Source organism: Halorubrum miltondacostae (genome assembly GCF_041379815.1).
Classification (GTDB): domain Archaea; phylum Halobacteriota; class Halobacteria; order Halobacteriales; family Haloferacaceae; genus Halorubrum; species Halorubrum miltondacostae.
The window spans coordinates 274,243-328,363 of record NZ_JBEDNY010000001.1 but is presented as its reverse complement, the minus strand read 5'-3'; the positions used below and the strand labels follow the sequence as shown (position 1 = coordinate 328,363).

Here is a 54,121-nt window from a genome sequence, read left to right as displayed (position 1 = left end):
GTGGACGCGGTCCCACGAGAGGTCGGTCCGCGCCGTCACGGACTCGGTCGCGACCGCGCCGCAGGCGTTGCCGACCAGTATCGGCACTTGGTAGTCGCGCGGGTCGTGCGAGAACCCGTCGCCGGTGATCTCGGGCTCCCTGAGCGCGGCCCCGAGGAACCCGGCGGCGAAGGCGTCGCCCGCGCCGGTCGTATCGACGGGGTCGACATCGAAACCCGGGTGCGAGACGCTGCCGTGCGGCGTCCGCACCGTCGCGCCCTCGTCGCCCAGCTTGATCGCGACGACGCGGTCGTCCGGCTCCCACGGGTCCACGTCGGTCGCCGCCGCGAGCGCGTCGGCCTCCCGGTCGTTTAAAAAGAGCACGTCGCTGGCGTGGAGCGCGGCGTCGAACTCGCGGTCCGCGACGCGCCGCCCGGGGTCGAAGCTCCGGGTCGCGCCCGCCTCGGCGGCGGCAGTCGCGAGCGCCGCCGCGGTCTCCGGCTGCTGGCCGGTGAGGTGGAGGTGGTCGGCGGCCGCGAGCGTGTCGCGGTCGAGCCCGGCCGCGGAGAACGACTCGTTGGCGCCGTCGTTCGCGAGCATGAGCAACTCGCCGTCGCCGTCGACGATGACGTACTTCACCGAGGTCGGCTCGGCGGCGTCGACGAGCACCTGTCCGGGGTCGACGCCGGCGCTGGCGAGTTCGCGGAGCGCCAGCGCGCCAGACTCGTCGCCGCCGACGCTGCCGTAGACGACCGACTGGCCGCCTAAGTCGACGAGCCCGACCGCGACGTTGGCGGCGCTGCCCCCGCCGGACTGTTCGAGCCGGTCGATCCGCGTCTCGCCGTCCGGTTCGGGGAGCCGGTCGACGTGGATCGTCACGTCCCAGTTGATGTGGCCCGCGGCGACGACCTTCGGCACGCGGGCCTCCTCGTCGGGGCCGAGGTCGGGGTCGCGGTCGACCGCGGGGTCCACGTCGTCGCCTTCGGAGCCTCCGCCGGCGGCGTCCGCGGCGTCTCCGGCCTCCGGGGAGTCGGCGGCGTTCCCGGCGCCCGCGTCGTCGGGCGCGTCGCCCTCCCACTCGTCGACCTCGCGGTCCCACTCCGCGACGGTCTCGTCCCAGTCGTCGACCGCGTCGTCGTCCGAGGCGTAGCCCGAACCGTCCGCTCCGCCCTCGTCGGGGGCGGCCGAGTCGCCCGCGGGGTCGCCGCCCTCGGTCATGGTTCCGCCCACGGCTCGGCGGCGCCCTCGCCGAACAGCTCACGCATCAGCGTCACGATGCTCTCCGGCGGGAACTGGCCGTGCTCGGTGACGATCGCGTCCATGTACCGCGGCGGCGTCACGTCGAACGCGGGGTTCTCCACCGCGATCTCGCCGATCTCGTCGCGGCTCTCCGGCGCAATCACCTCGCCCTCGTCGCGCATCTCGATTTCGACGGTGTGACCCGTCAGCGTCTCCGGGTGGAGCTTGATCGTCTGTGCCGCGGTCATGATCGGGACGCCGCGCTCGCGGGCGTTGACCGCGAGCCCCGACGTGCCGATCTTGTTTATCACGCCGCCGTCGGCGGCGATCGAGTCCGCGCCGACGACGACGTGGTCGACCTCGTCGAGGTACCGCCGCGCCGCGGAGTCGACGATGAGCGTCACGGGGACGCCCGCGTCGCGGAGCTGCTCGGCGGTGATGTGGCCCTGCTGGCGCGGGCGCGTCTCCTTGACGACCGCCGAGATCGACTTCCCCTGCTCGACGGCCGCCTCGATACACGCGAGCGCGTCCGTGGAGTGGCAGTGGGTCATCACCGTGTCGCCGTCGGCGAGGCGGTTCGCCCCGACCCGCCCGAGGTCCTCCTGGGCGCGGTCGAGCTGCCGGACGAACGCCTCGCTCGCGTCGACGACGCTCCGGCGGAGCCGGTCGACCGAGTCGCCTTCCATCCGCTGGAGCACGTACCGGAGCGCGTTCGGCAGGGACACCGCCGTCGGGCGCGTCTCGCGGAGGGTCCGGGCCGCGGCGCGCATCGAGGCGCGGAACGCCGCGGGGTCGGTCGCGGTCGCGTCCGCCTCGGCCGCCGCCTCCGCCTGCTCAGCGAGCGCCTCGGCGGCCGCGGAGGCGATGGTCGCCGCCCCGCGGATCTCCATCGTCGCGATCGACTCGGCGGTGTCGCCGACCGCCGGTGCCGGCTCCGTGTCTGTCATATCGATCCGGTAGCCGCCCGTGTATTTATAAAACCGGCCGACTGTCGGCGGCCCGCGCTACTCCGCGTCCGGCTGCTGGCCGTAGCTCTCGAACCGCTCCTCGACCGTCGCCATCTGCTCGTCGCTGAGGACGTGCGGCTCGCCGACGGCGGACGCGCGCAGGTAGAGCCGGCAGATGTCCTCGACGTGACGGGTGTTCTCGACCGCCGTCTCGACGTCCGGCCCGGTGACGACGAGGCCGTGGTTCGCGAGGATCGCGGCGTCGGAGCCGGCCTCCGCCATCGCGGCGACGACGTTCGCGGCCAGCTCCTCGGTCCCGTACGGGGCGTAGTCTGCCAGGGGGACCTCGCGGCCGACCGCGGCGATCATGTAGTGGACCGGCGGGAGCTTCCGGCCGAGCGTCGCCATCGTCGTCGCCCACGGCGAGTGCGTGTGGACGATCGCGCCCGGCCGGTCGTGCTGGTAGATGCCCGTGTGCATCGGGACCTCGCTCGACGGCGCCATGCGCCCGGCGAGCCGCTCCCCGTCCAGCGACACCACGGGCACGTCCCCCGCGTGGAAGGAGTCGTAGGGGACGCCGGTAGGCGTGACCGCCACCCTGTCGCCGTCACGGACGCTCAGGTTGCCGGTCCGCCCGGGCGTCAGCTCGGCAAGCGCCGGCGCGTGTTCGACGACCGCCGCCCGCGCCTCGCGCAGGAGGTCCGGGTTCGCCTCCGGGCCGGCGCCCGGGTCGGAGCCGTCGCGAGTCACGTCGCCACCTCCGTCAGGTCGGCGAGCGCGTCGAGGCGGTGGTCCGGGCGCTGCCCCGCGGGCAGGTCCGCCGCCGCGGGCGCGTCGCCGTCGGCGACGAACAGCGCCGAGTCGATCCCGAGGGCGTTGGCGCCGGCCACGTCCGTCTCGACGTTGTCGCCGACAGCGAGCGCCTCGCTCGGGCGGCGGTCGAGCTCGGCAAGCGCGGTCGTGAACGGGAGCGCGCTCGGCTTCTCGCGGCCCACCTCCTCGGAGGTGACGAGCAGGTCGATCCGGTCGTCGAGCCCGAGGCGAGTGAGCTTCCGCAGTTGGACCCGAGTCGTGAGGTTTGTCACGACCGCGACGTCCGTCCCGGCCGCGTCGAGCGCGTCGAGGACGGTTTCGACGCCGTCACAGAGCGACATGGCGTCGAGGTAGCCGTCCCAGTAGGCGTCGCCGGCCGCCAGCGCGCTCGCGGGGTCGGACGCGCCGGCGTAGCGGGACAGCCCGCGCTTGAAGTAGACGTGGCGGTCGTGGGAGGCGGCGGTGGTGCGCGTCTCGCGCTTGGCCGCCCGCCGACCAGCCTCGTACAGGTCGTCGAACGCCGCGCGGTCGAGGTCGTATCCGCGCTCGCGGAGGACGTCGAGCGCGGCGCGCTTGCCCGCCTCGTTACACGGGGCGTACGGGTACAGCGTGTTGTCGAGGTCGAAGAGCACCGCCTCGTAGCTCATGGACCGATTCGGCGCGGCACCGACTTAAGCGTGATTCGACGCGATGAGGGGAAGCGGTCGGGGGAGACGAATGCGCCGCTACTGCTCGTTCATCGCCTCGCTGGCGATGTTGCGCCCGCGGGAGTTGAGCGCGACCTCGCGGCGGATCCGCACCTCCTCGACGACCTCGAGCTCGACCAGCCGCTCGAACGTCTCCTCGACGTCGTCGACGTCCATCCCGAGGAACGAGGGGATCTCGAACGGCGAGACCCCAGAGTACAGCGCCATCAGCACCTCGCGGTCGCGGCTGGAGAGGTCGACGTTGGTCGAGCTCCGCTCCTCGCCCTTGCGGAGCCACGACTCGACGAACCGCATCCGGTTCGGGTCGCCCGCGACGTGGGTCTCAATGCTCGTCCCCTCGTCGTCGGTGTGTGACACCTCGATGACGGGCTTCTTCTCGCCGTTCACCGTGCGCTTCGCCGCGTCGAGCCCGCTGATGTCGTCGAGGTCGAACTTCACGAACGCGCCGCGCTCCAAGGCGGCGTTGAGCCCGTTGTCGTCGATCTTCACGCGGGCCTGCTCCCACTCGGTGTCCTGGACGACGCCGCCCTCGATGGCGGGGTGTTTCGCCATCACCGTCTTCTGGTCGAGCAGCGCGCGGTAGACGTCGCGCTCGAACGGCTCGTGGTCCGAGGCGGCGACGAGCAGCACCTGCTCGCCCAGGTCGAAGCTCACGTAGTTGGAGACGCGCGCGACCGACTGGTTCGCGTCGTGGCGGCCGCCGAGCCGCTCCAGCTTCGACAGCGGGACGGTCCGCTTCCCGTCGTTGCCGGCCAGGATCAGCCGGCGGTTCGAGAGGAGGACGCGGCCCGGCGTCCACGAGACGTCGCTCACCTTGCGCCCCTCGCGGACCGCAACCGCGAACTTCGCCTGCGTGTCGGTGATCTTGTACTCGTCGCCCTGCTGCGCCATTTAGGGACCCCCCGCGCGGAGCTTCGAGACCGCCGAGAACACGCGCTTCCTAACGGCCTGGCTGTCGTCGTCGGCGTACTCTTCGAGGCGGTTCAGCGTCTCCTGCCCGCCGATCTGTCCGAGGACGAACACCGCCTTCGCGCGGGCGTCCTCCGGGTGTTCCGGGCCGAGTTTGTCGAGCAAGCGGTCCTCGACGACCGGCCCGCCGAGGGTCTTGAGGCTCGTGGCCGCGAACTGCGCGGTCTGCGGGTCCTCGTCCGCGAGCGCGTCCGCCAGCGCCTCCACCGCGGTCGACGTGTCCGGGTCCGCCACGCGGCCGAGGATCCACGCCGCGTTCCGCCGCTGGCGCGGCTGCTGGCCGTCGGCGAGGATCTCGGCGAGCGGCTCGACGACGGTCGCATCGTCGGCCGCCTTCAGCTCCGAGACCACCTGGTCGCGGACCGCGTGGCTCTGCCCGGTCGGCACGTTCGAGAGCAGCTCGATTACCGAATACACCGCGGCGTTGCGCACGACCGCGCTCTCGTCGCCGAGCGCCCGCGCGAGCGGTTCAACGGGCTCCGGGGTGCTCGCCTTACCGAGCGCGCCCGCCGCGATCCGGCGGATCGACTCGTCCCCGTCGTTGAGCAGCTCCAGCAGCGGCGACAGTGCCTCGTCCGTGCCGATCGCACCCAGCGCGTTAGCCGCGGCGCGGCGGACGCGCGGCTCCTCGTCCTCCAGTCGCTCCCGGAGGCCGGGGACCGCCCGCGCGTCGACGAAGGTCCCGCAGGCCTGCGCCGCGCGGAGCCGGACGCGGGGGTCCCCGTCGTCGAGCGCCCCGACCAGCGGCTGGAGACCGCTCGCGTCGTCGAGCCGCCCAAGCGCGTTCGCCGCCGCCATCCGGAGCTCCGGGCGGTCGGCCTCGAGTGCGCGAGCGAACTTGCGCGCGGTCACCCACTCGGCCTCCGAGTCGCTGCCGCCGCCGGTGAGCTCTTCGAGGAGCTGCTGGAGCGCCCCCTCGCCGAGCGCGTCGAGCGCGTCGACCGCCGCGCCCCGGACCTCGGGGTCGTCGTCGGTGGTCGCGGTGCGGAGCAGCCCCTCGACGGTCGCCTGGTCGCTCTCCTCGCCGACCTCACCGAGGAACTCTGCCGCGCGCCGCCTGACGGCCGCGCTGTCGCTACCGAGCGCGTCCCGGAGGCGCTCCGCGTTCCCGTCCCGGGCGTGCTGGTACAGCGACATCAGCGCCTCCCGAACACCCGGCGCCGCTTGTCGATCGGTTCGTAGCGGTCGCTCCGGTCCGGGGGGACGCTCTCCGTCATCCCCAACACGAGGACGCCGTCCTCCGCCAGCGACGCCTCCAGCGTGTCGAACAGCGCCGACTTGTGGTCGACGTCGATGTAGATCAGCAGGTTCCGGCACAGCACCACGTCGAACGGGTCGCGAGCGCCGTCGCGGATCAGGTCGTGCGTCTCGAAGTCGACGAGCCGCTGGACCGCCGGGCGCACCTGAAACGTGTCCTCGTCGCGCTCGACGTACGCGTCGGGGTCGGAGAGCGGCTCCAGCTCCTCGGCGATGTCCGTCGTGCGCGTCGTGTGATAGACGCCCTCGCGGGCGTTCTCGAGCGCCTCCTCGCTGATGTCGGAGCCGAGGACCTCGACGCGCGACTCATCGATCTCCGGGTCGTCGTAGGCCAGCATTGCGACGGAGTACGGCTCCCGGCCGTCGGCGGAAGGTGCGGACCAGACGCGGACACGCCGCTGGGTCGCGGTCCGCTCGCGTAGCACGTCGCGGAGGACGTCCCACATCTCCGGGTTCCGGAAGAACTCGGTCACGTTGATCGTGAGCGCGTCCATCAGCGCCTGCCGCTCGTCGGCGTCTTCGCGGAGGATGCGCTCGTACTCGGCGTGCGACTCGGTGTCGCGCCGGCGCATCCGCGCGGTGATCCGACGGTCGAGATACGACTCGTTGTAGTACCCCGGCTCGAACGGCACCGTGTCGTCGATCTGCCGGAGGACGCCTTCGAACGCCGTCTCGGCGTCGTCTCTCCGGCGGCTCATAGGCTCACCACGTCGAGCACGGCCACGACGTCCCCGTCGCCGAGGACCGCCGTCCCGCTGAGCCCCGGCGTCCCCGAGAGCGGCCCGTCGAGGGGTTTCACCACGACTTCCTCTTGATCCAACACCGCGTCACAGTGGAGCGCAACCTGTCGCGTCTCCTCGCGGATGCGGACGAGCATTCCGTCGTCGGCCGGCCCCCCATCGTCGTCGGGACCGGAGTCTGTCGTCGGATCCGCCGGCACGAACCCGTCGTCGCCGGGGTCGTCGGCCGCGACGCCCCCGTCGGCGGCGGGCGTCTCGGTCGGCCGCTCCGCCGCGGTCGGGTCGATCTCGCCGAGGCGCTCGTTCAGCCGGACGACCGGGTAGAGGTCGTCCTCGTGCCTGACGACCTCGTCGCCGTGGACCTCCTCGACGTCGTCGGCCCGGGCGACCTCCGCGATCGACTTGATCGGGATGCCGTACTCCGTACCGCCGACATCGACGAACATCACCTTCACGATCGCGACGGTGACCGGGAGCCGGAACCGGACCGTGCTCCCCTCGCCGGGCTCGCTCTCGATCGAGACGGAGCCGTCGAGGTCGCGCGCGGTCGTCCGGACCACGTCCATCCCGACGCCGCGGCCGGAGACGTCTGTGACCTCCTCCGCGGTGGAGAAGCCGGGGTGGAAGACGAGGTCGTACACCTCGTCGTCCTCCATCGCCTCGACCGCCTCGCGGCTCTTGACGTCCTCGTCGACCGCCTTCTCGCGGAGCTGGTCGGGGTCGAGCCCGCCGCCGTCGTCCGACACCTCGATGATCACGTGGTCGCGCTCGCGCTCCGCCGTGAGCGACACGTGGCCGGTCGGGTCCTTCCCGGCCGCCTCACGCTCCTCCGGCGACTCGATCCCGTGGTCGACCGCGTTCCGCAGGACGTGGACGAGCGGGTCGCGCATCTCCGTGAGGATCGTGCGGTCCAGTTCGACATCGTCGCCCTCGATCTCGAAGTCGATCCGCTTGTCGAGGTCCCGCGAGATGTCGCGCACGAGGCGCGGGAACGAGTCGGAGACCTGCGAGAACGGGATGAGCCGCATGTCCATCGCCGTGTCCTGGAGGCTGGAGGCGAGCTTGTCGAGCTCGTCTAAGGCGTCCGACTCGGCGTCGGTCCCCTCGATCTCGCGGCGGAGCTTGATCCGGCTCGTCACCAGTTGCTCGACGAGCCCGTACAGCTCGTCGACCTGGTCGACATCGACCCGGATCGACTTGATCTCGTCGCCGGACTTCGAGTCGGAGCCGCCCGAGGACCCGGAGTCGTCCGACGACGACTCGGCGTCGTCGTCGGACTGCTCGGCGTCATCGTCGGGCTGCTCGGCGTCGTCGTCGGACTGTTCTGTCTCCTCGTCCGCGTCCGCCGCGGCGGGCTCCGGCGCGTCTTCGGCGTCCTCCTCGACCGGCTCGGCGTCGGCCGGTTCGTCGGCGACGGGCTCGGCGGCGTCCGCTTCTGCGTCTGCGTCGGTAGATTCGGCGGCAGAATCGTCCGATTCAGCGGCGTCCTCGCCGCCGACGGTGACCGCGGTGACGGCCTCGACCTGCGTGAGGGCTCGGAGCCCCTCGGCAACGACCTCGGGGTCGTCGCCGCCGACGAAGGCGTCGAACGACTGGTCGTACTCGCCGTCCTCCAGCGCCTCGGGCGCGGGGTCGGTGACGTGCCCGTCGAACTGCTCGTCGAGCGCCTGGAGGACGAGCGCGGCGTCGACGCCCGGCATCTGTGCGTCGCCGATCGTCACGTCGGCGTACGCGACCGGCTCCGGGAGGTCCGTCGCGGCCGCAGGCGGCTCCGGCACTGAGACGTCGGGGGCGTCCTCGTCCGTGTCGGATTCGGATCCGTCCTCGGCGTCGTCCTCCGTGTCGTCTGCGGCGTCGGCGTCCGCGTCGGCCGAGTCGTCCGCTCCGGCGTCGTCCCCGTCGGCGTCGCCACCGACGGTGCCGTGTTCCTCCATCTCGCGCAGGCGCGACTCGAGGTCGGAGGGGTCGGTCGACACCTCGCCGGTGTCGGCGATCTCCGAGACCATCGCCTCGACGGCGTCGACCCCCTCGAAGAGGAGGTCCATCAGCTCGGGCGTCACCTCGCGGTCGCCCTGCCGGACCGCGTCCAGCAGGTCCTCGAGGGCGTGCCCGAAGTCGGAGACGTCCTCGTACCCCATCGCCGCGGCGTTCCCCTTCAGGGTGTGAGCGACGCGGAACACGTCGTCCATCGCCTCGGCGTCCTCGGGGTCTGCCTCGAGCGCGAGTAAGGCGTTGTTGAGGTCGGTGATCCCGTCTTCGGCCTCGGCGACGAACGCGGCGCGGTGGGAGTCCATCAGGCCTCACCCCCCACGATCGCGCCGGCGACGTCGTCGAGGTCGTACACCGCGTCGACCCCGCCCGTTTCGACCGCGCGCTTCGGCATGCCGTAGATGACGCAGGTGTCCTCGCTCTGCGCCAGCGTCCGCGCCCCGGCGTCGGCCATCGCGCGGATCCCCGCTGCCGCGTCCGAGCCCATCCCGGTCAGCACGACGCCGACGAGCGGGTCGTCGACCACCTCGGCCGCGGAGCGCATCGTCACGTCCGCCGCGGGGGTGACCGTGTGCGAGTCGTCGTCCTCGTCGAGCTTCACCCGGAGCCGCCCCGAGCGGTAGCTGTCGATGAGCGTGTGACTGCCGCCGCGGGCGACCAGCGCCTCGCCGGCCCCGATCCGTGCGCCGTCGCTGGCCTCCCGCACGTCGTACGCGGAGGCGGCGTCGAGCCGGTCCGCGAACCGCGAGGTGAACGCCTCCGGCATGTGCTGGACGATCACGACGCGACAGTCCGCCATCGGGAGCGCCGACAGCACGCGCTCGACGGCGTTCGGTCCACCGGTCGAGGCCGCGATCACCACGGTCAGCGGCCCGTCGACATCGGTCGCGTCCGCGTCGGTCCCCGTGTCGGGCGAGCGCGTCGCCGCGCCGGTCGGGTCGTCGCGCTCGCGGGTCGCGGCGTCGAGGTCGGCGTCCGCGACCGAGCGCACCGCCTCGACGAGCCGGTCGGACTCCCGCGAGACGCCCGTCGACACCTCGCCGCCGGGCTTCGCGAAGAAGTCGACCGCGCCGCGGTCCAGCGCCTCGAAGGTGACCTCCGCGCCCTCGTCCGTGTGCGCGGACAGCATCAACACCGGCGTCGGCGTCTCCTCCATCAGTCGCTCGACGGCTTCGAGCCCGCCCATTCCGGGCATCTCGACGTCCATCGTCACGACGTCGGGGCGCGTCTCGGCCACCACCGAGAGCGCCTCTTCTCCGTCCCCCGCCTCGCCGACGACCGCGACCCCGGCGTCGCTCAAGAGGTCGCTTATCAGTCCCCGCATGAACGGGGAGTCGTCGACGACCACAACCCGCGGCGACCCGTCCCGACCGCCGCGCCGATCCGTCGTCCTGCTCATGTACCACAGCGCGCCCAGAATCAGCATAAATCCACGGACCCAGGAATCACCCCTGATAATTCAGGGGACACGATTATCTGTCAGTTGACCGCAGCAGAGGTATGGCAGCCACAGAAGCGGAAGCCGAGCCGACCAAGGTGTTGGAGTTCGGCCTAGGCGACGGGACGTACTGTCTGGACATCGGCGTCATCGACGAGATCGTCGACGCGGGCGAGCTCACGCGGATCCCCAACTCGCCGGACCACGTCGAGGGCGTGATGGACCTCCGGGGGCGGACGACGACGATCGTCGACCCGAAGACGCTGTACGACATCGACGAGGACGGGCCGCGCGAGCGGATCGTCGTGTTCGACGACGACGAGATCGACGAGGGCGGGACCGTCGGCTGGATGGTCGACGAGGTGTTCCAGGTCCGCGACGTCGCGCCGCAGGACGTCGACCAGGGTACGACGGTCGAGGACGAGGGCGTCCGCGGGATCGTCAAGTCCGACGACCGGTTCGTGGTGTGGGTCTCGCCGGACGTCGACGACGCGCTCGCCGCCGACCTCGACGACGTCGACGCCGCGGAAGCGTAACGAGAGGATCGGCCGACGGCCGGGCGACTGCGTCGGCGCCGTTCGGCGATCGGTTCTCACCCGTGAGAACCGGGAGCCAACGCTTATCAGCCGTCCAACGGGTCCTTACGTATGCGCGTCTCAAGTGGCGTTCCGGGGTTCGACGATGTCGTCGACGGTGGGTTCCCCGAGGAGCGTCTCTACGTGGTGAGCGGTCCGCCGGGAAGCGGCAAAACGACGTTCTGTTCGCAGTTCGCGGCCCAGGGTGCCCGTAACGGCGAGGATGTCCTGTACATCAGCATGCACGAGACCAAGGCGGGGATCCGCGAGGACATGAGCGGCTACGACTTCGGGTTCGACCGCGCGCTCGACTCCGACCGCGTCACCTTCCTCGACTCCTTCTCGTCGGACGGCCGGCGCTTCTTCGGCCTGCCAGGCGACCGTCGCGACCGCTCCGGCGTCACCAACCGCCTCACCGGGTTCATCAACTCCCGCGACATCGACCGCGTCGTCTTCGACTCGACGATGCTGTTGCGGTTCCTCTTAGACGACGACGAGGACACGATGATCCAGTTGCTCTCCTCGCTGAAGCGGACCGACGCCACCACGCTGCTGATCTCCGAGATGACCGACCCGAGCGCCTACTCAGAGGAGCACTACCTCGCCCACGGCGTCGTCTTCATGCACAACTACCTCGAGGACGAGGGGATGCGTCGTGGCGTCCAAGTGCTGAAGATGCGGGGGACGGACGTCGATACGGACATCCAGGACGTGGAGTTCACCGATGGCGGCCTCCGCGTCGGCCCGGCAGCGACGGTGACCCACTAATGTACGAGCGCACGTTCGGCACGGAGTGGAACGACATCTCCCGCGAGGAGGCGGTCGAGCGCGCGTTCGCGCTCGGCGTCGCCGCCGGGATGGACAGCGCCCGCCCGGAGGAGTTGGACCGGGTGCTGGCGGCGTTCCCGGGCAGCTACGACCGGAGCATCATCGAGCTGGCGTACGACGAGGGGCGGACGAAGGCGCTGGAGGCGAAAGCCGAGGAGGACGATCCCGACGACGAGGACGTCTGGGAGTCGCTCGTCGACGACGCAGGGGCACCGCGCGACGCGCCGGTCTCCGCCGCGCTCCCCGGTGCGATACGTGAACTGACACTCACCGAGGAGCCGGGAGAGGGCCCGCCGTCCTCGCTCGACCTCCCCTCCATGCTCCGAAAGTGATCCCTCGGAAGGGTTTTACCGAACACTCTCTCACATTCATCAAATGACTGTGCTTCCCGACGCTGTCCGCGGTGCCGACAGCGTCCTCATCAGCGGTCCGCCGATGAGCGGGAAGTACGACCTGTTCAACAAGCTGCTCGCGTCGTGGTCCGACGGGCCGGTCGTGATATCGACGGGGCGGACCGCGGAGAAGGTCCGCGGCGACTACGAGGAGCTGACGGGGGCGGACGGCGACGACGTGGTCGTCATCGACTGCGTCACCCATGAGCAGGGCGACAAGCGCGACGACACGCCCACGACGAAGTACGTCGCCAGCGCGGGCAACCTCACCGACATCGGGATCAAGTTCACCGACGTTGTGGAGTCCTCCACTGGCCGCGAGCGTGCGGTCGGAATCTACTCGCTCTCCCAGCTGTTGATGTACTGGGACCCGGAGCGTATCTACCGGTTCACGCGGGTGATGACCTCGCAGACCTCCGGCGAGGAGTGGCCGTTCGTCGGCGTCGTCGGCTCGACCGCACACGACGAGCAGGTCGTCCACACGCTCCACGAGCCGTTCGAGGTCGTCGTCGAGACGCGCGTCGACGACGACGCGCGGGAGTTCCGCGTCCGCGGCCGCGTCGGGCAGCCGTCCGACTGGCAGCCCTTCTGACCGGAGCCCGCGACGGGCGTCGGCCCCTCACCCGATCAGTTCGAACTCGACGCCGACTGGCGGCCCGTCGACGAGCCCCCAGTAGACGAAGCGGTGGGTCCCCGTCCCGAGCGGGGGACAGACATCGAGGTCGACCCCGTTGACCGCCGTGGCGAGACCCCGCTCCGTCAGCGTGAGGTCCCACGAGTACGCCGTGCTCGTGTCGAGCGACGACTCGCTTCTGGGGAGCTTGACCGCCTCGCCGGTAGTCGAACCGCGGACGTCCAGCCAGCCCGCCTCGGTCTCGCGCTGGATCGAGTACGCGGGCTCGCCGAGGGTGGCCGCCGGGGCGTCGCCGGTGTTGCGGAGGACGAGCCGGAGCGACTGGCCGTACGTCTCGGCCGTCCCCTCGACGGAGAGCTCCAGCGAGGTCCGGTCCGTCTCGACCGGCGTGCCGGCGACCGGCGCCTCGAACGGCTGGTCGAGGCGAACGAACGCGTCGTCGTCGCAGGTCAGCGTCGCCGGCGTCCCCTCGGGGCCCTGCGGCCCGTCGCCCGCCGCGAAGTCAAGACAGCCCGCCGCGGCGACTGACAGGGCGATCGCGCTCCCGGCGAGCGCGTCGCGTCGCGTGAATTCCATACGGGACGAACGGACGCCACCGGCATGAACCGCACGCGTCGTCGCGGCGGGGGAGCACCGGAGCCGTCGCGCTCGGCGGACGCCGCGGCAGCGGCGGTTCGGAACCGCTTTCCCCTCGGCCGGCGCATGGCCTCGCATGGAGCTGTTCGGATCGAGCGGTATCCGCGGGGTCGCGCTGCGGTACCTCACCCCCGCACTCGTCCTCGACATCGCGAAGGCGGCCGGGACGGTGTGGGACGCCGACCGCGTCGCCGTCGCCCGCGACACGCGAACGACCGGCGAGCTGTTCGCGAACGCGGCCGCGAGCGGGCTCGCCGCGGTCGGCTGCGACGTCGACCGCCTCGGGGTCGTCCCCACCCCCGCGGTCGGCAACTACTGCGAGGCGGCCGAGGTCCCGGCCGTTCTCGTCACCGCGTCCCACAACCCGCCCAAGTTCAACGGGATCAAGCTCGTCGGCGACGACGGCGTGGAGCTCTCCGTCGACGTGTTAGAGCGCATCGAGCGCCGCGTCCTCGACGACGAGTACGACCACGCCGACTGGCGGTCGGCCGGCGCGACGACGCCGATCGAGGGGGCTGTCGACGACTACGTCGACCAGCTGACCGCCGCCGTCGACCGCGAGGCGGTCGCCGACGCGGACCTCACGGTCGCGGTCGATCCCGGCCACGGCGCGGCCTCGGTGGCCTCGCCGCGGATCTACCGCGAGCTGGGCTGCGAGGTGCTGACCGTGAACGCGACGCCCGACGGCCACTTCCCGGGCCGCGACTCCGAGCCGGTCCCCGAGAACCTCGCGGACCTCTCGCGGCTGGTCGCGACCTCCGACGCCGACGTGGGGATCGCCCACGACGGCGACGCGGACCGGGCCGTCTTCGTCGACGAGGACGGGTCGTTCGTCGACGGCGACACCTCCTTCGCGGCGCTGGCGGACGCCTGCCTCGAACCGGACGACGCCGTCGTCAGCGCGGTCAACGTCTCCCAGCGGCTCGTCGACGTCTGTGCCGCCAACGACGCCGACCTCGAGCTCACGCCCATCGGCGCGACGAACATCATCACCCGGACGCGCGAACTCCACGAGGCGGGGACGAACGTCCCCATCGCGGGCGAGGGGAACGGCGGGGTGTTCTTCCCGCCGTACCGGCTCTCCCGGGACGGCGCGTACATCGGCGCGCGGTTCCTCGAACTGCTCGCGGCCGCGGACGGCGCGTCGGTCAGCGAGATCGTCGCCCCGTACAGCGACTACCACTTCGTACGCGTGAACGTCGAGTACGAGGACGACGCCGAGCGCGACGAGCTGCTCTCGGCCGCCCGCGCCTACGTCGAGACCGCCGACGCGGAGCCGAACACGACCGACGGCTACCGGCTCGACTACGGCGACGCGTGGGTGCTCGTCCGTCCGTCGGGCACGGAGCCAAAAATCCGGATCTACGCCGAGTCCGCCGACGCCGACCGCGCCGAGCGGCTGGCGAAAGACATGCGCGTCGCCGTCGAGAGCGGGCGGTAGCGGGGACGGTCAGTCGCCGCCGGTGCCGGTGGCGTCGGAGGCAGTCGGTGCGGTATCGTCCGTCGGATCGATGCGCTCGGGTGAGAGGTGCGTGTGTCCGAAGCCGGTCGGGTACTTCAGGCCGTAACCGACGGCGCGGTCGACGCCGACGTGGGCGCCCCAGACGAGCGCGATCCAGACGACCGGCGTTGCGCCGAGCCACAGGCCAGACGCTCCGAGCGCGAGCGGCGCGAGAGACGTGTGGAACGCGTTGTAGACGGCGCTTCCGATCCGGGGGCCGGCGAGGTAGGCGAGCATGGAGACGTCCGGGGCAAGCGCGAGGAGAACGAACAGCCACGCCGGGCCGCCGATCGCGAAGTACGCCGCGGCCGCCGCGGCGGCGATCCCGGCGCCTTCGAGGCGAAGTAAGCGGGTCGGGTTCATGAGGGCAGTACGCCAATCGAGCATAAATACTCGTAGTGAAGCGTGATAGCAGCCGCACACGCGAGCACTCCCCGGCGTTCGGCCCTGTTTCGCAGCGACCGGATCAGTCCAGCGCCGCAAGCGCCTCAGCTGCCTCGCGGGCCGCTTCGAGGTGGTCGCGGGCGCGCCGGGGATCGTCGGTCTCCTCGGCCGCACGGGCGAACCGCGTCAGCGTGCGCGTCAACGACGCGCGGGCGGCTCCGAGGCCGTCGGCGTCGGTCGCCGACCGCGACGGGTTCGACTGCGAAGACTCGGCCGCCCCGCGCCCGGATCGCTGCGGGGCGGAGTCCCGCGTCGGACCCGACGCCTGCGGAGGCGACTCCGGCGGCGACCGCGGCTCCTGCGGCGACGACCCCTGTGGGGGCACGGTCGCCGACGGCGGTGACTGCGGCTGTCGACCTTCGACCGCTCCGGAGTCGGCCGCATCGGAACCGGTGACTCCGTTCTCGGGCGGAGCGTCACCACCGCTCTCGGCAGTCGCGGTCGCGACCCCCGCGGTCTCGTCCGCACCGGCCGCCTCCGCGCCCGCGTCGCCGCCCGCCGCCCCGCCGGCTTCGTTCCCGCAGGTGGGACAGAACTCGCGGCCGTCGTGGCGGAAGATCGGATCGCCGCACTCCTCGCAGTGGCGGTTCGTCATCGTCGCGCCCTTCAGGAGGAGCTCGGACATCCGCTGGGTGTGCTCGCGCTTCTGCTCGTCGTCCGCGTACTTCTCGCGGAGCTTCTCTCGTTCCGCCTCCTTGTCGAAGCCGTCGCTCATGGGCGGACGAACGTGGTTCGCGGTCAAAAGTCCGGTGGGCTCGGGACGAGCGGGAGCCGACGACCGCCGTCGGCCCGCGGCCGGCTACTCCTCGGTGACCGTGCGGTCGTCCGGGTCGAGCTCGCCGCGGTGGATCTTCGCGCCGTCCTGTGCGACCTGTCGCCCCAGCACCGCGCACTTCACGCGCATCGGCGAGATGTCGACGCCGAGCATCTCGGTGACATCGTCGGTGTCGAGCGCGTCGAGCTCGTCGACGCCCATCCCGTGGAGCCGCTCGGAGAGCATGCTCGCGGAAGCCATCGAGATGGCGCAGCCGTCGCCGGTGAACCGCACTGCTTCGACGGTCTCGCCGGCGTCGTCGAGTTGGACCTCCATCTGGATAGTGTCCCCGCAGGAGGGGTTCTCGCCGACGTGCGTGAAGTCCGGATCCTCGAGTTCCCCGTAGTTGCGCGGGTTCTTGTAGTGGTCGAGGATCTGCTGTCGGTACATGTCCGAGCCCAGTCCCATACTGGCTCGGAATAGGCCGGTGCGGCTCAAAAGGGTTCCGTCGGTCCGAACGCCGACCGCAATCGGTGACGGTTCACCGCGGGAGCGGGGCCGCGTTACGCCGCGTGCTCGTCGACCCACGCCGCGAGGTCCTCGCCCGGGATGAACCCCTCCGCGCGCCGCGCGACGGGCTCGCCGTCGACGAAGAGGACGAACAGCGGGACGCTGCGCACGTCGAACCGCTCGACTAAGGGCGGGTCGTCGCGGGGGTTCACGAGTCCGACCGCTAGGTCGGCCTCCACGCCGCGGGCGACGTTCCCGATCACCGGCTCCATGCTCGCGCAGATGCCGCAGCCGTCGGTGTAGAACTCTACGAGCGCGGCGTCCGCGTCGGCGAGGAATGCGTCGAGGTCGTCTTCGTCGGCCAGGGACATCGGCCGCGCCGCTGCCGCCGCGTCCTCGCCGCCCGGGGCGTCTGAGCCGCCCGCGCCCTCCGAAGTAGTATTGACTGTCATACACACTATTGTCGCCGGAGACTGATAAGCACTCGCGTCGCCGGAGCGTCCGGAGCCGGGCCGCGGACCGGCCGCCGACCCCGCTCACTCCTCGGCGGCCGCGCCGCGCTCGCGACCGATGGCCTTGGCGACCGCGAGCAGGTAGCCGAGCCCGTGTTTGACCTCGGGATCGCGGACGCTGCGTGCGAGCCCGACCGCGCCGACCGGCTGCGGGTCGCTCCGCTGGGCCGCGCCGACGCCCTGGAGTAGCGTCGTCAGCCCCTCGCGGGTGTCGTCGTTCGCGGCGGTGTCGGCCACCTCGCCAAGCGACGACCCGGTGGCGGCGAGCGAGCGGACCATCTCGTCGTCGAGCGCCGCGGCCGCGAGCGAGCCGACGCCGCCCAGCTCCGCGAGCTCGTCGAGCGTGCCGCTCCGCTGGAGCTCGACGAGCGTCTCCATCGCCTCGCGGAGCTCGTCGCCGTTCTCGCCGACCGAGGCGGCGAGCCGGACCGTCTCGTCGGTCGCGATGCCGTCCGCCGACTCCGCGAGCGTGGAGGCGGTGCCGGCGAGTTCGACGGCCATCTCGTCGGTGAGCGCGCCCTCGCCGAGCGCGACCACGTCGAGCAGCTCGTTGACCGCGTCGAGCCGGTCGACGAAGGCGGCGACCGCCTCCGGGTTCTCGGCGACGACCGCTTTGAGGTCGTCGCGGTCGAACTCGTCGGGCCGGGCGTCGCCCGCCGCGTCGGCTCCCACACTACCTGCGCCGTCGGCCTCGGGCTCGCCCGCGGCCACGTCGTCGCCCGGCATCTCAGAGCAACCCCCGTGCGGTGAGCCAGTACGACTCGTTGTACGCCAGCTTCGACCAGTGGAGTTTCTCCGAGGGCGGCGCGGGCGACGGCGGATTCTCGTAGTCGAACTCGACGAACGAGGCGGCGTCCGTGCCGGTCTCGATGAAGCAGAGCGTCTTCCCGTCGTAGGTCGCGGTCGCGGGGCGGTCGCGGACCTCGCTCGCGAGCCGCTGCGCCACGACGCCGGCCTGGTAGTGCGCGACGCTGCCAGCCTTCGGGACGCCGGTCGTCGCGGCGTCGCCGAGCGCGTACACGTCCTCGGCGCGCTCGGCCGCCAGTGTGTGCTTGTCGACGTCGACCCAGCCGCGGTCGCCGAGCCCGGCCGCCTCGACCACGTCGACGCCGCGGTGCGGCGGGATCGCCGCCAGCAGGTCGTAGTCGATCTCCGTCCCCTCCATCGAGGTGAGCGTCTTTGCGTCGGGGTCGACCGAGTCGGCGTTGAAGAACGTCTCCACCCCGATGTCGCGGTCGCTCATGATCGGCTCCGCCCACTCGGCGATGTGGGGGTTGCCGTGGACGCGGTTGATCGGGTACGTGTAGGTGATGTCGATATCCTCGCGGAGCCCGCGCTCGCGGAGCCAGTCGTCGGCCATGAACACGAACTCCAGCGGCGCGGCGGGGCACATGTGCGGCGTCCCGACGACGCTGAGCACGAGGTGCCCCTCCGTCATCGAGAGCAGCTCGTCCCTGAGCGCCAGCGCGCCGGACTCGGAGTAGTAGTCGTGGCTCCCCTCGGCGAGCCCCGACACCTCGTCGGCGGCGAGCGTCGAGCCGGTCGCCACGACGAGGTGGTCGTAGGCGAGGGGGCCACCGGCGTCGCGGAGCGCGAGCGCCTTGTCGTCCGTGTCGATCTCGGTCACCCGGTCGATGACGAGGTCGACCCGGTCGTCGACCAGCTCGGCGAGCGGCCGCCGCCCGTCCGCGGGCTCGCGCTGCCCGAACGCGACGTACAGCCACACCGGCTTGTACACGTGGTCCGGGTCGTCGTTGATCAGCGCGACCTCGACGTCGCCGGCGTCGATCTCGGGCGCCAGCCGCTCCGCGAGGTCGTTCGCGAGCACCGTGCCGCCCGTGCCGCCTCCGAGGATCGCGATCCGGTGTGTCATCTCATGCGACCTCCACGTAGAAGCCGTAGTCGTCGCCCGACTCGTCGACCGCGACCAGTTCGTTGTCGGTCTCGTCGACCCACTCCGGGACGTCGGTCATCGACCGGTCGCTGTCGCTCAACAGGAGGACGACGTCTCCGGGGGACGCCGACCGCACGCGGCCGATGAGGTCCATCAACGGTCCTGGGCAGGCCGCCCCGCGGGCGTCGACCGTGTCGGTGGGTTCGATATCGATTGGTGACATGGGTACAGGCGATCGTTCGACCGCCGCGGAGATAATATTGGTTGCTAATCCCAATATTCTGGTATTCCGTGCGAGGCTATATATACGAGGCGTCCGTCGCGCGCGTTACGACCGCCTCCGCGGCGGCGCGGAGGGTCGCGCCGGCCCTAGGAGGCGCTACGAGTCCGACTCCGGGGGACTGGGGTCGACGAGCGGGGAGTCTGCGTTCGCGCACTCGGGTCGACCGCAGACGCCGGCGTCGGCGCCGGCCTGCGAGACGCCCGAATCGACCGCTTCGATGGTCCAGTCGACCCGGTGGTCCGTCGACGACTCGTGGTCGTTCAGGGCGACCCGAGCGTTGCGGAGGGTCTCGTGGACCGTCGCGAGCGAACAGTCGCGACACCGGACCGTCACGTGCGTTCCGTTCATACCGGTGTCTTGTGGCGAGAAAACATAACTGCCGCGGTCGAAGCGAACTCGGTCGCAGAGAAGAGCGGCGACCGCCGGGCCGAGCAGGGGACCGGCGCGGTTACGCGGGCTCGTCGGATTCGGGTTCGGTCCGCCACCCGCCCTTCAGCGTGACGTACCAGATCGAGAGTCCGGCGAGGGCGAAGACGGCGGCCATGTACGGGATGATCGGCAACTCGACGCCGACGAAGTCGAGCACCGTCCGCATCTCGTAGATTATCACCCCGAAGATGGCGAGCGTCACGAGCAGCCCGCCGCGGGAGATGTCGACGCTCATTGGACCACCTCGAGGAGCGATCCCGACGCGTCGGTGATCGCGGCGAGGAGCGGCGTCGCCGCGTCGGCCAGCGCGTCGAACAGCGGCGCGACCCAGACCGGGTACGTGCCGACGCCCGGCCCGAGCAGCCCGCCGCGGTTGATGATCGCCGCCAGCGGAAGCGCGTACGCGAGGACGACGAGCGTGAGCGCGATCCCGACCCAGAGGCGGAGGTTGTCGAGCACCTGCGGCGAGTCGGTGGGCCCGGAGAGCGCCGGCGGCAGCGGATCGGCGAGTCCCGAGACCTTCGGGTTCCCCATCGTCAGGAGGAGGTTCCCGATGAACAGGATCGTCGAGACGAACAGCAGCGTCCCGCCGATCGCGATCTGGATGTTCAGCTCCTCGAAGCCGCCGAACATGGTGGCGTAGTCGAACCCGGAGTATTCGGGTTCGGCGGTCCGCCGCGGGACGCCCATGATACCCTGCGCGTGCATGGCGTTCGACATCAGCGCCATGCCGATGAACCAGACGACGACCTGAACCAGTCCGATCGTCCGGCTGTAGATGGGCTTGTTACTGATCTGCGGCCAGATCCAGTAGGTCGCCGCCATGAAGGTGAGCGCGACGGCGGTCCCCACGGTGAGGTGGAAGTGGCCCGGCACCCAGATCGTGTTGTGGACCATGTAGTTGATGTTCATCCCGGCGTTCACCATGCCGGAGAAGCCGCCGGCGGCGAACATCAGGCCCGCGAGCATCATGCCCGTGAACGCGGGGTTCCGCCACGGGAGGTCAGTGAGCCAGCCGAGGAGCCCGGACCCGCCCCGCTGGCGGGCCCCGTACTCGACGCTGGCGACGACCGTGAAGGCGGTGAGCAGGCTCGGCAGCAGCAGGAACATCGTGTTCGTCATCGAGATGAACTTGAACCCCTCCGCGATCCCCGGATCGAGGTACTGGTGGTGGATCCCGACCGGCGTCGAAAGCAGGAGGAACAGCACGAACACGACGCGGGCGAGCGGGTCGCTGAACAGGCGTCCGCCGGCGATCTTGGGCAGGACCGTGTACCACAGTAGGTACGCCGGCATCAGCCAGAAGTACACGACTGGGTGGCCGAAGAACCAGAACAGCGTCCGGGTCAGCGTCGGATTCACCTGACCGATCAGGCCAAGCGACCACGGGAGGAGGAAGACCAGCACCGAGATGGCCACGGCCGAGGAGGCGATGTACCACATCGCCATCGTCGTCAACACCATGAACGTCTGGAGAGGGATCCGCTCGTCGGGGTTCTCGCGCTTCCACGCGAGCCACGTCCGGAAGTAGTCGGCCCCGGCGATCCACGAGCCGACGATGAACACCGCGAGTCCGGCGTAGAACATGGGGTGGGCCTGTAGCGGCGCGTAGAACGTGAAGAGGACGTCGGCGCTCATGTCGACCGCGTCCACGAAGCCGGCGAGGATCGACACGCCGGTCATCGTCATCCCGACGGCCATGAGCGCGTACCACGTCCACGTGATCTTGGTGTTCAACAGTGGCCGGTCGAGGCTCCGGACGACCGCCCACGTGAACAGGCCGACGAGGAAGAACGTCGTGAAGCTGATCGCGAGGAACACGCCGTGCGCGGTCAGGACCGTGTAGTAGTCGGTCGACGGGATGATCCGCGCCACGTCGGTCCGATGGAGCGTCTGGATGATTCCGAGGATCGCTCCGATCACCAGCGCGAGGAACGAGCTGAGCAGGGCGGCCCGGACGACCCGTGCCTCTTCCGGGAACTTGTCGGCGAACGTCTGCTCCGTCTCGATGGCCTCGCTCATGCGCCGTCACCCCCGTCGTTCCGCTGCTCGAACTCCGCTTGGCTGACGACGTTCACCTTCCCTTCCATCACGTGGTGGCCGGCGCCGCAGTACTCGTTACAGATGAGTCCGTACTCCTGCGGCTCGTCGGTCTCGACGGTGATCTCGGACACCTCTCCGGGGACGACCATGGTGTTGGCGTTCGTCCCGGCGACCTCGAACCCGTGTATCACGTCCCGAGAGGTGACGTAGAACGTCACCGTACTGTTTTCTGGGACGACGATCGGGTCGGGTTGGAATCCGAACTGGTAGGCGACGACGTACGCCGCGTACTCGTTTTCGCCGACCTGCTCGACTCGGGGCTCTGTGAACCGGTCGTCGTCGTCCAAGCCGCCGGGATCGATCGCCGGTTCGCTGTCGGTCACCATGGCGACCCCCGGCCCCACGGCGCCGTAGGTGACCGACCCGAGCAGAAACAGAATCAACAGCACGGACGCCGCCAGCCAGATTTTCTCGTAGGCGTGAATGTGCATCTCGTGATCACCCCACGACGATCAGGTCGCGACCGAGGAACTCGATGTAATAGATGTACACCCACGAAAGAACCAGAATCGCGAAGTATATCGCGATGAGCGTGAGGGTCCCGATCGGATCGAACTCCTCCGTGTCACCGCCCACGTCGTCCGTCGGCGCGTTTGCTGTCTCGTGTTGGCCCATGGGCGGCCTTGACAACAGAAGGGCAAATAAGATCCATCAGTTCTCGCACCCTGAAAACACGGGTGTTATATATTTCCGGCGGGCGCTTGACTCCGGTATGGACTTCTCGATCCAACGGGCCGTGCTCCTCGTTCTCGGCGGGGTCGTCCCCGCGGCGGTGTTCATCGCGGACCGAGCAGAGGTCTTCGTCGCGATCACGCTGGTGAACGTGTTCCTGATCTGGGCGAGCCTCCGGGTCGCGACCGGCGGGAGCCTCCCGGGGTTCGCCGGGGACTCGGCCGACTCCGAACACGCGTAACCGACCCGAACCGCGGGGGCCGCCCCCGATCCGCGAACGCCCCGGCCGACCGCGAACGGACCACCAATGACAGGCTGTACGCTCTGTGACCTCCCGACGGGGGACGACCCGCACACCGCGCCAGACGTCGACGGCGAGTTCTGCTGCCGCGGGTGCCTGACGGTCGCGCGCTCGCTCGACGACGTGGAGGACCTCGACGACCTCGACGAGCGGCGGCCGGACGCGACCCCCGCCGACGAGTTCGACGGCGAGACGACGTTCCTCCACGTCGACGGGATGCACTGCGCGACCTGCGAGTCGTTCCTCGAGATGACGGCCGGCGAGCAGGAGGGGGTCGCGGCCGCCGAGGCGAGCTACGCCACGGACACCATCCGGGTCGACTACGACCCCGACGCCGTGAGCCCGGACGAGCTCCCCGACCGGCTCTCCGTCGCGGGCTACTCTGCGAGCGACCGCGCGGACCCGGAGACGGACGACGACGACGCGGTCGTCCGGTTCCTGATCGGCGGCGGCTTCTTCGGGATGATGGCGATGCTGTGGTACGTCGTCTTCCTGTACCCGACCTACTTCGGCTCCGAGCCGCTCCTCGACCTGGGCGGCGTCTCGGGGACCTACCTCTTCGCGCAGATCTGGGTGTTCGCCTCCATCGTGCTGTTCTACACCGGGTATCCGATCCTGCGGGGCGCGTACGTGAGCCTCCGGGCGCGACAGCCGAACATGGACCTCCTCGTGTCGCTCGCGGCGACGAGCTCGTACGCGTACAGCACGCTCGCGCTGTTCGTCGGACGGACCGACCTCTACTTCGATGTGACCATCGCCGTCATCCTGGTCGTCACCGCCGGCAACCACTACGAGTCGATCATCAAGCGGCGGGCGACCGGCATGCTCGCCGACCTGACGACGACCGAGGACCGCACCGTCCGGAGGGAGGTGGGCGAGACCGTCGCGGCCGACGAGGTGGCCCCCGGCGACCGCCTCCTCGTCCGGCCCGGCGAGCGCGTCCCCTTCGACGGGGTCGTCGCCGAGGGGACCGCCGCGGTCGACGAGGCGCTCGTCACCGGCGAGTCGCTGCCGGCGACGAAGCGCGAGGGGGACGCGGTCCGCGGGGGGACCGTCGTCACCGACTCGCCCGTCGTCGTCGAGGTCGGCGAGGACGCGGCGAACACCCTCGACACGCTCGTCCGCCTGCTCTGGGAGATACAGAGCTCCCGGTCCGGGATCCAGCGGCTCGTCGACCGGCTCGCGACCGTGTTTGTCCCCCTCGTCGTCGCGGTCGCGGCCGTCGGGGCGACCGCGACCCTGGCGTTCGGGTCGCCGCCGGTCGACGCCGCGCTCGTCGGACTGACGGTGCTGATCGTCTCCTGCCCGTGCGCGCTGGGGCTGGCGACGCCGCTCGCGGTCGCCGCCGGGATCCGTGACGCCGCCGAGCGCGGCATCGTCGTCGTCTCCGACGCGGTGTTCGAGGCGGCCGCCGACATCGACACCGTCGTGCTCGACAAGACCGGGACGCTCACCGACGGCGAGATGCGGCTGCTCGACGCGACCGCCGAGGCGGACACCCCGGTCGAGCGCGTCCGGGAGCGCGCGGCCGCCGTCGAGCGCGCCTCGGTCCACCCGGTCGCCGAGGCGATCGTCGCGGGCGTGCTGGGCGAGGCGGACGACCCGACCGGCGGGCGACCGGCGGCCGACGGCGGCGCGACCGCGGCGGACTCGACGGAGGGCGGACCCGCCGGAGTCGACGCGCTCGGCGACGCGGCCGCGACCGGCGTGGACGTCTTCGACCGCGGGGTCGCCGGCCGGGTCGACAGCGACGAGGTCGTCGTCGGCCACCCGGACCTGTTCGACGAGCGCGACTGGCCGGCTCCGGACCGGCTGCGCGAGGCGGGGACCGCCGCCCGCGACCGCGGGAACGTCCCCGTCTACGTCGGCTGGGGCGGGCGCGTGCGCGGCGTCCTCGCCGTCGGCGACGAGGTCCGCGACGGGTGGGAGGATGTGGTCGCCGACCTCGATGCGGACGGCCGCCGCGTGGTCGTGCTCACCGGCGACGCGCCCGCGGCCGCGAGGCGGTTCGCGGACCACCCCGCGATCGACGAGGTGTTCGCCGAGGTCCCGCCCGAGGCCAAAGCCGAGACGGTCAGGCGGCTCGGGGCCGACAGCTCGGTCGCGATGGTCGGCGACGGGAGCAACGACGCGCCGGCGCTCGCCGCGGCCGACCTTGGCGTCTCGATCGCCTCGGGGACGGACCTCGCCGCGGACGCGGCCGACGCCGTCCTCCTGGAGGACCGGCTCTCGGCGGTCCCCGAGCTGTTCGCCGTCACGCGCGGGACGAACCGGCGGCTGAAACAGAACCTCGGCTGGGCGTTCGTCTACAACGCGGTCGCGATCCCGCTGGCGTTGTCCGGCGTCCTCAACCCGCTGTTGGCCGCGCTCGCGATGGCGTCGAGCAGCATCCTCGTGGTGACGAACTCCGCGCGGGCGGTGTTCGACCCCGACTGAGCCGGCGCGCGGCGGAGCGTCGGTCGTCGCCGACGCGTCGTCGGAGAATAGCACGGAGCCGCGAGGGTCCGGATCGATACCGTCCGGAGGCGGAAGTCGACGGAGACGCGCCCCGGAGTGACGGACTACGCCGTCGCGCCGACGTGCGGCTTGACCGCGCGGACGATGGCGTCGACGTCATACTCATCTTCGGTCTTGTCGAAAACGACCTCGTCGTCGGCACGGACGACGAAGACGCCGTCGTCGCCGGTCACCAGCGCCACCTCGTCGACGCCCTCGCCGAACTGCTTGAGGATCGCCTCGGAGACATCTTGGGCGCGGTTCAACATGCCGCACGGGACGCAGTACTCGACTTCGACTCGTGTCATGCGCCGTAGTACGCGGCGGACCGGATTAAAATGGCGGGTCGGCGACCCGGCCGCGCCGACGGGCGAGTGCCGCGGTCAGACGACCAGCGCGTCGAAGACGACGGCGAAGAGGAGCAGGCCGAGGTAGGCGTTCGAGGCGTGGAACGCGCGGAACGCGGCCCCCTCGGTCTGCTCGTAGTGGAGGCGGACGACCATCCAGAGGAAGACGCCGCCGACGCCGACGCCGACGACCGCGTACAGGACGCCGAGCGGGTCAGCGGCGGCGGCGAGCGCGACCGCGGCGACCAGCGTCGCGCCGAGATACCAGAGGATGTGCCGGCGCGTCGCGGTCTCGCCGCGGACGACGGGCATCATCGGGAAGCCGCCGCGCTCGTAGTCGTCCTTGTACGCCAGCGCGAGGTTGTAGAAGTGCGCCGGCGTCCACAGGAAGATGACCGCGGCGAGCAGCAGTCCGCCGCCGCCGACCTCGCCCGTGACCGCGGCCCACCCGATGAGCGCGGGGAGCGCGCCGGCCGCGCCGCCGATGACGGTGTTCTGGACCGTATTCGGCTTGAGGACGAGCGTGTAGACGACGCTGTAGAACAGGATCGCGACGAGGCCGAGCGCGGCCGTCAGCGCGTTCACCGTCCAGAACAGCCCGAGCGAGACGACCGTCAGCAGGCCGCCGAACGCGAGGGCGTGGGAGACCGGGACGAGGTCCGTCGCGAGCGGGCGATCGCTGGTGCGTTGCATCCGCTTGTCGACGTCGCGCTCGAGGACGTGGTTGAACGTCCCGGACGCGCCGATCGAGAGCGCGCCGCCGGCGAGCGTCGCCGTCACCACAGACGGGGTGAAACCGATGCCGCCCGCCAGCGCCATCGCGGCGGCGGCGACGAGACAGAGCAGCCACATCAGGCGCGGCTTCATCAGCCGGAAGTAGGCGGCCGCCGTCGCCTTCAGCCGCGGGAGCGTCGCGGACGGGATCTCCGGCTCCGGGGCCTCCTCCACCGGCGGCAGGTCGTCGGTCCCGGGTTCGAACTCGTCGGGCGCGTCGTCCGGGTCGCCGGTCGCTGCCTCGAGCCACCAGGCGAGCGCCGCGAGGACCGCGCCGAAGATCCCGATGCCGAGGAGGAGGTGCGCGGAGCCGAGCGCGGCCGGCAGGTCGCCGAGCGCGACGAGCGCGCCGACCCCGGCCTGGGCCGGATAGACGACGAGGGCGGCGGCGAGCGCGACCCGGACCCGGCGGTCGGCGCCGTCGCGCCACGCGAGCACGGCGGAGAGGGCGACGAGGAGGCCGACGACGACCGCGAGCGCCCGGTGGCCGAGGGCGATCCACCCCTCGGTCGCCGTCGGGAGGGCCACCCCGGTCCCGCAGGCGGGCCACCCGCCGCACGCCGACGCCGCCCCCGTGAGGGAGGTGGTCGCGCCAACGACGACGAGGAGGTACACGCCCATCGCGGCCGCGGCCAACACCGCGGGGAATCTGTCTGGGAGCGTCACGTGGCGTGGATTACGAATCGGACCCATATATGTTCCGCGCTTCGACAAAACGAAGGCGAGCGCGGGGGGAAGACGCGAGCCCGAGCGGGGCCGATCAGTCCCGGTTCGCGTCCGCGTCGCCGCCGCGCTCGCGGAGGATCCGGTCGACGATGTCGCCGCTGGAGAGTAGCTCGTCCTCGTACTTCGGCTCGCGGCCGGAAGCGCGCTCGACTCGGCAGTCGATGCCGCGGTCCGCGAGCGCGGCGGCGATGTCGGCCTCCTCGTGGTGCTGGTCGAACCCGAGCACGATCACGTCGGGGTCGAGCCGCTCGATGGGGACGAACACGTCCGCCGGGTCGCCGAGGTGCGCCTCGTCGACCGCGTCGAGCGACGCGACCATGTCGCGTCGCTGGCGGGCGCAGAGCACCGGTGCGGGCTTGTGCGTGACGTTGGGGCGGCGGGCGACGATGGCGTGGAGCTCGTCGCCGTACGTCGCCGCGTCTTCCAAGTAGTGAACGTGGCCGGGGTGGAGCAGGTCGAACGTCCCCTGCGCGACGACCCGCGTCATCGGAACCACGAGAGGAAGCCGCCGCGGTCGCGCTCGTCGAGCTCTCGGTCGATGTCCTCCTGAGTGAAATCGAAGAAGTGCTCGTCGGGCACCTCCACGTCGAGGACGTCGAGGGTGGTCTGTCGCCCCTCGTTGTCGAACGCCTTCCAGTCGCCCCAGCCGTAGGGGGCGCCCACGATGATGTGGACTTTCCCCTGCCCGAACGTCGCGAGGTCGGCGTCGCTCGGCCGCAGCGCGCCGTTCGGGTGGGAGTGGACCGACCCGACCGCGCGCATGTCGTTCGGCTTCATGTGGGTCTGGACGCTGGCGCTCGTCGGGCTCGACTCCGTCCCGGGGATGACGAGCACGTCGGTGATCACCTGCCCCTCCCGGTCGAGATCGAGCTTCCGGGCGTCGTCCGCGCGGAGGAACCCCATGTACTCGTTGGGGTGCGTCTCCTCGCTCGCCTCGAGGACGAAATCGAGGGTCTCTCGGGCGATACCGAGGAGCTCGTCCGAGCGGAACAGTCGCATGAACGAGATAAGTCGCCGTCGCCTCATAGGGGTTCCGGACCGCGCGACGCGGGGCGTCTCCCCCGTCGAGCCCCGAGAGAACAGGCTTAACATCGGCCGTTCCCGAGAACTGTCTATGAGCGAAAACACCGCCGGGGATTCCGGCACGCGGGGCGATTCGAGCCCCGAACCCGACGCCGACGTGGCCGAGGGGGCGACCGACAGCCGCCCGGTCGTCTACGATCTGGCGCCGGACTGTACCCTCGAAGACGCCGCGGTCGACGAACTGTACCACGCCGAGGTCAACGGCGTCGTCGACTACGGCGTGTTCGTCGACCTCTCGGACGCCGTGAGCGGGCTGGTCCACGAGTCGAACCTCAACGGCGACTACGCGGTCGGCGACCGGCTGATCGTCCGGCTCACCGAGGTGAAGGAGAACGGCGACGTCGCGTTCGACGACGTCGACCCCGACGACTACCGCACCGAGACCGTCGCGCACGAGCCGACGGTGTCGCGGGTCCGCGGCCTCGCCCCGGGCGACGAGGTGACCGTCGAGGGCGAGGTCGTCCAGGCGAAACAGACCGGCGGCCCCACCATATTCGCCGTCGCGGACGCCTCCGGCGTCGTCTCCTGTGCCGCCTTCGAGTCCGCCGGCGTCCGGGCGTACCCCGAGGTCGAGGTCGGCGACATGGTCCACGTCTCCGGCACGATCGAGAGCCGCGAGAACGCGCTCCAGCTCGAGGTCGACTCGCTGAAGCGACTCCCCGACGAGCGCGCCGCCGAGGCGCGCGAACGGTTCGAGGCCGCGCTCGACGAGCGCGCGGAGCCGGCCGACGTCGACCCGCTCGTCGAGTGGGAGGCGTTCGAGCCGATCCACGAGGACCTCCGCGACCTCGCGCGGCTGATCCGGCAGACCGTCCTCGCCGGCCGCCCGATCCGCGTCCGCCACCACGCCGACGGTGACGGGATGTGCGCCGCGATCCCGATCCAGCTCGCGGTCGAGAACTTCGTCGAGGCGGTCCACGAGGACCCCGACGCGTCCCGGCACCTGTTCAAGCGCCTCCCGAGCAAGGCCCCGTACTACGAGATGGAGGACGTCACCCGCGACCTCAACTTCGCCTTGGAGGGCCGCGCCCGCCACGGACAGAAGCTCCCCTTCCTGCTGATGCTCGACAACGGGTCGACCGAGGAGGACGTGCCGGCCTACGAGAACCTCGCGCACTACGACATCCCCATCGCGGCCGTCGACCACCACCACCCCGACCCCGAGGCGGTCGACCCGCTGCTCGACGCCCACGTGAACCCGTACCTCCACGGCGAGGACTACCGGGTCACCACCGGGATGATGTGCGTCGAGCTCGCCCGCCTCGTCGACCCCTCGCTCACCGAGGAGCTCGAACACGTGCCGGCGGTCGCCGGGCTCTCCGACCGCTCGAAGGCGGAGGCGATGGACGACTACGTCGCGCTCGCCGAGGACGCCGGGTACGACGAGTCCGACCTCCTCGACATCGGTGAGGCCCTCGACTACGCCGCCCACTGGCTGCGCTACTCCGAGGGGAAGACGCTGGTCAACGACGCGCTCAACGTCGGCTGCGACGACGAGGCCCGCCACGAGGAGCTCGTCGAGTTCCTCTCCGAGCGCGCCGAGCGCGACGTGGAGCGCCAGCTCGACGCCGTCGACGACCACGTCGAGCACGAGCGGCTCGCCTCCGGCGCGCACCTCTACCGGATCGACCTCGACGAGTACGCGCATCGCTTCACCTACCCCGCCCCGGGCAAGACCACCGGCGAGCTCCACGACGCACGGGTGAAGGAGACCGGCGACCCCGTGATCACCATCGGCTACGGCCCCGACTTCTGCGTCCTCCGCTCGGACGGGGTCCGGCTCGACATCCCGAACATGGTGACCGAGCTGAACGAGGAGTTCCCCGAGGCCGGCGTCTCCGGCGGCGGCCACCTCGTCGTCGGCTCGATCAAGTTCGTGAAGGGCCGCCGCAGCGAGGTGATCGAGGCGCTCGTCGAGAAGATGGCGAGCGCGGAGATCGACGAGGCGCTCTCGTCGACGATCGCGCTCGACGACTGAAACGGCGGAAGACACACGCGGCGGCGGTTTTTACTCGATTTCGACCTCGCACCGAGCGACGGCGACGGCTCCCGCGAGCGCGACCCCGAACCCGCCGACGAACGTGACCGGGATGAAGACGCCGCCGCCACGCCAGTCGGCGGCGTAGGCGCGGGCGTAGAACTCCGCGACCGACTCGTCCTCGACCGCGAGCAGCACCTCCCGATTGCGGGTCTCCGCGCTCGGGTTCCAGTTGAGGCTGCCGACGACCGCCGCGTCGTCGACGACGAGCCCCTTCGCGTGGACCGTGCCGAACCGCCCGCGCGGCTCGGCGAGGTCGACCGCGATCGGCTCGTCCGCGAGCCGTTCCGAGAGGTTGCGGTTCGCCTCCCGGTCGTACCACGCGTCCGAGAGCAGCAGGTGGACGTCGACCCCGCGGTCGGCCGCGCGCCGGAGCGCGAGGACGATCCGGTCGTCGGAACCGCCCACCCGCGGGGCGACCGCGAGGACGCGGTCGTCAGCGGCGTCGATCCGCGCGACGATCCGGTCGGCGGCGTTCCCCGGGGCGGTGAGCACGGTGACGTTCGCCGCCGTCGGCTCCGGCGGCGCGTCGAACCGCGTCGGGTACGAGCCGTTCGCGCGGGCGCCCTCGTGGAACTCGGCGTCGGCGCGGAAGGCGCGCCAGGAGCGCGCGTCGCGGGCGGCGAAGTCGGCGGCGAACAGCGCCGCCAGCTCGGCCGCGACGGTCCCGTCGGTCGGCGCGGCGCCGGCGGACGGCTCCGCGACGACACCCCATCCCCGGTTGCTCCGCCCGCCCGTGCCCGAGGGCTTCCAGTTCTCCGTGAGGACGACGGCGCGGTCGTCCGCGACCGCGTACTTCGGGTGGTGGAACCGGAACCGCTCGACTTCGCCGTCGAGGATCCGGACTTCGACGCCAGCGGCCGTCAGCCGATCGAGCAGCCGCGCGCTCCGCGCCGAGAAGCCACCGACCGTCGACCCCTCCAGCAGGACGCGGACGCGGACCCCGCGGTCGGCGGCCGCGACGAGCGCGTCCGCCACCCGCTCGGAGGTCAGCGTGTAGCCCGCGACGAGCAGGCGGTCGTCCGCGCCGAGGAGCGGTTCGACCGGGAGGCCGGGGCTGTCGGGGAGGACGAACGGCGTCGCGTTCGCGCCAGCGGTCCGGCGCGGCGAGCGCGGCTCGTAGCCGCGCGGCCGCCACTCGCCCCACGAGGCGCGCCAGCGGTACCCCTCGCGGGCGCGGTCGTAGGCGACGACGTCGACCCGGCTCCCGTTCCGCCGGAGTTCGATCCGATCGCCGGAGGCGGACAGCGGGAAGTAGTCCGTCAGCCGTCGTATCTCGGGGGCGTCGGTCGCGCCGTCCTTCGTACTCAGCGAGGGCCGCACGAACTCGCCGCGGATCGCCGCGGTCCGGTTCGGCGCCATCGACAGCGCCACCGTCCCGCTCGCGTTCGGCGGGAGGTCGGCGTCGTAGTAGCCGTCGGAGAGCGACCAGTTCCCGCGCTCCGGGAGGGAGACGACGAGGTACTCGCCGCGGTTCTCGGGGGTCGCCGGGTTCGGGTACAGCTCGACGATCCGCGGCTCGGGGGCGGCGGAGCCGTTGGCCGTCCCCGCCTCGGCCCCGTCGACCGGGGCGGCCGCCGCCGGAGGGACGCAGGCGACGCTCGCCGCGGCGAGGAGGAGTGCGATCGCGGCGGCGCGGGGCCAGTGGCTCGGGCGAGTCGGTGGCACGGCGAGCGTGGCGCCGGTATCGGACAAAAGGGTTCGCGGTCGTGGCGGGAAGTCGGAGTGCGGCGGTTCGACCGTGTCAAGCCGTCGGCGCGGGTTCCGCGTCGCCGTCGAGGGCCTCTCGCGCCTTCTCGCCCTCGGTCGAGACGACGAAGGAGTGCTCGTCGGCGTACTCGGCGACCGCCTCGAGCGCCTCGCGGGTGCCGATCTGGCGGAGCGCCCAGCCGGCCGCCGCGCGGACGTCGTCGGACGGGTGCGCTTCGAGCGCGTCGGCGAGCGGGTCGACGGCGCGGGTGTCGCCGATCAGGCCGAGCGCGCGGGCGGCGTGGGGGCGGACGAGCTCGTCGTCGTCGCCGTCGGGGTCGAGCCGGTCGGCGAGCGGCTGGACCGCCTCGGCCGCGCCGATCTCGCCGAGCGCCTTGAACACGACCTTCTGGAGCTGCGGGTTCGAGTCCTCGGGGACGTACTCGACGAGGGTGTCGGTCGCCTCCTCGGCCGTCATCTTCCCGAGGATCCGGATCGCGGGCTGGTCGCGCTTCTCGGCGCGGCCGAGGATCTCCTCGACCGACGCCTCGGTCTTGCCGCGCTTGCCCATCCGCTCGAACGCCTCCAGGCAGTGGCGCTCCATGAAGTCGGACTGTAGGGAGTCGAGCGCGAGGAGGATCATGTCGACGTTGCCCCGGGCCTCGTGCTCCTTCAGCGCGGCCCACTCGACCGGGAAGTCCTTGTAGTGGCCGAGCACGTCGTAGTACCCCTGCGCGCGGAGCTGCTCGTGGGTCTCCAAGTCGTCCCACTCCTCGGCGTCGTCGAGGCCGGCCTCGAGGTCGTCGGTCGTGGTCAACAGCGCCGCGATGTCGTCCGCGTCGTCGTCCGCGTCGAGGTCGGCGTCCGCGACCGCGGCGGCGACGGCGTCGAGGGCGGCGACGATCTGGTCGACTGGGGGCGCGGCGGCGTCCGCGTCGTCGAGGAGGGCCTCGGGGTCATCGTCGGCCGCGTCGATCGCGTCGTCGATCGCGTCGGCGGCCGCGTCGACGAACGACTCCGCGGCGGTCGCGACGTCCTCGTGGCCGGCGGCGGTCCACTCGGTGTCTTCGACCGTCCCGGCGGCGGTCTCGATCGCGTCGACGACGTCCTCGCCGTAGGGGCCGCGGGCGTCCGCGACGCCGTCGCGGAGCTCCGCCACGCGGTCTTCGAGGTCGCCGCGGGGGTCGTCGGCGTCCTCGTCGTCCTCGTCCGGCTCGGGGAGGTCCGCCTCCGCGATGCCGGTCTCCGCGTCGTCGAGGAGGGCCTCGACGTCGTCGAGGTCGGCCTCCGTCTCGGCGGCCTCGAGATGGTCGGCGATCTCGTCTAAGTACTCGGTCAGGGACTCCTCGGTCGCGTCGTCGGGGAGCGTCGGGGCGGCCGTCTCCGTCGACTCGCCGGCGTCCCCGCCGTCGTCCGCGGCGTCGACCTCCTCGGAGGCGTCGGCCGGGTCGTCGTCGCCGTTGCTCATATACCACGAACTCCGTGTGTAGTCCATTAAGAGGTTTCCCTTCGCGGGCGTCGCCGCCAACGCGCGGAGGAGCGGGGCCGAGAGAAAGGGCCGAGGAGCGGTGCCACCGGGGAATAGATCAAGGAACGGGAACCGCGGCCCCGAGTCGACGCGGGCGGTCCGTCGCCGACGCGGTCGACGACGCGAAACGAGACTCGTGTTCACGACCAGCACGCTTTTATTATCACCTTCTAATACCGGAACGATTAGATGTTAGACGTCGACCACGAAGCGATCACCGACGGGCCGGTCGGGCGAGTGCTCCTCGTCCTCGCCGCGCCGCTCGTCGCGCAGAACGTCGTGTACGTCGCCAACGCGCTGATCGACACGTTCTGGCTCGGGCGGGTCGGCGAGGACGCAGTCGCCGCCGTCGGCCTCAGCCTCCCGATTCAGTCGCTGCTCGGCGCGACGGTGGTGGTCGGCGCGGTCGGCACCCAGATCCTCGTCTCTCAGCGGGCCGGCGACGAGGACGAGTCGGGCGCGCGCCGCGTCGCGGTCAACGGCGCGCTCGTCGCGCTCCTCGTTACCGCGGCGGTCGCGCTTCCCGTGGTCCGCTACGCCGAGGAGCTGGTGGGGCTGCTCGGCGCCGACCCCGCGCTCGCCGGGACGACCGCCACCTACCTCGCCGTTGTGGTCGCGGTCCTGCCCGTCGGCGCGGTCGGCGACACGGTCGAGAACTGCTTCACCGCGTACGGCGACACCCGCGCGGTGTTCCACGTGACCCTCGTCAGCGTCCTCGTCAACCTCGTCGCCGCCCCGACGCTCATCTTCGGGGTCGGCCCCGCCCCGGAACTCGGCGTCGCCGGGGCCGCGCTCGGCACCGCGCTCGCGAGCGTCGTCGGCCTCCTGTGGATCCTCGGGTACGCCGCGGGGATCGGCCGCGACACCTTCCGGCTCACCCGAGAGGCGTTCGCGGTCGACGCGGCGACCCTCCGCGAGGTCGTCTCGGTCGGCCTCCCGCTCGGCGGCCAGCGCGGCGTGAGCGAGCTCGTCAGGGTGCTCGTCGTCGGCCTCGTCGCGATCGCCGGCGGCGCGGCGGGCGTCGCGGCGTACACGGTCGGGGCGCGGGTCGCGACGCTCGCGATCGTCCCGGCGCTCGGACTCCAACAGGCCGCGCAGTCGATGATCGGACAGAACCTCGGCGCCGCCGCCCCGGCGCGCGCTCGCCGGACGACGACGGTCGGAACGGGGATGATCGTCGTCGGCTTCCTCGCGCTCGGCGCGGTCCAGTTCGCCTTCGCCGGCGGGATCGCGGACCTGCTCGCGCCCGACCTCACCGCCGGCGGACGGGACCTCGCGGTGACGTACCTCCGGATCCTCGCCGCCTCCTACTGGGCGCTCGGTGGAACGTACACCCTCCTCGCCGGGTTCAACGGCGCCTCCCGCACCCGAACCTCCTTCGTCGCCGACCTGGTCAAGTACTGGGCGGTCCGGTTCCCCATCGCCGTCGCGGCCGTCCCCGTCGCGACGACGTTCGGCGCGTTCGGCGTCACGGTGGCGCCCGGGCTGGGCTGGGGGGTCGAGGCCGTCTTCTGGGCGGTCGCGGCCTCCAACGTCGTCGGCTTCCTCGGCCTCGGTGCGTACTTCCTGTACACGACGCGGCGCGGGATGTTCGCGAACGCGGCGGAGCGCGCGAGCGGCGGCGGGAGCGGCGCCGCAGAGCCGGCGGACGACGACTGACGGCGGTCGGACTCAGCGACCGCGACCGCCACCGTCACCTTTGTCGTCCGAGGCTGTCACCTCCCCGTCTCCGGAGGCTGTCACTTCCTGGTCGGTGAACTTCGCGAAACAGCGCCAGCAGCGATAGACGGTCAAGTCAGACGGCGGCGGGACGTGCCCGCCCGCCATCCGGACTTTCGTCACGAGGAACCGGCTCTCACACTCCGGGCACCGAGGCGTGCGGAGGAACACGGGGGCATGTCGCTCGCGGGAGACTTGTGATTTGGGTCAGTCCGCGAGCAGGGCCTCGCTCTCGACGACCGTCGCGAACTCGCCGTTCAGGTGCGCGAGCGCGACGCGGTGGGAGGTCTCGGGGTCGATCCGCTCGCCGTCGGGGGCCTCGCGGGCGTGCGCCGCGGTCGCGTCGGCGACCACGCGCACGTCGTAGCCGCGGTTCTCGGCCTCGCGGATCGTCGTCGAGACGCAGTGGTCGGTGGTGAGCCCGCAGACTACGAGCGACTCGTGGCCCGCCTCGCGGAGCCACTCGTCGAGCCCGGAGTCGAGGAACGCGCCGTTGACCGACTTCTCGAACGTCGGCTCCCCGTCGACCGGCGCGGTCGCCGGTTTCCACGCGAACCCGGGGGCGTCCGGGCGGAGCGGGGAGTCGGGCTCCGTTGAGGCGTGGCGGACGTGCGCGACGGGACGGTCGGCCTCGCGCCAGCGGTCGAGGAGGGCGGCGGCGGCGGCCTCGGCGTCGGGGTTGTTGCGCTCGCCCCAGTCCGGTTCGTCGAAGCCGGTCTGGAAGTCGACGAGGAGGAGGACCGCGTCGTCGGCGTCAGTCATCCCCGATCCCCGCGGCACCGGGGGCCTCCGCGTCGGCGTCCACCCCGTCCGCGAACCGTCGCCACGCGCCGGGTTCGAGCAGCGCGTCGGGGGCCTTCGGGTGGTCGCGCGTCGGGTCCAGCGGGCAGGCGTCGGGGCTCGCGTCGTCGTCCTCGCGGAACAGGTACTGCTTCCACTCGCGGTCGCCCTCGGCGCCCCAGTCGCCGAGGTCGGCGTGGGGGCAGACCCCGTCGTAGTCGCCCATCCGGTCGCGGATGGTCTCGCGGGCGCGCTCGCCCGCCTCGGTGTCGGCGGTGATCCCCTCGAAGACGGCGCGGGGCTGGAACGTGATCTCCAGGCCGACCGGCGAGTACCGGCTCTTTCGGTCGTCGTAGAACGGGGCACGCGAGGTCGGGAACAGCGCCTCCCCGCCGAAGCAGAACTCCCACCGCGGGGTGTCGGGATCGGTCGGGATGTCGTCCGGCCACGGCTCCGGGTCGTGGACGTGGAGGAACTCCAAGACGTGCCAGAGCCGCTCGTGGTAGTGCGCCTCGCCGCGGTCGCCGGCGGGCGGCTTGAAGAACACCGCGAGCGGCGCGCGGTCGGCGTGGTCCGGGTACGTGTCGAGGTACTCCAAGAGGACGTCGCGCAGCCGCAACAGCGCGGCCGGATCCGTGGTCGACTCGCAGGCGGCGTACAGCATGTCGCCCTCGCGCTCGACCTCGATGCCGAAGTAGCAGGGGAACGGCGACCCGCCGCGCTCGCCGAGCATCGACTCCCGGAAGGTCCGGTAGTGTTCCTGAAGCCACGGCGACGCATCGTCGAGCCGACCGTGGAGCGTCTCCTGGTCCAACAGCACGCCCTCGGTCCCGGCCTCGTTCATACCGTTCTTCGGGGGTAGACCGGCTTTTGACTTTCGCCGGGTTCGACGCTGCGGGAACGGGCCGCCGTCGGCGGCCGAGTTGACGATCGCCCGTGGAGAACGCCCCCCGACGAGACGGCAGATGGGGCCGAGTCGTTTGGGACCATACTGGACCGGGACGATGACGGCCCCGACCCGGAGACGCTCCGGCCCCTGCGAGGCGAGCGACGGCGATTAGACGGCGAACCGCGAACGGACGTGGCGATAGCTATTTTCGGCGAGGAGCGCAACGATACACGGACGGGCTCTCACGCCCGATATCACCATTCACCACTCATGAAAGACACAGAGAAATACCTGATACACGCCACCATCGCGGCCGACGGCGTCGTCGAGCGGAGCGACGTCGTGGGCGCGGTGTTCGGCCAGACCGAGGGACTGCTCGGGGACGAGCTCGACCTCAGGGACCTCCAGGAGTCCTCGCGGGTCGGCCGGATCGACGTCTCGGTCGAGTCCGAGAACGGCCAGTCGTTCGGCGAGGTCACCGTCGCGTCGAGCCTCGACAAGGTCGAGACCGCGATCCTGGCGGCCGCCTTGGAGACCATCGACCGCATCGGCCCCTGTCACGCCTCCGTGGAGGTGACGAGCATCGAGGACGTGCGGGCGGCCAAGCGGCGCGAGGTCGTCGAGCGCGCCAAGGAACTGATCGCCGGCGGCTTCGAGGAGACGAGCCTCGCGAGCAGCGACGTGTTAGACGAGGTGCGCGACGCCGCGCGCGTCGAGGGCATCGTCGACTACCGGGGGCTCCCGGCCGGGCCGCGAGTGGGCGACTCCGACGCCGTCATCATCGTTGAGGGGCGCGCGGACGTGCTCACCCTGCTCGACTGCGGGATCAAGAACGCGGTCGCCGTCGAGGGGACGAACGTCCCCGAGGCGGTCGCCGACCTGACCGCCGACCGGACGGTCACCGCGTTCCTCGACGGCGACCGCGGCGGCGAGCTCATCCTCCGCGAGCTCGCGCAGGTCGGCGAGGTCGACTACGTCGCGTTCGCGCCCCCGGGCGAGTCCGTCGAGGACCTCGACCGCGACGCCGTCTTCGAGGCGCTCCGCGGGAAGGTCCCGTACGCGAGCCTCGCGGACGCGTCGGACCTCCGCGCGGCCGCTGACGACGAGGAGTCGACCGACGACGGGGACCCGGCGGGCGACGACCGCCCCGGATCGGTCGCGCGCGTCGGCGACGGCGGCGCGCTGCCGGACGACCCGTCGGGGGGCGGAGCGGCCGGCGCGTCGCTCGAGTCGACCGCGTCGCCCGACTCCGAGACGGGGGGCGAGCCCGCGGCACCGGCGACCGAGGGGTCGGCGGACGACCCCGACGACACCGGCGATCAGCCGCCCGACGACGCCGGGAAGACGGTGAGCATCGAATCCGGCGCCGGCGTCGACGTGGATGCTGTCGCCGCGGAGCGCGACTCGCGAGCGGACGACGACCGCGACGCGGACCCGTCCGAGGAGACGGACCCGACGCCGACCGCCGATCGGGAGGGTGCCGAGAGCGGCGAGGCCGAGGAAACGGACGAGGTCGCCGACGAGACCGACCAAAGTAGCGACGAGACCGCGGAGCAATCCGACGAGCCGCGGTCGATCGCGGCGCACGTCAGCGCGGTCGTCGGCGGCGAGACCGGCCACGCGCGGCTCCTCGGCGACGAGTTCGACGTCGTCGACGAGGTCGACGCCGCCGAGGCGTTCGACGCGGTCGAGGACGCCGACCCCGCGCCGCAGGCGGTCGTCGTCGACGGCATCGTCGACCAGCGGCTCCTCGACGTGGCGGCGCAGCGCGGCGTCGGCGACCTGATCGGTCGCGACCTCGGCGAGTTCGTGAAGCGGCCGGCCGGGACGCGCGTCCTCGCCGCCGCCGACGTGCGGGCCGAGGCCTGAGCGGCGGGCGACCGAGGTCAGACCAGGCCGACCGCGCCCAGCACCGCGAACAGCGCGTCGCCGTACGTCAGCGAGACGACGAGCCCGACCGCCATCGGGACGACGAACGGCATCCCCGGCGAGACCAGCACGCGGTCCGCGCCGGCGACGACCTCGAGGCCGTCGCGGAGCGTCGCGGCGTCCGTGCCGTACGCGCCGTGGTCGATCTCGTCGAGGAACCGCTCGGCCGCCCAGGGGTCCGCGAAGTCGGGAGGCGAGTCGGCCGACCCGGCCCCGTCGTCGACCGCGCGTCCCCCGTCGGTCCGCGGGCCGACGTGGGTTCCCCCGTCCGTCGGCTCGAACGTCTCCCCGACCGAGTCGGGGTCGCGGAGCCGCCCCGGCTCGCTCCGGAGGTCGGCGAGCGTGAGGCCCCGCCAGCGGAGGTACATCCGGAGCGCGTCCAGGTCGAGGCCGCCTCGCGTCGGCCCGTCCGGATCTTCGAACAGGCGGCCGTGCCGGTCGGGCAACGAGTCGGTCGCGACCGGCCGCGCGAAGAACATACTGGAGGAGGCCTCCCCGCGGGCGAGGTTGAGGACCGCGAGCCCGAACGGGTACGCGAGGCCGAGCAGCACCGTGTTCGTGAGGACCGTCAGCGAGAAAACGCCGATGTCGGTGTCGACGAGCGGGAAAACGAGCGATCCCAGCTTGTATGCCGGGAACGTCGGGAAGATCACCGCTAAGGCGATCATCGCCTTCGCGTCGGCCCCGCCGAACGCGCCGAGGTACCAGAACGCGTAGCCGAGCGGTGCGACGAACAGCAGGCTGATCGCGGCCCGGAGGAGGAACACCCGGCCGTCGAACCCCGCGAACGGCCACAGCGAGACGGCCTCCCAGATCAGGAGCAGCGCGCCGAACAGGTACAGCGGCGGCCACAGCCGGTTCGGGAGGCGTCGGGTCCGGACGTCCCGGATCGCCGCCCACGCGAACACGGGGACGACGACGAGTCGGAGGAGGTCCGGCAGCGTCGCGAACATGTCTCCACGGGCGGGGGCGGCCCAATTAGGCGTTCGGGTTCGCGTATCGCGATCGATACCGCCCGCCTCCGAGAGGGGAGTCCCGGCGTCGTGACCGTGCGGCGAGACCCACCGACTGACGTGACGCGAGCGAGCCGCCCCCTCACTCGTCCGGTCGGTCCGGCCGCCGGTCGAACACGTCGAGGACCGGCTCCGGGTCGGCGAGCCCCGGAACCCGGTACTCGTCGTCGCGCAGTTCGATCACGACGGTCTCCGTGTCCAGCCGCCGGTCGAGTCGCCCGCGTCGTACTCGCAGATCCGTCTCCTCCCACGGCTCGACGCGCCACAGGGTCACCCCGAACAGGCGGTCGCGGGCGACGAGCGCGTCGTCGCCGGCGCGGTACGCGACGAGCCCGTGCCGGAGCTCGTGGTCGACCGCGGCGAGCGCGATCGGGACCGCGACCGCGGCCGCGAGGAGGGCGAGGGCGGTCGCCAAGTTCCCGCCGATCGCGAACAGGAGCGCGACGAGTGCGACGATCCCGCCGATGTACCAGAGCCCCGGATGGCCGAGCGGCGTCGTCAGCGCCCCGGCGAGGCGGGCGCGTCGGGGCTGGCGGACCGTCTCGACCGGCCCCGCGATCGATCCGTCGACCGGTTCGGTCGACGGCGGGTCGTAGGAGAGTCCCAGATCGAGCGCCGCCGACTCGTCGAACGCCGCCAGCCGGTCGCCGTACAGCCCGGCGAGGTCGGCCGCGAACTTCACCCCGACGACACCGAGCAGGAGCGGGAGGCCGATCGCGTCGGGGTCGAGGGCGGATATCGGCGTGTCGCTCTCAAGAGTCCCTGCGGCGACGACGGTGACGGTGACCAGCGCGCCGAGGAAGATCGCCCCGCCCCGGACGAACACGCCCCGTATCGCCGTCTGCGCGCTGTGCTCCCGGTACTCGCCGCGGCCGAAGTACTCGACGAGCGTCGTCGCTCCCTCGCTGACGAAGACGGCGATGGTCGCCAGCGCGACCGTGTCGAGCGCCTCCTGCCCCAGTCCGCCGTCCGCGGTCACCCCGACGGTGACAACGCCGACGACCAGCCAGACGACGCCGAGGATCGGCGCGGCGACCGGGAGGACGAGCAGCGAGGAGAGCCGCACCTCGACGCCGGTCCACGGCACCGAGGCCCCAACGCGTCGCTCCCCGAGCGGGCCGACGATCAGCCCGTCGCGGTCGAGTTCCGACGGCCGCCCCGCGAACAGGGCGCGGAGGAGCGCCCAGCCGGACGCGATCCCGAGTTCGAACCAGTACAGCGTCAACAGCGCGGCCGCGTTCCAGTCGAGCGCGATCACGCCGACGAGCGGGAGCAGGTTGGCGACGGCGACGGAGAGTGCGCGGAGTCGGTGACCGCGACCCAACGCGCGCAGCCCGTCGGGCGGGCGGAGGGAGGGCATCCGTCGGTCGTTCCGGGCCGCATAACATAAGCGGCCGGGAGGGCGGCTGCGAGGGGGCGGCCCGGGGCCGCGCCGCGGCCGCGCCCCGCTCAGCGCGCCGGGCCGGCGGCGCGGTGGAGGTAGAGGTACGCAAGCACCGGGACGATGGTGAAGAGGAGCGTCGAGACGGCCCAGACGACCGCGTAACGGCTCCCACGCGCCCTCGCGTCGCGGTAGATCCACACCGCGGCGGCGACGACGACGCCGTAGATCACGAGCGTGAGCGGGAGCGACCACGGGAGAGCGAGACCGAAGAGCGTCATGACGTGACGTTCGGCCGGAGCCGATGAGAAGTCGTCGGTCCCGGCGGTACCCTCGCGCCGGTCAGCGGGAGCGACCGCTCACGGCCCGCCGGTGAGGTCGGCGCACATCACGAAGTCCGGCTCCGCCGCGACCGGGACCCGGTTCGCGCCGGTGTCGCTCACGTGCTCAACCGTCTCGGGGATCAGCACGCGGGCGTCGTCGGCCGCGACCGCCGCGGCGTCGGCGGCGATCGCGTCGTACAGCGCGCCCGCCGCGTCGACGTCGCGCCACGCGGCGACGCCGTAGACCGCGGTCCGCGTCGTCTCGCCGTCGACCTCGCGCTCCGTCACGCGGGTCCGGACCGCGAAGCCGGCGAGCGCGTCGGCGTCGGCGACCGCGAGCAGCCGGTCCTCGGCGGCCGCAGTCGCGAGCTCCTCGCGGGTGAGCCGCGAGCAGGCCCACGACTCGCCCGGGTCGAGCGCGAGGCCGCGCAGGCGGTCGCGGGCGTTGCTGTCGGCCCAGAACGCCCACGCCGCGCTCGGGTCGGGGTCGGCGAGCCGTTCGAACCCGGGAGCGTCGCGGTCGAGCGCGTCCGGGTCGGGGTCTGGTTCCGCGAACCGGAACTCCGTCGCGGGGTCGAAGCCGACCGCGCGCGACTGGCCGAGCCCCATGACGTTCCACGAGAACACCATGTTGCGGCAGACGGTCGCACCGCGCCCGCGCGCCCAGTCGAGCACCGCCTCCGAGAGGGCGGTCCCGACGCCGTGGCCGCGCGCGGCGGGGTCGACGCGGATCCCCTGTCCCCACGCCTCCCACTCGCTGAGGAGCGCACCCTGGATACAGCCGACGACGGCCTCGGGATCGCCCGCGTCGGCGACCCCGTCCCCGTCGCCCGTGACGTGCGTGTCGCCGGCTTCCCGGCCGTCGAGGCCTCCCGCCTCGGCGGCGTCCGGAGGGAGCGTCGCGACGAAGGTGCCGCGGTCCGGGTCGTCAGACGCGGCCCACTCCGGGAACACGCGGGGGATGTAGTCCTCGTGGCGCTCGCCCCACGTGTCGCGGGTGAACGCCGCGACCGCGTCGGCGTCGGCCGGCCGCGCCTCGCGGACGACGAGGGGAGACTCGGACGCGTCGCCGTCGGCGGCCTCGCTCATCGCCAGGGCCGCGACTCCTCGGTCAGCTCGCCCGAGAGATCGCGCGTCATCGCGTCGGCGGGGTCCGAGCGGTTCACGAGCGCCCACATCAGCTTCACCTTCGCGGTGCCGGGGAGGGTGTCGCCCGCCTCGACGACGCCGGCGTCTAAGAGGTCCCGGCCGGTGTCGTACACGCGATCGCAGACCCGCCCGTCGAGGCACTGGCTCGTCATCGCGACGACGGTCCCGCCTTCGACTAACTCCTCGATCCGCGGGATGAGGTCGGTGTGGACGTGGCCGAGCCCTGTCCCCTCGATCACGACGCCGTCCTTGTCGTCGAGGTACGCCCACGCGGCCGGGTCCATCCCGGGCGTGAACTTGACGAGTTCGACGTCGCCGTCGAGGTCGGGCTCAAGCGCGACCGCGTCGTCATCGGCCGCGTCGCTCCCGTCGGTTCCGCCCCGCGGGCGCGGGTCGCGGTTCCACTCGACGGCGGCGTCGGCCGCGTCGCCCTCGGCGCCCGCCTCCGCGGCGCGCTCGTAGTCGATCAGGCCGAGCGGCGCGGCGCCGACCGTCTCGAAGGCGTCCCGGCGGGAGGTGTGGTTCTTGCGGACGCGCGTGCCGCGGTGGAGCGCGCAGGCGTCGTCAGACTGGGTCGCGTGCATACACACCAGCGTCTCCGCGTGGTCGGCCTTCGCGGCCTCGACGGCGCACACCGCGTTCATCACGTTGTCCGAGGAGGGGCGGTCCGCGGAGCGCTGGCTCCCCGTGAACACGACCGGGACGGGCGAATCGAGCATGAACGAGAGCGCGGACGCGGAGTACTGCATCGTGTCGGTGCCGTGCATCACGACGACGCCGTCCGCGCCCGCCTCGATCTCCTCCGCGACCGCCGCGGCGAGCTCCCGCCAGATGGACGGCTCCATGTTCTCCGAGAGGATGTTGGCGACGACGCGTCCTCGGTAGTTCGCGCGACCGGCGAGTTCGGGGACCGCGCGGAGGACGTCCTCCGCGTCGAACTGCGCGGTGACGGCCCCGGTCCGGTAGTCGACGGTGGAGGCGATCGTCCCCCCGGTGGAGATGAGCGAGACGGTCGGGAGCTCGTCGTCGAACGTGATCTCCGAGGTGGCGTCGCCGTCGTCGGTCTCGGCCGCGGGGTCGACCTCGCGGACGGCGGACTCCAGCACCTCGGCGTCGGCCGCCTCGCGGTCGATGCCGACGTTGTACCCGCCGTCCAGCTTGACGACGAGGTGCTCGCGCGTCGTGGAGGGGAGCAGTACGCCCTCGTTGGTGACGCCTCCGCGCTTGACGCGGACGCGATCTCCCGGTTGCATACGACCGGGTTCCGCCGGGGCGGACTTGAATCCAACCGTTCTCGGCCGCGCGCCGGTCTGTCCGACGCGCGCTGAGCGAGGCGCGCGGGCGGCGGGCGGGACGAGGCCACGGCTACCGAGACGAGTCTACCGGTTGCCGAGACGGATCGCCGGCGATCGGGAAGCGACGTGGAGGGAGCGACAGAAGCGTTCGGGAAGAGAGGAGAGCGTCGGCGCGGGCGGCCGACGGCGGTCGTCGGTCGATCGCGGGAGCGGCGGGCGGCCGGATCAGTGCTCGATGTACTCGGCTTCCCAGTCGGTGCGGGCCTCGATCTCGCGGCGGCCGCGGCGGGTCAGCGTGTAGTAGTTGGTGCGGCGGTCGCGCTGGCCCTTCTCGACGAGTCCCTTCTCGACGAGCGTGTCGAGGTTGGGGTAGAGGCGGCCGTGGTGGATCTCTTTCTCGTAGTACTCTTCGAGTTCCTCCTTGATCGCCAACCCGTGCGGCTCGTCGAGTCCCGCGATCACGTAGAGCAGGTCACGCTGGAAACCTGTGAGGTCGTACATACAACTGCCAATACATACTTTTCGATAATAAATAAATATACCGTTATATCAGTCCTCGTACGACCAATCACCGGCTCCTACCGCTCCGAAACGGCCGCCTCGTTTCTGTCAACTCCGTAACGCTCACACGGGGCGAGTTCGCGTGTCGGCGGTCGAGCGTCGTTTTCAGCGTCTGATATGTGTCGTAGTTGACGGCGCGGACCGGGTGCGTCTGGCCGACTCGCGCGGCCGGTACTGACCGGGACGAGAGCGGCCGCTAGCTGTCGTGGCTCCGAAGAAGGCACGCCCGACGCGGAAAAAAGCCGCGTCAGGCCTGCCGATTGGTCCCCGCTGACGCTTCGGCCCTCCAGACGAAGCGTCACTTAATGATAGCGGGTAGAGCGTAATAAACGTGTTGTACGCCGCTCACATGTGTTCCTCTTCTAACACCCAGCCGAGCGCGCGCTTGTAGTGCGCGAACAGCTTCTCAACGCCGCGGTGGTTCATCTCCTCGTCGTCCAACTGTTCGCGGAGGAACTCGTACTGCTCTCTAACCTCCTCTTCCGAGCGCATACGGGACGATAGGGAGCGGTCCCGGATAGTGTTGTGGCCGAGATAGCTCGCCGGGGTCGAGGGTCACCGATACCGTGCGACCAGCACGCCGAGTACCAGCGCCGCGCCGACGGCGGTCAGGATCCCGCCGAACCGCGGCGACAGGCCGAGCGTCGCCACGCCGAGGAGCGTCGTCACGCCGATCGTCGCCGTCAGGAGACCGATGAGCAGGAACAACGCACCCCAGACGACATCAGGGACCAGTTTGGCGACCTCGTCGATGAACAGGCCGAGTATCTCGTCGAGCATGGGGACCGGCCGTGTCCCGGTAACGACGCTGCCGGACTAAATACTGCCGACGGGCGCCCGCGAACGGTAACGTTGATACGTCGACCGCGGGTACGAGAGGAGACGAATGGACGACCGGACCCGCGAGTACCTCCGGGGGCGATTCGGCGACTACTACCGGTCGGTGTCGCTGTCGCTCCCGCCGGACGCGTACCTCCGCGAGTGGGGTCACATCCCGTGGACGCCCGGGTCGGGGACGACAATGGTCCGACACCAAGCGCTGTCCGAACTCGGCGACGTCGACACGTTCTTCGCGGACAACGCGCCGCGGCACGCCTACTTCTCGGCCGCGCGCTACGACAATCCGGGGGCGGCGACGATGGGGCAGAAGGGGTGGCGGAACGCCGACCTCGTCTTCGACCTAGACGCCGACCACCTGCCCGGCGTCGACCCCGAGACCACCGCGTACCCGGAGATGCTCGAAGCGTGTAAGGAGGCGCTCCTCCGACTGCTGGACTTCGTCGACGACGACTTCTCGTTCGACGACGTGACCGTCGTCTTCTCGGGCGGGCGCGGCTACCACGTCCACGTCCGCGACGAGAGCGTCCGGGAGTTGGACAGCGACGCGCGGCGCGAGATCGTCGACTACGTGCGCGCGATCGACCTCGACACCGACGGCCTGATCCGCACCGTCTCCGACCGCGGAACGACGAAGCGCGTCCTCCGGACCGAGGGCGGGTGGGGCGCGCGCGTCCACGACGAGCTGGTGCGGTACGCCGACAACCTCCGCGAGATGGACGAGGACGCGGCCCGGGAGGAGCTGATGGAGCTCGACGGGATCGGCGAGGGGCGCGCGGAGACGATCCTCGGCGCGTTCGACCGGAACCCGACCGCGGTGCGCGAGGGCAACGTCGAGGCCGGCGGGCCGGGCGTCCGCCGGCTCGTCTCCGCGCTCGCCTCGCGCGTGACCGCGGCGGACGCGGCTCCGATCGACGAGCCGGTGACGACTGACACCCGGCGGCTCATCCGGCTGCCGGGGACGCTCCACGGCGGCTCCGCGCTCGTCGTCACGCTGCTCGACCGCGACGAGCTCGCCGACTTCGACCCGCTCCGGGACGCGGTCCCGAACCGGTTCGTCGGCCGCGAGATCCGGATCGAGACCGATGCGGATCGGACGGTAGAATTAAACGGCGAGCGCGTCAGAGTTGAATCCGGTAGAAACACCGTGCCCGAGTTCGCGGGAGCCTTCCTGATGGCCCGCGGCGAGGCGCGGAAAGCCCCCGAACGATGACCGACGACAGATGAACCTCGACGAACTCCGGTCCGCGCAGGCGAAGGAGCGCCGGAAGGACAGCCTCCAGCACCTGCGGGACTCGTTTTATGACGACGTCGGCGCGTACGTCGCGGACTTGCGCGCCGCGCGCGACCGGCGCGCAGAGCAGGTCGAGAACCCGTTCGCAGACGACGACATCCGCCGGCTCTCCGACGAGGTGGAGACCGCAGAGGAGGTCGCGGAGGCGCTCTACGAGCGCCGGGTCGGGAAGGTCGTCAAGCTCGCCTCCTTCGCCGCGGCCGACATGTCGGTCGACGAGGAGGGGATGACGACGGAGGAGCGCCGGCTGTTCGACGACCTCGTCGATCGCATCACCGCGAACAAGTCGGAGGTGCTCGACGTGCTCGCCGGCGAGTCGCCGGCGACGGAGGGCGTCCCGACGGACGACGAGGCTCCGACGCCCGACGACACCCCCGCGTCGCGTGCCCCCGACGCTCTCGGCGGCGAGTCGACGCCGGCCGATTCGACTGCGACCGATCCGGCACCGACCGGTTCGACCGCGACCGACGCGGACGCCGGACCGCCGGACCCCGACGACGGACCGGCAGTCTCGGACACCTTGGCCGGTGCGATGGGCAGCTCCGAACGGGAGTCCCCCTCGACCGAGGAACCGGCGATTGCGACCGGCGACGACTCGACGCCGGCCGCGCCGGAGCCGACCGACAGGTCCGCGGGCGACGGCGGAGATGACCCGACGCCGGTCCCGCCCGAACCGGCACCGCCAGGAGCGGTCGGCGTCGACGACGGGGGCGAGGAGAGCGATAGCGCGGCGGCCGACCGTCCCGCGGGCGACACGAGCGACGGGACGGAGTCCGGAGCGACGACGGACGGTGGCCCGATCCCGGAACCGACGGCCGGCGGCGGGGCGGAAACGGGCCGTTCTGTCGACCGGGCGACGGTCCGGATCACCCGCGACGTGGGGGCCATCTTCGGCGTCGACGAGCGGGAGTACGACCTCGCGAGCGAGGACGTCGTCTCCCTCCCGGTCGAGAACGCCGACCCGCTGGTCCAGCGCGACGCGGCCGAGCGAATCGACTGACGCCGGGCAGCGGCGTCGCTCGATTGACTGAAGAGCCACTCTTCTGCCCGGAGAGTCACTCCGCCGACCGACGGACACTAACGCCGCGGGCGGCTACGAATGCTCGATGGAGATCGAGTTCCTCGGCGGCGCCCGCGAGGTCGGCCGGAGCGCGCTCCTCGTCGACGACGCGCTGCTCGTGGACTACGGACTCATGGCCGCGGAGCCGCCGCAGTATCCGGTCCGCGACCCCGAGCCGGAGGCGGTCGTCGTCTCGCACGGCCACCTCGACCACGTCGGGGCGATCCCCGCGCTGCTGAAAGGCGACCGGCGGCCGCCGATCCATTGGACGCCGCCGACGGGCGAGCTCGCCCGGACGCTCGCCGAGGACACGCTGAAGCTCCACGGCAACAGCCCACTGTGCCCGTTCGGCCGGGAACACGTCGCGCGGCTGGGCGAGGTCGAGCGGCGGCACGGCTACAGCGACCCCTTCCCGGTCGCCGGCGGCATCGACGGCGGCGGCTACGAGGTGACGCTGTTCGCGGCGGGGCACATCCCCGGGTCGGCGCACGTCCTCGTCGACGACGGCGACACTCGGCTGCTGTACACCGGCGACTTCCACACCGACGACCAGCGGCTGGTCGCGGGGACGACGGCGCGGCCCGACGCCGACGTGGTGATCTGCGAGAGCACGTACAGCGACGTGGAACACGACAACCGGGGCGAAGTCGAGCGGCGGTTCGCGGAGAGCGTCGAAACGACGCTCTGGGAGGGCGGAACGGTCGTCGTCCCGGCGTTCGCCATCGGGCGCACCCAAGAGCTGCTGTTGGTCTGTGCGGCCCACGACATCCCTTGCTACGTCGACGGGATGGGGAAAGAGGTCACCGAGACGCTGCGGCGGTACCCCGAGTTCGTCCGCTATCCCGAGGCGCTTCGGCGCGCGAAGTCGCACGCGCGCTTCGTCACCGGCCGCGACGGACAGCGCGAGCGCATCGCCGACGAGAACGCGGCGATCGTCACCACCAGCGGGATGCTCTCCGGCGGCCCCGCGATGACGTACATCCCGGCGATCCGGGCCAACCCGGTGAACAAGGTCGCGATGACCGGGTATCAGGTCGAAGGGACGCCTGGGCGGGACCTGCTGGAGTCGGGTCGCGCCGAGATTGACGGGCGCGTGATGCCCGTGAGCGCTCGGGTCGAGCAGTACGACTTCTCCGCGCACGCCGACCGCGACGGGCTGGTCGGGTTCCTCGGGTCCTACCGCGACGCGACGGTGATCGTGAACCACGGCGACCGCTGTGAGGCGTTCGCGACCGAGCTTCGGGAGGGCGGGTTCGACGCGAGCGCACCGGAAATCGGGGAGCGGATCGAGGTATAGGAGACGGCACAGGTGAGACTGGCTTAGGTACTGTTCGCGTTTGTGTCGTCGAATTCGCAGTTCACAGACAGGACGTTTGTCCCGAGTATTGGAGGGATAACGGCGTGCGAACGAGAATCAATCGAGGCGCGTGCTCGGTCCCGTATCGCCACGTGTGCCGGCAACCGGCCTGACGAGTTGCGTTTTGCCGACAGTCAGGCGTTTTGTCAGCGCGACTCGTGTAGAGGTGTCGGCTGCGCTGATCTCGTCTCTCTCGGCGGTCCGAGTCGCGTCGCCCTGCGTCCGGAACGCCCCGGTCTCGGCCTGCTCGACTACCTCGATTACCGGTGGGTCGTCGGCGTGTCTCCGTCTTGTCCCCCGAAGGTTATCACGTCGTTTCGCTCGATCGCCGAAGCCGGGACGCTGTTCACGATGATGACGTCGCCGGGACTCCTCGCCGACTCTATGCTTCCCAAGAGCACGACGTAGCTCTGGTCCGCGCCGACGACTTGCGGAACCGCGAAGACGACGAACGGAATCATGACCGCAACGAGGAGGACCACCCCGGCGGCGTTCGCTATGTTCCGCCACGGGATGTCCTCGGACCACGAGCCCTCAGTCGCCGTGTTTTGTGCGTTTTCGTCGGTCATGAGTTCTCGGTGAATGTTTCATTTTTTTCGTCCCATTCCAGTTTCACTGACGTTCCGCTGCTAGAGAATGAACCTGACCCGAACTTCTCAGCCGCCATTTCACACGGGTCGGAGGACCGGCTATCAGACGGGGCGCTGCCGTAGAAATCAGCGTCGTCGTTACCGCCCGTCGTTACCGTGTCGGTCGTCGTACTGCCACCGGAGTAGTCGTATATCGTGAGGTTCTGTCCGGATTTGACGACGACGTATTTCACACCGGCGTCGGTCTCCCACGTAAGCGACCTCGGAGCGCCGTCGTCGTCGAGGTCACCGAAATCGAGGATGGTCAGAGCGAGCGTCACGTCGGATCCGGAGCAGAACGCGATCCAACTGATACCTTCGGACGGCGTCGTCTCGTCTCCCATGTCGCACTGAGCAAGCGAGTCGGACGGCGTGGTCGCCCCAGCATTGTACCGGCGCTGTTCTGCGTAAAACTCGAGTTCGGAGGCAGAGTCCTCGGTAGTACCGGAGCTGCTCACCTCCAGCACGAGTTCGACGGCCTCACCCGGTTCGAAACACCGTGCGGTTTCGCCGGAACAGCGCAGCGGCTCGCCTGCGTTCGCACGCAGACCGTCGAACACCTCTCTCAGTGTCCCCTCGGCAATAGTCACCGTATCGTCGCTATCGGGACACTCGACGCGGAGCTCAACGTTCACGTCGTCGGCCGCGACCAGTCGTCAAGCGAATGAAACTTCGGACAATCGGAACGTACACGCCGGCGGCGACAACGGGGGGTCACAGACGGTGATGGTGACTCTCGACGAGCTCGAAGATCTCGACGTGGAACGAGAGGTCAGGCAGTTGAAAGCCGAGCGGTCGGACAGACCCGATGAAGAGTAGTCGGCTGTGTATCCCGTTTCGGTGGTTAGTCGAGAGACACCTGGGCCGACCGCGACGCCGAGAGCGTTGAATGGCGCTCTGGGAGACACCATCGGCTATCTGAGAACCGTGGCCGCGAGTTCTCGCAATTAAGACGCTGATACGCGATCCACCACCTGACGAGAGCCGATGCGTAGACCGGACGAGAGCCGGACGAGTACGGGGTTCTACTCTCCGCCGTCGGTGTACGCCCAGTCGTCCAGCACGCGCTCGGCGACGTCGTTCGCCTCCGACGGAGACGGACAGGAGCCGTCGGCGACCTCCTGCGAGAGCTCGCCCGCGAGGTCGTACACCGCGCCCCCGTCCGCGCGCTCAGCGACGCGCTCGAAGGTGGGCCGGTACCCCGCGGCGGCGCGCTGACCGATTTCGTCGAGCGAGGCGTCGATGGTGTACTCGAGCTGCCGGACCGCTTCCTCAGGTTCCATACTCGATCTATCAGCTCCGACCTACTTAAATGTACTCGGATTCGGAACTGAGTTAATCCCGACGCGAGACGCGTGCCGAACCGACGTTTATACGCGTCGCGAACGCCGACTGCCGCCATGACCGACGCAGACGACGGCGGCGCGGATCGCGCCCCTTCCGTCGCGGAGCGCGCCGAGGATGTCGACGAACGCGCGGCCGTCGCGGAGCGCGCGGCGCGGGCCGGGGCCGCGGTGGCGAACGAGCACTTCCGGAGCGACATCGACGTGGAGACGAAGGGCGAGGACGACGTAGTGACCGAGGCCGACCGCGCCGCGCAGCGCGCCGTCATCGAGTCGATCCGCGAGGACTACCCCGACGACGCGGTCGTCGGCGAGGAGGAGGACGAGCGCAAGACCGTCCCCGAGTCGGGCCCCGCGTGGGTGATCGATCCCATCGACGGGACGCACAACTACGTCCGCGACATCCGCGTGTGGGGCACCGCGGTCGCGGCCGTCGTCGACGGCGAGCCGGTCGCGTCGGCGATCGTCTGCCCCGCGCTCGGCGACACCTACACCGCCGACGCCGAGGGCGCGTACCGCAACGGCGAGCCGATCGCGGTGAGCGACGTGACCGAGCCCCGGCAAGCGACCGTCGACCCCACGATCTGGTGGGAATACGACGCCCGCGACGAGTACGCCCGCGCCTGCGAGGCGATCGTCACGCGCTTCGGCGACATGCGCCGCCTCGGCGCGGCGCAGGTGGTTCTGCCCACCGTCGCCGCGGGCGGGATAGAGGGGACGATCACGAACGTCTCGGCGAACCCCTGGGACACGGTGGCGGGCGTCTTCGCGATCCGGCAGGCCGGCGGGCGCGTGACGGACTTGGACGGGCACCCCTGGCGACACGACTCGACCGGGCTGGTCGCCTCGAACGGCGCCCTCCACGACGCGGTGCTCGCGGCCGCGAACGAGATCGACGGACAGGAATAGGACGACTGAGAGGCGGGCGCTGGCGAATCGCCGGAGAACACCTCCAAAGCCCCAGTCGCGAGGGCTCGGTGCGGTCGCTGCGGTCCTCGTCAGTCGCTCGCTTTGCTCGCTCCCTCCTGCGGTCCTTGCGTCCCGCGCTTCGCCCTCGCGACTGCCCCTTTGGGTCCCACCCACCGCACAACAACAGCACCTCACGCCTCCCCAGCCTCGTCAGTCGCCGTCGCTCCGCTCCGGCGACTGACTCCCTCACGCGTGCGGTTCGCGGCCTCCGGCCGCTCACCGGCACGCGCCACGGCATCGAATGGGACATGATCGCACCCGCGAGCCGAGGATTCAAATCGGGCGACGGCGAACCCCGTCACATGTACGCGGTCGTCGGCTGTAACGAGTGCGCCAACATGTGGCTGGTCACGGACCCGGAGACGAGCGAGACGGCGCAGTGCTCGCGGTGCGGCAAGACCCACCGGACCGCCAAGCTCAAGCGTTTCTTCGAGTCCGAGGAGCGGGCGGCGGCCCGGCAGGCGCGGTCCGCGCTGCTCGCCAAGAAGCGCGGCGACAGCGCCGCGTTCGCCGAGGTGGACCACGTCGCCGACCTCGAGGCCGCGGTCGAGGACGCCGGCATCGACGACCGCGAGTACCTCGAGGCGTCAGGCATCGACGTCGACGCCGTCGACGAGGCCGCCTCGCGCGCCGAGGGCGGCGGGGGCGGCTCGCGGAGCCGCACCGAGGTCGTCCGCGACGCGGTCGACGCCCTCGACGACCCGACAGAGGCGGCCGTCGTGGAACGCGCCGCGACCGACGGCGTCCCCGCCGACGCGGCCCGCGATATCCTGACCCGCCTCGCGCGCCGCGGCGAGCTCACCGAGTCGAACGGGCGGTATCGCGTGCTCTGACACCGGTTTCGTCCACTCAACCGGCGACTGGACAAAGCACTTATATGCCGCTCGTGACGGGTCGGATATGGACACCCGCACGGCCCTCCTAGTGACGGCGGCCGCGCTCCTCGTCGCGAGCGCGGTCGGCGCCGTCGCCGTCCCCGGCGCGATCACCGACCCGCGAGAGACGAACGAGCCGCCCGGCCGGATCGACGTCGCCGGCGCGACCGTCTCGCCCGGCGAGGTGCGCGGCGAGACCGCCGAGCTCCGGCTCGGCACCGACATCCGCCACCACGGCGGGACGGTCGAGAACGTCACAGTCCGCCACCGCGCGATCGGCAGCGAGTCGGGCCTCCTCGTCGACGAGACCACGGTCGACGTCGGCGACGTCGACTTCGAGGGCGAACAGACCGTCAACGGCACGATCGACGTCGAGCGCGAGGGGGGCTACCGCATCGAGACGGTCGTCTTCGCGGACGGCCAACGCCGCGAGGAGCAGACCACCCGCGTCGCCGGCGTCGCGGCGCTCACGCCCGACTACGCGGACACGCGGGTCGGCTTCACCGAGGGGTCCGTCTGGCCGACGGTCGCGGTGAGCGTCGTCGAGGCCGACAACGAGACGGCGACGCTGTCGGCGTCGGTCTCGGTGACGAACCGCGGCGACGTCGACTCCGAGGACATCGACCTCCGGCTCTACCTCCGGCAGGCGGACTCGAACGTGATCGCGGCGGAGGCGACGGAGACGGTCGGCACCGTCCGCCCCGGCCGCACCGACACCGTGCGGGCGACCGTCGAGGTCCCGAACGGCTACAACTACTACATCGACGCCGCGCTGTTCGACGACGACGTGCTCGTCGACGAGACGCAGGGCGTCGCGAACCTGAACCCGCAAGAGACCATCACCGCGAACGAGACCGTCCGCGACGTCCAGTTCGCCGTCGAGGACTTCGAGCGCGGGGAGGGCGGCGTCGGCGGCGATGGCGGCGACGGCGCGGCGCGGGACGGCGGTGCGAGCGACGACTCGACGCCCGGGTTCGGCCCCCTGGTCGCGCTCGTGGCCCTCGTCGCCGCGGTGCTGACCGCACGGAGGCGACGATGACCGACGAACCGACGCGCGACGACGGAGCGACGGATACTCGACCGACCGACGACAGCGACCGTACCCGCGACTCACCCCAACCAATGACAGACGACGCCGAACACACGGACGCCGACCGCCGAGAGACGGACGCCGAACGGACCGACGAGAGTTCCCGGACGGAGCCGGTCGACTCCTCGGGGGTCGGCGGCCTCTCGACCGACGACCTCCGCGGGCTGCTCGACCGCGTCGGGTTGGCGGCGCTGTCGCTGCTCGCGGTCGTCGCCGGCTGGGGGTTCTACAGCCAGTCCGGGAACGCGATCCGGACGTGGTTCGACCCGGCCTACCAGTCCGTTGCGCTGGCCGTTTTCAACCTCGCGGTCCTGCTCGTCGCGCTCGCCGGCGTGACCCACCAGCTCCGCCGGATTCGCGCGGCGGACCCCCGCGACGACGGGCGCTGACCGCCGCGGAAA

At 71.2% G+C, this 54,121-nt stretch carries 58 protein-coding genes (1 of these 58 cut by a window edge); 17 read left to right on the top strand and 41 right to left on the bottom strand.

Going from position 1 to position 54,121, the window contains the following annotated elements; translation table 11 throughout:
* From ABNG04_RS01755 to cheB, 9 genes are all read right to left on the bottom strand, one after another.
* Window positions 1-1,197 carry the 5' portion of an ATP-dependent ribose-1-phosphate kinase gene (locus tag ABNG04_RS01755; RefSeq protein ID WP_371160740.1) on the bottom strand. 54 nt of this gene lie to the left of the window's left edge, so 1,197 of the gene's 1,251 nt are visible here — the first part of the coding sequence; it begins with the start codon at window positions 1,195-1,197; the stop codon falls past the left edge of the window.
* The gene (locus ABNG04_RS01750) at window positions 1,194-2,165 is read right to left on the bottom strand and encodes a ribose 1,5-bisphosphate isomerase (protein WP_371159507.1); all 972 of its coding nucleotides are present in this window, start codon (window positions 2,163-2,165) and stop codon (window positions 1,194-1,196) included. Before ABNG04_RS01750 ends, ABNG04_RS01755 begins: the two co-directional genes overlap by 4 nt.
* Window positions 2,166-2,222: 57 nt before the next feature.
* A complete protein-coding gene (locus tag ABNG04_RS01745) occupies window positions 2,223-2,915 on the bottom strand; it encodes a ribulose-1-phosphate aldolase (RefSeq protein WP_371159505.1) in 693 nt (230 codons plus the stop codon).
* Entirely contained in the window at window positions 2,912-3,625 is a 714-nt protein-coding gene (locus ABNG04_RS01740) for a ribulose-1,5-bisphosphate 5-phosphatase (RefSeq protein ID WP_371159504.1), read from the bottom strand. Before ABNG04_RS01740 ends, ABNG04_RS01745 begins: the two co-directional genes overlap by 4 nt.
* A 78-nt stretch (window positions 3,626-3,703) precedes the next feature.
* Window positions 3,704-4,576 (bottom strand): CheF family chemotaxis protein, encoded by an 873-nt coding sequence (locus ABNG04_RS01735; RefSeq protein ID WP_297884974.1) that lies wholly within the window; start codon window positions 4,574-4,576, stop codon window positions 3,704-3,706.
* On the bottom strand, window positions 4,577-5,791 hold the full coding sequence (locus ABNG04_RS01730) for a HEAT repeat domain-containing protein (RefSeq protein WP_371159502.1): 1,215 nt from the start codon (window positions 5,789-5,791) through the stop codon (window positions 4,577-4,579).
* The gene (locus tag ABNG04_RS01725) at window positions 5,791-6,609 is read right to left on the bottom strand and encodes a CheR family methyltransferase (RefSeq protein ID WP_371159500.1); all 819 of its coding nucleotides are present in this window, start codon (window positions 6,607-6,609) and stop codon (window positions 5,791-5,793) included. The genes ABNG04_RS01730 and ABNG04_RS01725 overlap by 1 nt, the downstream gene beginning before the upstream one ends.
* Complete coding sequence (locus tag ABNG04_RS01720) at window positions 6,606-8,945, bottom strand: chemotaxis protein CheA (protein ID WP_371159498.1); 2,340 nt, start codon at window positions 8,943-8,945, stop codon at window positions 6,606-6,608. Before ABNG04_RS01720 ends, ABNG04_RS01725 begins: the two co-directional genes overlap by 4 nt.
* A complete protein-coding gene (gene cheB, locus ABNG04_RS01715) occupies window positions 8,945-10,039 on the bottom strand; it encodes a chemotaxis-specific protein-glutamate methyltransferase CheB (protein WP_371159496.1) in 1,095 nt (364 codons plus the stop codon). The genes ABNG04_RS01720 and cheB overlap by 1 nt, the downstream gene beginning before the upstream one ends.
* Window positions 10,040-10,140: 101 nt before the next feature.
* On the opposite strand from cheB, the gene ABNG04_RS01710 reads away from it, so the two are divergent.
* The 4 genes from ABNG04_RS01710 (at window position 10,141) to ABNG04_RS01695 (ending at window position 12,465) form a co-directional block, all read left to right on the top strand.
* Window positions 10,141-10,614, top strand: coding sequence for a chemotaxis protein CheW (locus ABNG04_RS01710; RefSeq protein ID WP_371159495.1), 474 nt, complete (start codon window positions 10,141-10,143; stop codon window positions 10,612-10,614).
* Window positions 10,615-10,725: 111 nt separating this feature from the next.
* Complete coding sequence (locus ABNG04_RS01705; RefSeq protein WP_371159493.1) at window positions 10,726-11,421, top strand: RAD55 family ATPase; 696 nt, start codon at window positions 10,726-10,728, stop codon at window positions 11,419-11,421.
* On the top strand, window positions 11,421-11,813 hold the full coding sequence (locus tag ABNG04_RS01700) for a DUF8057 family protein (protein ID WP_371159492.1): 393 nt from the start codon (window positions 11,421-11,423) through the stop codon (window positions 11,811-11,813). Before ABNG04_RS01705 ends, ABNG04_RS01700 begins: the two co-directional genes overlap by 1 nt.
* A gap of 43 nt (window positions 11,814-11,856) precedes the next feature.
* Window positions 11,857-12,465: a DUF7504 family protein gene (locus ABNG04_RS01695; RefSeq protein WP_371159490.1), complete on the top strand. Its 609-nt coding sequence runs from the start codon at window positions 11,857-11,859 to the stop codon at window positions 12,463-12,465.
* Window positions 12,466-12,492: 27 nt separating this feature from the next.
* Here the strand turns inward: ABNG04_RS01695 and ABNG04_RS01690 are convergent, their stop codons facing one another.
* Window positions 12,493-13,083 carry a hypothetical protein gene (locus tag ABNG04_RS01690; RefSeq protein ID WP_371159489.1) on the bottom strand — a complete coding sequence of 197 codons (591 nt, stop codon included), beginning with the start codon at window positions 13,081-13,083 and terminating at the stop codon, window positions 12,493-12,495.
* A gap of 136 nt (window positions 13,084-13,219) precedes the next feature.
* On the opposite strand from ABNG04_RS01690, the gene glmM reads away from it, so the two are divergent.
* Entirely contained in the window at window positions 13,220-14,584 is a 1,365-nt protein-coding gene (gene glmM / locus ABNG04_RS01685; protein ID WP_371159487.1) for a phosphoglucosamine mutase, read from the top strand.
* Between the two features lie 9 nt (window positions 14,585-14,593).
* Here the strand turns inward: glmM and ABNG04_RS01680 are convergent, their stop codons facing one another.
* From ABNG04_RS01680 to ABNG04_RS01625, 12 genes are all read right to left on the bottom strand, one after another.
* Window positions 14,594-15,007 (bottom strand): DUF4260 domain-containing protein, encoded by a 414-nt coding sequence (locus ABNG04_RS01680; RefSeq protein ID WP_371159485.1) that lies wholly within the window; start codon window positions 15,005-15,007, stop codon window positions 14,594-14,596.
* 103 nt (window positions 15,008-15,110) lie between these two features.
* A complete protein-coding gene (locus ABNG04_RS01675) occupies window positions 15,111-15,803 on the bottom strand; it encodes an Sjogren's syndrome/scleroderma autoantigen 1 family protein (RefSeq protein ID WP_371159483.1) in 693 nt (230 codons plus the stop codon).
* A gap of 84 nt (window positions 15,804-15,887) precedes the next feature.
* Complete coding sequence (sufU, locus tag ABNG04_RS01670; protein WP_371159481.1) at window positions 15,888-16,310, bottom strand: Fe-S cluster assembly sulfur transfer protein SufU; 423 nt, start codon at window positions 16,308-16,310, stop codon at window positions 15,888-15,890.
* A 95-nt stretch (window positions 16,311-16,405) separates the two neighbouring features.
* On the bottom strand, window positions 16,406-16,804 hold the full coding sequence (locus ABNG04_RS01665) for a thioredoxin family protein (RefSeq protein ID WP_371159479.1): 399 nt from the start codon (window positions 16,802-16,804) through the stop codon (window positions 16,406-16,408).
* Between the two features lie 84 nt (window positions 16,805-16,888).
* Entirely contained in the window at window positions 16,889-17,590 is a 702-nt protein-coding gene (locus tag ABNG04_RS01660) for a helical membrane plugin domain-containing protein (protein ID WP_371159478.1), read from the bottom strand.
* Between the two features lies 1 nt (window position 17,591).
* On the bottom strand, window positions 17,592-18,737 hold the full coding sequence (locus ABNG04_RS01655; protein ID WP_371159477.1) for an NAD(P)/FAD-dependent oxidoreductase: 1,146 nt from the start codon (window positions 18,735-18,737) through the stop codon (window positions 17,592-17,594).
* Window position 18,738: 1 nt separating this feature from the next.
* A complete protein-coding gene (locus tag ABNG04_RS01650) occupies window positions 18,739-18,981 on the bottom strand; it encodes a sulfurtransferase TusA family protein (RefSeq protein ID WP_371159476.1) in 243 nt (80 codons plus the stop codon).
* A 156-nt stretch (window positions 18,982-19,137) separates the two neighbouring features.
* Window positions 19,138-19,389, bottom strand: coding sequence for a DUF7542 family protein (locus ABNG04_RS01645; RefSeq protein ID WP_371159474.1), 252 nt, complete (start codon window positions 19,387-19,389; stop codon window positions 19,138-19,140).
* Window positions 19,390-19,489: 100 nt separating this feature from the next.
* The gene (locus tag ABNG04_RS01640) at window positions 19,490-19,705 is read right to left on the bottom strand and encodes a CbaC protein (protein WP_371159472.1); all 216 of its coding nucleotides are present in this window, start codon (window positions 19,703-19,705) and stop codon (window positions 19,490-19,492) included.
* Window positions 19,702-21,492 (bottom strand): b(o/a)3-type cytochrome-c oxidase subunit 1, encoded by a 1,791-nt coding sequence (locus ABNG04_RS01635; protein WP_371159470.1) that lies wholly within the window; start codon window positions 21,490-21,492, stop codon window positions 19,702-19,704. The genes ABNG04_RS01640 and ABNG04_RS01635 overlap by 4 nt, the downstream gene beginning before the upstream one ends.
* The gene (locus ABNG04_RS01630) at window positions 21,489-22,004 is read right to left on the bottom strand and encodes a cytochrome c oxidase subunit II (protein WP_371159469.1); all 516 of its coding nucleotides are present in this window, start codon (window positions 22,002-22,004) and stop codon (window positions 21,489-21,491) included. The genes ABNG04_RS01635 and ABNG04_RS01630 overlap by 4 nt, the downstream gene beginning before the upstream one ends.
* Window positions 22,005-22,011: 7 nt before the next feature.
* Window positions 22,012-22,188: a hypothetical protein gene (locus ABNG04_RS01625; RefSeq protein ID WP_371159468.1), complete on the bottom strand. Its 177-nt coding sequence runs from the start codon at window positions 22,186-22,188 to the stop codon at window positions 22,012-22,014.
* Between the two features lie 97 nt (window positions 22,189-22,285).
* Between ABNG04_RS01625 and ABNG04_RS01620 the strand changes: the two genes are divergently transcribed.
* Together ABNG04_RS01620 and ABNG04_RS01615 are read left to right on the top strand one after the other, a co-directional pair.
* Entirely contained in the window at window positions 22,286-22,486 is a 201-nt protein-coding gene (locus tag ABNG04_RS01620; protein WP_371159466.1) for a DUF8131 family protein, read from the top strand.
* 66 nt (window positions 22,487-22,552) lie between these two features.
* Window positions 22,553-24,982, top strand: coding sequence for a heavy metal translocating P-type ATPase (locus ABNG04_RS01615; RefSeq protein ID WP_371159464.1), 2,430 nt, complete (start codon window positions 22,553-22,555; stop codon window positions 24,980-24,982).
* A 125-nt stretch (window positions 24,983-25,107) separates the two neighbouring features.
* Here the strand turns inward: ABNG04_RS01615 and ABNG04_RS01610 are convergent, their stop codons facing one another.
* The 4 genes from ABNG04_RS01610 to ABNG04_RS01595 form a co-directional block, all read right to left on the bottom strand.
* Window positions 25,108-25,350, bottom strand: a complete 243-nt coding sequence (locus ABNG04_RS01610; protein ID WP_006112936.1) for an Rdx family protein — start codon at window positions 25,348-25,350, stop codon at window positions 25,108-25,110.
* 75 nt (window positions 25,351-25,425) lie between these two features.
* Entirely contained in the window at window positions 25,426-26,829 is a 1,404-nt protein-coding gene (locus tag ABNG04_RS01605) for a heme o synthase (RefSeq protein ID WP_371159462.1), read from the bottom strand.
* A gap of 94 nt (window positions 26,830-26,923) precedes the next feature.
* Window positions 26,924-27,376 carry an FAD synthase family protein gene (locus ABNG04_RS01600; protein WP_371159460.1) on the bottom strand — a complete coding sequence of 151 codons (453 nt, stop codon included), beginning with the start codon at window positions 27,374-27,376 and terminating at the stop codon, window positions 26,924-26,926.
* A complete protein-coding gene (locus ABNG04_RS01595) occupies window positions 27,373-27,888 on the bottom strand; it encodes a Mov34/MPN/PAD-1 family protein (protein ID WP_371159458.1) in 516 nt (171 codons plus the stop codon). The genes ABNG04_RS01600 and ABNG04_RS01595 overlap by 4 nt, the downstream gene beginning before the upstream one ends.
* A gap of 115 nt (window positions 27,889-28,003) precedes the next feature.
* On the opposite strand from ABNG04_RS01595, the gene han reads away from it, so the two are divergent.
* Window positions 28,004-29,950 carry a Hef-associated nuclease gene (gene han / locus ABNG04_RS01590; RefSeq protein WP_371159456.1) on the top strand — a complete coding sequence of 649 codons (1,947 nt, stop codon included), beginning with the start codon at window positions 28,004-28,006 and terminating at the stop codon, window positions 29,948-29,950.
* A gap of 30 nt (window positions 29,951-29,980) precedes the next feature.
* Here han and ABNG04_RS01585 read toward each other — a convergent pair whose 3' ends face one another.
* Both ABNG04_RS01585 and ABNG04_RS01580 read right to left on the bottom strand, forming a co-directional pair.
* Window positions 29,981-31,678, bottom strand: a complete 1,698-nt coding sequence (locus ABNG04_RS01585) for a phospholipase D-like domain-containing protein (RefSeq protein ID WP_371159454.1) — start codon at window positions 31,676-31,678, stop codon at window positions 29,981-29,983.
* A gap of 76 nt (window positions 31,679-31,754) precedes the next feature.
* Entirely contained in the window at window positions 31,755-33,167 is a 1,413-nt protein-coding gene (locus ABNG04_RS01580) for a HEAT repeat domain-containing protein (RefSeq protein WP_371159452.1), read from the bottom strand.
* Between the two features lie 249 nt (window positions 33,168-33,416).
* On the opposite strand from ABNG04_RS01580, the gene ABNG04_RS01575 reads away from it, so the two are divergent.
* Window positions 33,417-34,886: an MATE family efflux transporter gene (locus tag ABNG04_RS01575; RefSeq protein ID WP_371159451.1), complete on the top strand. Its 1,470-nt coding sequence runs from the start codon at window positions 33,417-33,419 to the stop codon at window positions 34,884-34,886.
* A 267-nt stretch (window positions 34,887-35,153) separates the two neighbouring features.
* Here the strand turns inward: ABNG04_RS01575 and ABNG04_RS01570 are convergent, their stop codons facing one another.
* Both ABNG04_RS01570 and ABNG04_RS01565 read right to left on the bottom strand, forming a co-directional pair.
* Window positions 35,154-35,708: a cysteine hydrolase family protein gene (locus ABNG04_RS01570; protein WP_371159449.1), complete on the bottom strand. Its 555-nt coding sequence runs from the start codon at window positions 35,706-35,708 to the stop codon at window positions 35,154-35,156.
* On the bottom strand, window positions 35,701-36,570 hold the full coding sequence (locus ABNG04_RS01565; protein WP_371159447.1) for a YqcI/YcgG family protein: 870 nt from the start codon (window positions 36,568-36,570) through the stop codon (window positions 35,701-35,703). Before ABNG04_RS01565 ends, ABNG04_RS01570 begins: the two co-directional genes overlap by 8 nt.
* A gap of 315 nt (window positions 36,571-36,885) precedes the next feature.
* Here ABNG04_RS01565 and dnaG point away from each other — a divergent pair, with 315 nt between their 5' ends.
* A complete protein-coding gene (gene dnaG / locus ABNG04_RS01560; RefSeq protein ID WP_371159445.1) occupies window positions 36,886-38,484 on the top strand; it encodes a DNA primase DnaG in 1,599 nt (532 codons plus the stop codon).
* Between the two features lie 17 nt (window positions 38,485-38,501).
* Here dnaG and ABNG04_RS01555 read toward each other — a convergent pair whose 3' ends face one another.
* From ABNG04_RS01555 to ABNG04_RS01520, 8 genes are all read right to left on the bottom strand, one after another.
* Window positions 38,502-39,497 carry an A24 family peptidase gene (locus ABNG04_RS01555; protein ID WP_371159443.1) on the bottom strand — a complete coding sequence of 332 codons (996 nt, stop codon included), beginning with the start codon at window positions 39,495-39,497 and terminating at the stop codon, window positions 38,502-38,504.
* Between the two features lie 142 nt (window positions 39,498-39,639).
* Window positions 39,640-40,917, bottom strand: a complete 1,278-nt coding sequence (locus ABNG04_RS01550; protein WP_371159441.1) for a DUF6498-containing protein — start codon at window positions 40,915-40,917, stop codon at window positions 39,640-39,642.
* A gap of 89 nt (window positions 40,918-41,006) precedes the next feature.
* The gene (locus ABNG04_RS01545; RefSeq protein WP_371159439.1) at window positions 41,007-41,219 is read right to left on the bottom strand and encodes a hypothetical protein; all 213 of its coding nucleotides are present in this window, start codon (window positions 41,217-41,219) and stop codon (window positions 41,007-41,009) included.
* 78 nt (window positions 41,220-41,297) lie between these two features.
* Entirely contained in the window at window positions 41,298-42,350 is a 1,053-nt protein-coding gene (locus tag ABNG04_RS01540; RefSeq protein WP_371159438.1) for a GNAT family N-acetyltransferase, read from the bottom strand.
* Window positions 42,347-43,663: a Glu-tRNA(Gln) amidotransferase subunit GatD gene (gene gatD, locus ABNG04_RS01535; protein WP_371159437.1), complete on the bottom strand. Its 1,317-nt coding sequence runs from the start codon at window positions 43,661-43,663 to the stop codon at window positions 42,347-42,349. The genes ABNG04_RS01540 and gatD overlap by 4 nt, the downstream gene beginning before the upstream one ends.
* 267 nt (window positions 43,664-43,930) lie before the next feature.
* Window positions 43,931-44,206 carry a PadR family transcriptional regulator gene (locus ABNG04_RS01530; protein WP_004597247.1) on the bottom strand — a complete coding sequence of 92 codons (276 nt, stop codon included), beginning with the start codon at window positions 44,204-44,206 and terminating at the stop codon, window positions 43,931-43,933.
* A gap of 405 nt (window positions 44,207-44,611) precedes the next feature.
* Window positions 44,612-44,758: a DUF8555 family protein gene (locus ABNG04_RS01525; protein WP_371159435.1), complete on the bottom strand. Its 147-nt coding sequence runs from the start codon at window positions 44,756-44,758 to the stop codon at window positions 44,612-44,614.
* Between the two features lie 63 nt (window positions 44,759-44,821).
* On the bottom strand, window positions 44,822-45,046 hold the full coding sequence (locus ABNG04_RS01520; protein WP_371159433.1) for a hypothetical protein: 225 nt from the start codon (window positions 45,044-45,046) through the stop codon (window positions 44,822-44,824).
* A 106-nt stretch (window positions 45,047-45,152) separates the two neighbouring features.
* On the opposite strand from ABNG04_RS01520, the gene priS reads away from it, so the two are divergent.
* From priS to ABNG04_RS01505, 3 genes are all read left to right on the top strand, one after another.
* Window positions 45,153-46,316 carry a DNA primase small subunit PriS gene (gene priS / locus ABNG04_RS01515; RefSeq protein ID WP_371159432.1) on the top strand — a complete coding sequence of 388 codons (1,164 nt, stop codon included), beginning with the start codon at window positions 45,153-45,155 and terminating at the stop codon, window positions 46,314-46,316.
* 10 nt (window positions 46,317-46,326) lie between these two features.
* Window positions 46,327-47,397: a DNA replication complex subunit Gins51 gene (locus ABNG04_RS01510; protein ID WP_371159430.1), complete on the top strand. Its 1,071-nt coding sequence runs from the start codon at window positions 46,327-46,329 to the stop codon at window positions 47,395-47,397.
* A 106-nt stretch (window positions 47,398-47,503) separates the two neighbouring features.
* Window positions 47,504-48,754, top strand: coding sequence for an MBL fold metallo-hydrolase (locus ABNG04_RS01505; protein WP_371159428.1), 1,251 nt, complete (start codon window positions 47,504-47,506; stop codon window positions 48,752-48,754).
* Between the two features lie 320 nt (window positions 48,755-49,074).
* On the opposite strand, the gene ABNG04_RS01500 is transcribed toward ABNG04_RS01505, so the two are convergent.
* From ABNG04_RS01500 to ABNG04_RS01490, 3 genes are all read right to left on the bottom strand, one after another.
* Window positions 49,075-49,383 carry a S24/S26 family peptidase gene (locus tag ABNG04_RS01500; protein WP_371159426.1) on the bottom strand — a complete coding sequence of 103 codons (309 nt, stop codon included), beginning with the start codon at window positions 49,381-49,383 and terminating at the stop codon, window positions 49,075-49,077.
* Window positions 49,380-50,078: a hypothetical protein gene (locus tag ABNG04_RS01495; RefSeq protein WP_371159424.1), complete on the bottom strand. Its 699-nt coding sequence runs from the start codon at window positions 50,076-50,078 to the stop codon at window positions 49,380-49,382. The genes ABNG04_RS01500 and ABNG04_RS01495 overlap by 4 nt, the downstream gene beginning before the upstream one ends.
* A gap of 390 nt (window positions 50,079-50,468) precedes the next feature.
* Window positions 50,469-50,726, bottom strand: a complete 258-nt coding sequence (locus ABNG04_RS01490) for a hypothetical protein (RefSeq protein WP_371159422.1) — start codon at window positions 50,724-50,726, stop codon at window positions 50,469-50,471.
* 117 nt (window positions 50,727-50,843) lie between these two features.
* Here ABNG04_RS01490 and ABNG04_RS01485 point away from each other — a divergent pair, with 117 nt between their 5' ends.
* The 4 genes from ABNG04_RS01485 (at window position 50,844) to ABNG04_RS01470 (ending at window position 54,109) form a co-directional block, all read left to right on the top strand.
* Window positions 50,844-51,695 (top strand): inositol monophosphatase family protein, encoded by an 852-nt coding sequence (locus tag ABNG04_RS01485; protein ID WP_371159420.1) that lies wholly within the window; start codon window positions 50,844-50,846, stop codon window positions 51,693-51,695.
* A gap of 362 nt (window positions 51,696-52,057) precedes the next feature.
* Window positions 52,058-52,588 carry a DUF5817 domain-containing protein gene (locus tag ABNG04_RS01480; protein ID WP_371159418.1) on the top strand — a complete coding sequence of 177 codons (531 nt, stop codon included), beginning with the start codon at window positions 52,058-52,060 and terminating at the stop codon, window positions 52,586-52,588.
* Window positions 52,589-52,655: 67 nt separating this feature from the next.
* Window positions 52,656-53,669 (top strand): DUF7490 domain-containing protein, encoded by a 1,014-nt coding sequence (locus ABNG04_RS01475; protein ID WP_371159416.1) that lies wholly within the window; start codon window positions 52,656-52,658, stop codon window positions 53,667-53,669.
* On the top strand, window positions 53,666-54,109 hold the full coding sequence (locus ABNG04_RS01470) for a DUF8060 family membrane protein (RefSeq protein WP_371159414.1): 444 nt from the start codon (window positions 53,666-53,668) through the stop codon (window positions 54,107-54,109). The genes ABNG04_RS01475 and ABNG04_RS01470 overlap by 4 nt, the downstream gene beginning before the upstream one ends.
* Window positions 54,110-54,121: the final 12 nt, after the last annotated feature.

Bases quoted from the DNA above. Each gene is read 5' to 3' on its own strand.
- ABNG04_RS01750 (WP_371159507.1), bottom strand. From the start codon at position 2,165: ATGACAGACACGGAGCCGGCACCGGCGGTCGGCGACACCGCCGAGTCG.
- ABNG04_RS01740 (WP_371159504.1), bottom strand. From the start codon at position 3,625: ATGAGCTACGAGGCGGTGCTCTTCGACCTCGACAACACGCTGTACCCG.
- ABNG04_RS01735 (WP_297884974.1), bottom strand. From the start codon at position 4,576: ATGGCGCAGCAGGGCGACGAGTACAAGATCACCGACACGCAGGCGAAG.
- ABNG04_RS01730 (WP_371159502.1), bottom strand. From the start codon at position 5,791: ATGTCGCTGTACCAGCACGCCCGGGACGGGAACGCGGAGCGCCTCCGG.
- ABNG04_RS01725 (WP_371159500.1), bottom strand. From the start codon at position 6,609: ATGAGCCGCCGGAGAGACGACGCCGAGACGGCGTTCGAAGGCGTCCTC.
- ABNG04_RS01720 (WP_371159498.1), bottom strand. From the start codon at position 8,945: ATGGACTCCCACCGCGCCGCGTTCGTCGCCGAGGCCGAAGACGGGATC.
- cheB (WP_371159496.1), bottom strand. From the start codon at position 10,039: ATGAGCAGGACGACGGATCGGCGCGGCGGTCGGGACGGGTCGCCGCGG.
- ABNG04_RS01710 (WP_371159495.1), top strand. From the start codon at position 10,141: ATGGCAGCCACAGAAGCGGAAGCCGAGCCGACCAAGGTGTTGGAGTTC.
- ABNG04_RS01705 (WP_371159493.1), top strand. From the start codon at position 10,726: ATGCGCGTCTCAAGTGGCGTTCCGGGGTTCGACGATGTCGTCGACGGT.
- ABNG04_RS01700 (WP_371159492.1), top strand. From the start codon at position 11,421: ATGTACGAGCGCACGTTCGGCACGGAGTGGAACGACATCTCCCGCGAG.
- ABNG04_RS01695 (WP_371159490.1), top strand. From the start codon at position 11,857: ATGACTGTGCTTCCCGACGCTGTCCGCGGTGCCGACAGCGTCCTCATC.
- ABNG04_RS01690 (WP_371159489.1), bottom strand. From the start codon at position 13,083: ATGGAATTCACGCGACGCGACGCGCTCGCCGGGAGCGCGATCGCCCTG.
- glmM (WP_371159487.1), top strand. From the start codon at position 13,220: ATGGAGCTGTTCGGATCGAGCGGTATCCGCGGGGTCGCGCTGCGGTAC.
- ABNG04_RS01680 (WP_371159485.1), bottom strand. From the start codon at position 15,007: ATGAACCCGACCCGCTTACTTCGCCTCGAAGGCGCCGGGATCGCCGCC.
- ABNG04_RS01675 (WP_371159483.1), bottom strand. From the start codon at position 15,803: ATGAGCGACGGCTTCGACAAGGAGGCGGAACGAGAGAAGCTCCGCGAG.
- sufU (WP_371159481.1), bottom strand. From the start codon at position 16,310: ATGGGACTGGGCTCGGACATGTACCGACAGCAGATCCTCGACCACTAC.
- ABNG04_RS01665 (WP_371159479.1), bottom strand. From the start codon at position 16,804: ATGACAGTCAATACTACTTCGGAGGGCGCGGGCGGCTCAGACGCCCCG.
- ABNG04_RS01660 (WP_371159478.1), bottom strand. From the start codon at position 17,590: ATGCCGGGCGACGACGTGGCCGCGGGCGAGCCCGAGGCCGACGGCGCA.
- ABNG04_RS01655 (WP_371159477.1), bottom strand. From the start codon at position 18,737: ATGACACACCGGATCGCGATCCTCGGAGGCGGCACGGGCGGCACGGTG.
- ABNG04_RS01650 (WP_371159476.1), bottom strand. From the start codon at position 18,981: ATGTCACCAATCGATATCGAACCCACCGACACGGTCGACGCCCGCGGG.
- ABNG04_RS01645 (WP_371159474.1), bottom strand. From the start codon at position 19,389: ATGAACGGAACGCACGTGACGGTCCGGTGTCGCGACTGTTCGCTCGCG.
- ABNG04_RS01640 (WP_371159472.1), bottom strand. From the start codon at position 19,705: ATGAGCGTCGACATCTCCCGCGGCGGGCTGCTCGTGACGCTCGCCATC.
- ABNG04_RS01635 (WP_371159470.1), bottom strand. From the start codon at position 21,492: ATGAGCGAGGCCATCGAGACGGAGCAGACGTTCGCCGACAAGTTCCCG.
- ABNG04_RS01630 (WP_371159469.1), bottom strand. From the start codon at position 22,004: ATGCACATTCACGCCTACGAGAAAATCTGGCTGGCGGCGTCCGTGCTG.
- ABNG04_RS01625 (WP_371159468.1), bottom strand. From the start codon at position 22,188: ATGGGCCAACACGAGACAGCAAACGCGCCGACGGACGACGTGGGCGGT.
- ABNG04_RS01620 (WP_371159466.1), top strand. From the start codon at position 22,286: ATGGACTTCTCGATCCAACGGGCCGTGCTCCTCGTTCTCGGCGGGGTC.
- ABNG04_RS01615 (WP_371159464.1), top strand. From the start codon at position 22,553: ATGACAGGCTGTACGCTCTGTGACCTCCCGACGGGGGACGACCCGCAC.
- ABNG04_RS01610 (WP_006112936.1), bottom strand. From the start codon at position 25,350: ATGACACGAGTCGAAGTCGAGTACTGCGTCCCGTGCGGCATGTTGAAC.
- ABNG04_RS01600 (WP_371159460.1), bottom strand. From the start codon at position 27,376: ATGACGCGGGTCGTCGCGCAGGGGACGTTCGACCTGCTCCACCCCGGC.
- ABNG04_RS01595 (WP_371159458.1), bottom strand. From the start codon at position 27,888: ATGCGACTGTTCCGCTCGGACGAGCTCCTCGGTATCGCCCGAGAGACC.
- han (WP_371159456.1), top strand. From the start codon at position 28,004: ATGAGCGAAAACACCGCCGGGGATTCCGGCACGCGGGGCGATTCGAGC.
- ABNG04_RS01580 (WP_371159452.1), bottom strand. From the start codon at position 33,167: ATGAGCAACGGCGACGACGACCCGGCCGACGCCTCCGAGGAGGTCGAC.
- ABNG04_RS01575 (WP_371159451.1), top strand. From the start codon at position 33,417: ATGTTAGACGTCGACCACGAAGCGATCACCGACGGGCCGGTCGGGCGA.
- ABNG04_RS01570 (WP_371159449.1), bottom strand. From the start codon at position 35,708: ATGACTGACGCCGACGACGCGGTCCTCCTCCTCGTCGACTTCCAGACC.
- ABNG04_RS01565 (WP_371159447.1), bottom strand. From the start codon at position 36,570: ATGAACGAGGCCGGGACCGAGGGCGTGCTGTTGGACCAGGAGACGCTC.
- dnaG (WP_371159445.1), top strand. From the start codon at position 36,886: ATGAAAGACACAGAGAAATACCTGATACACGCCACCATCGCGGCCGAC.
- ABNG04_RS01555 (WP_371159443.1), bottom strand. From the start codon at position 39,497: ATGTTCGCGACGCTGCCGGACCTCCTCCGACTCGTCGTCGTCCCCGTG.
- ABNG04_RS01550 (WP_371159441.1), bottom strand. From the start codon at position 40,917: ATGCCCTCCCTCCGCCCGCCCGACGGGCTGCGCGCGTTGGGTCGCGGT.
- ABNG04_RS01545 (WP_371159439.1), bottom strand. From the start codon at position 41,219: ATGACGCTCTTCGGTCTCGCTCTCCCGTGGTCGCTCCCGCTCACGCTC.
- ABNG04_RS01540 (WP_371159438.1), bottom strand. From the start codon at position 42,350: ATGAGCGAGGCCGCCGACGGCGACGCGTCCGAGTCTCCCCTCGTCGTC.
- gatD (WP_371159437.1), bottom strand. From the start codon at position 43,663: ATGCAACCGGGAGATCGCGTCCGCGTCAAGCGCGGAGGCGTCACCAAC.
- ABNG04_RS01530 (WP_004597247.1), bottom strand. From the start codon at position 44,206: ATGTACGACCTCACAGGTTTCCAGCGTGACCTGCTCTACGTGATCGCG.
- ABNG04_RS01525 (WP_371159435.1), bottom strand. From the start codon at position 44,758: ATGCGCTCGGAAGAGGAGGTTAGAGAGCAGTACGAGTTCCTCCGCGAA.
- ABNG04_RS01520 (WP_371159433.1), bottom strand. From the start codon at position 45,046: ATGCTCGACGAGATACTCGGCCTGTTCATCGACGAGGTCGCCAAACTG.
- priS (WP_371159432.1), top strand. From the start codon at position 45,153: ATGGACGACCGGACCCGCGAGTACCTCCGGGGGCGATTCGGCGACTAC.
- ABNG04_RS01510 (WP_371159430.1), top strand. From the start codon at position 46,327: ATGAACCTCGACGAACTCCGGTCCGCGCAGGCGAAGGAGCGCCGGAAG.
- ABNG04_RS01505 (WP_371159428.1), top strand. From the start codon at position 47,504: ATGGAGATCGAGTTCCTCGGCGGCGCCCGCGAGGTCGGCCGGAGCGCG.
- ABNG04_RS01500 (WP_371159426.1), bottom strand. From the start codon at position 49,383: ATGACCGACGAAAACGCACAAAACACGGCGACTGAGGGCTCGTGGTCC.
- ABNG04_RS01490 (WP_371159422.1), bottom strand. From the start codon at position 50,726: ATGGAACCTGAGGAAGCGGTCCGGCAGCTCGAGTACACCATCGACGCC.
- ABNG04_RS01485 (WP_371159420.1), top strand. From the start codon at position 50,844: ATGACCGACGCAGACGACGGCGGCGCGGATCGCGCCCCTTCCGTCGCG.
- ABNG04_RS01480 (WP_371159418.1), top strand. From the start codon at position 52,058: ATGTACGCGGTCGTCGGCTGTAACGAGTGCGCCAACATGTGGCTGGTC.
- ABNG04_RS01475 (WP_371159416.1), top strand. From the start codon at position 52,656: ATGGACACCCGCACGGCCCTCCTAGTGACGGCGGCCGCGCTCCTCGTC.
- ABNG04_RS01470 (WP_371159414.1), top strand. From the start codon at position 53,666: ATGACCGACGAACCGACGCGCGACGACGGAGCGACGGATACTCGACCG.